Source organism: Cytobacillus sp. FSL K6-0129 (assembly GCF_038007625.1).
GTDB lineage: Bacteria > Bacillota > Bacilli > Bacillales > Cytobacillaceae > Cytobacillus > Cytobacillus kochii.
The window spans coordinates 3,920,200-3,977,870 of record NZ_JBBOXM010000001.1; the positions used below are offsets into that span (position 1 = coordinate 3,920,200).

A 57,671-nucleotide genomic window follows, 5' to 3' on the forward strand; every position below is an offset into this window, starting at 1 on the left:
GCAGAAGCATGGCGTTCTGGGGCAAGCAGTTGGTCAACTGCTAAAAGAGAGGACTTCGCCAATGACCTCAATGGACCACAACTCATCGCAGTATCAGCCAGCTCCAATCGTTCCAAAGGTGACCAAGATCCATCCACATGGCAACCACCTCGTGCAGGTGCAAATTGTGCTTATGCTAAAATGTGGATCAATACAAAATACAATTGGAGTTTGCATTTGCAGAGTTCTGAAAAAACAGCTCTTCAAGGAATGCTCAATAGTTGCTCCTATTAAACAATCAACCAATGAAAGGAGTCAATTAAATGGATACAATCTCATCTGTGTTTAAGGCAACTCATGGTGTTATGACTACTGAGGTTGGTGTCATCAGTGGGGATCTTGAATTACGAACGACATCTGACAAAGAAGGTAACCTCACTCTTGCGATTACTTATGTAGATGCGGATGAATGGTACACACTTCCAGGGGGAAACTATCAGTTACATGACACTCGGGACCATGATGTGATACACCGGATGTTAATTGCAGTATTAAACAGGCAATAATCATAAATGTAATGTGGCGTTCTTGAATGTGGAAGTCGGCGTGAAGGTATTCAAGCTTTAATTAAATTGAAGGATAGCCATATTCAATAAACCATGGAAAGGAGTACCGATGTTTAATTTGCTAACTGAAATAGAAGGACATCCTTGTTCAATAGATAAGGGAGAAATAAAAGATTTCAGAATGAGGAAAATAATTGTAAAGAAAAGTCCGAAAACGATGAGTGCTGTTTGTCAGTTATTCGCCGCCGTGGATATCATTAATGAAGAGTCTAGTATGATGGTCTATCCAATACCTGATGAACAGGCGAGATTGCTTGTGATGGAGATGGCTGCTCCTCATTATGAGGAAATAAAAGAAACCATTATTGCTGGACGGGTAAAGGAAATGAATTTATTTCATTTGAAACCAGAATCAAGGATCATTATAGAAAAGCATCTCCAAAAGAATGGGTATCCGGCTATCCAAGATTTATATAGAAGAAAACGAATAAAACTCTCAGATACACCACAAAAAATAAAATATTATCTCATCAATAAAGAGAAAATCGCACAATTAAGCTCAAGAGAAACGGAAGAAGTTTTCTCCTTTTTTCATGCAACCTTTTTTGTTCAACAGGAATCGATTCTCCTTCAGCCTACTGGTTGGCAACTAGAGGATGAGTTAATCACATCTTATACTATTCGCACATTTAGTAGAATGGCTGGAGATCTCGTTCTTTGGGTAAATGAAAATTCGAATGATGTAGTTGGATTAGAAGTGTATCGTAATAAAATTCCACTTCCAATTGTTTCTAATTTAAGCTAATATGAATGAGATAATAGATAATAGATAATAGGAGAAGATGCTTATGTTTAACCGTAATCGTAATAAAAACGTAGAAACAGTTGACCAAGAAGTGGAAATAGATAATATTTATACCATATTACCCCCTCCAGGTACGATTATTGCTGAAGCAACAGAAGAAGAAATGGAGCAAGCAGCCGAATTAGAAATACGTCATATGGCTTTTATGAGATTACAAGAGATGTATGTACAGTTCGATGGTTCTTCTTATAAAGAATTATTGCAAGATTTCCAAGAGTTCGAAAGAGATTCAACAAAGTTTTGGAGAACAGTAGCAAAAAGACTGGCTGTTCCTTATGAATGGCCGATTAGAATTGATCATGCCAATGGCCCCATTTATATAGGTGAACATGAGGTAGTTGTCGAAGAAGAAGAAGAATAAAATAACTTGTTAGAGATAACCTATTACCTTCATGGATAATAGGTTTTTTTTGCGGATGGCAGAAATAATCATAGTAAATGGACAACTAATCACTAGATTAATCAGGTCGCCTTACTTCTACATTTTATTGTGGAGGATTTTTAAGGGTTAGAGTAATCCAGTAATCTTTGTATAATCATTCATTATATGCATTTTGACGTTAGTTGATTAATTTTGTTAAAATTAATGTTAAGATTGTTTTATAAATGTCATTCAAAGTAAAAGTTGAATGTGTTACTGTATAAGGAGGAAACGAAAATATACAGTTTAATAGTATAAATATTAATAAATAAGAATAGGTGGGGGAAACAACAAAGAGTATGCATACGATAAAAATAACCAACAACAGTGAGCAATTAGTTGAGTGTATAGAATACGAGCAGGAGAAAGATTTTCATAGAGTCTTAGAACAATTTAAAAATAACCCAATTTATAAGGAATGCTTATTGGAAGAATCTAAGGGACAAAGGGTAGCGAGTTTAAAAGTGGATAGTGTGAATGGTAACATCCATCCTAACTAAGCAACTCTAGAATTGAATGAAAGTTCTGAACAAAGAATAAGCATCAGTTATTGTTTGAGGCAACAATAACTGATGCTTATTCTTTATTTCGTGTAGCGGTGATTACCTATGAAAAAGCAGATCCTACTCATGACGTTGACTTCTTCTTCGTTGTGACAAACAAAGCGACTAAGCAAAAGGCGGCAAATATGTTGAAACTAAAAGGATAGGAAGTCATTTCAATGGATATACCGGCGAGATAGGAACCTAATGATTGCCCGATTCCCAGTGCGAAAAAGGATAAACTTACTCCTAAAGCCGGCAAAACGGGAAAAATCCTCGTGGCCCAGACAATACATAGTCCCGTGAGGAAAACGTAGGTACTGCCAAATAGAAAAGCTGATAGGTAAATAGCCACAGCGCTTGGAATTGTTAATAGAAAGATAGACGTTGCTAGTAAAAAGACAAGTAATCGGTAAGACAGGGACAATCCCAGTTTTTGAATAAAGTTTCCTGAAACGCCTCCAAGTATGCCAGCCAATCCTATGATCATCCAGAATATCACACTTTCATTGATTCCTAGTCCATAGCTTGAAGTTATGAAGCTTCTTGAAAAAGTCCAGTAAATTGAAGAACTTCCGCCGATTAAAAGGGAAGCAACTAATAAATATTTAGCTGTTTTTATAGCAGATAGATATTTAATATTGTTATCTGATACCGATTCCTTTTTCTCATCAGGAGGAAGAGAAAAATGATTCCAAATCAATACAAGAGCAGCAATAACAGCAAATAGTAAGTAAGCTAATCGCCAATGATCAGTCAATAAAATAACGATGGGTCCGGTCAAAATAATACCAAAGCTGGTTCCACTATTGATCCATGTGTTTCCTTGGTCGAGCTTTTCTTTTGATAAAGTGTTTTGCACCATTTGACTTAATGCTGGAGAAGCTAATCCACTACCTAAACCAGCTATAAATAGGCTTATATTTAAGTATAAAATAGATGGCGCACTAGCCATCCCTAGTAGTCCAAAAACGGCTGTAAAACCAGCAAAGAGATTCACTTTCCGGTAGCCAAAATGTTTAATCAATAAGGCTGAAAGTAATAAAGCAAGTGCATAGGCGATAAATGCAATGGAACTCCCTAGCCCAGCTTCACCTTCACTCATGCCCAATGTATTCGAGATATTTGGGAGAAATAAGCCATAACTTAAGCGGGCAAGTGCATATGTGACAGCAATCATTGCTAATCCAGGTAGTATTACTTTTCTCATGTTTATTCACCTCATTCAAATAGATATAACGTTCATTATATTTTCTTGAAATAAAGAGCGAGACCCTCTATTCCGAAAACAAACTCGATACTGAATGATGAAATTCTGTTGCTACAGTCTCTATAGCAAATACTTCTGCCAAAGCGGTAGCTCCTTCAAATAACAATTCAAGCCTTAGTGCCTCGTTGCTATTCAATCCTTTACTTGTGAAAAAATCAATGAGCCGTCTTTTATGTTGTTCGGTAAAACTGACAATCTCACCATTAAATGAAGGTTCTAAAGAATACTCCTCTTTAGCCCGCAGAAACATACAACCATTTGAACCGTTTATTCTTAACCAATTGATGTGTGCCTCGGCTAATCGAATAGCTAAGTTGCCCTGATTGGATATGGCATTTTCTAAAATGTCAAAATATCTTTCTTCTCTTCTACGTAATACTTCTAAAATAAGCGCTTCTTTCGATGCAAAGTGGTTGTACATTGTCATAAGAGCTACATTAGATTCTTTAATAATTTGTTTTAAGCCAACTGTATGAAAGCCGTGCTGATCAAATAATTTCTCTGATTTTTCAAGTAATTGCTCTTTCTTTTTACTCATTTACCCACACATCCTTTAGATATAACGTTCATTATATAAATAGTAAACCATTAAAAGGGGTTTTTCAATTAAGCTGATTCGTTTGGATAAAGGAGGTAGGAACATAACAAAATGAGCTAAAATCAAAAACGAACAATTACAAATTATGATTTATAAAACTCCTTTTACCAAAAATTCCATTGCCCTCGCGTACACTTGCTTCCCGCGGGGAGGGGCTTGAGCCTCCTAGGGCATTACCTGCGGGATCACAAGCTCCCCCTCTATTTCCCACAGGAGTCGAGTGTCTTCCGCTCCGGTCCACTATTTACTTCATATAAAAAGATAAATTACAAAAAACCCGAATGATTAGCTGTTAGATATACCTAATCATTCGATAAATCCTTAGCTAGCATACTGATATCCTAACCTCTTTTCCTTCTTACTTTTCTTGCATTCTTTTTACATTCTCTGAATGATACGGTGAATCTTTTACTTCATTTACTACACTAAATGGATTACCATCTATATCGAAAAAATCGAAGAACGCCATCTCTCCCATATGTTGAATATCAGTCGTTATGACTCCATTTTTATTAAAATACTGATGAACTGTTACGATGTTATCCACGACAAAATTATAATAGGCGTTTTTTTGGTTATCTTGTATAGTGAATTCCGTCGGTTGTGGACGATTCACTTTGATTAAAGCTAACTGAGTTGACCCAGTAGGTAAATAAAATCCCGCGCCCCCTTCCCAAACGTCAATTTTCGTCGCACCTAAGTATTTTACGTACCATGAAGAAGATTTTTCAATATCTGACACAGGAATAAAAATGCTACCGACTTTAAACATAGGTTTCCTCCTAAAAAATTGGCTTAATTATAATAATAATACAAAAAGTGAAATATTTTAAATTTTTAAATATCAATTGATTTAAATATGTATGATTATCTATTCGGTGTAGATGATATGAATGAAGATGTATGTTAAAATATACGAACAATTGTTCTTTTTAGGAGGATTATGATGAGAAAAGTAGTACTATATATTGCTCAAAGTTTAGATGGTTATATCGCAACAAAAGAAGATTCACTAGATTGGTTATTTAGTGTGGAGTCAGAAGGAGATAATGGCTACGGTGAGTTTATCAACGGTGTGGATACAATCTTAATAGGAAAGCGTACGTATGATTGGGTAATGGAACAAGAAAAGGGAGAATTTCCATACAAGGATAAGGAATGTTTTGTGTTCTCCCGATCAGTGAATGAAGATACGGAATATGTGAAATTTATTCATCCAGATATTAAAGCATTTACAAATCATTTGAAAAATGGTGAGGGAAAAAGCATATGGCTAATCGGTGGGGGTGACTTACTTTATACATTCTTACAGGAAAATCTTATAGATGAAATGATTGTTACTGTTGCACCAAGAATCATTGGTGAGGGCATTCCCCTTTTTAAGGCAGGTGATTATCAATTCAATCTTTCTTTAATAAGCACGAGAACCTTTAATCAATTTGTTGAATTACATTATGTTGTGGAAAGGTAATGTTTCGAGAATTAATGTTCTGTCAAAATCATTCAATCGTGTTTAATTAAAAAGGTTTTGACAGTATTAATTGTATTTTTTCCGGCACTTGTGAAGGTAATGATATGGCAAAAAGAAAATGTTGAACCATCTGACATAGTATAAGTGCCATCCGCTGACGCAAGTTTTCCATGGGTGATAATTCGCTCAATATGTAGAGATAAAACATGATTATTTTCAGTGTTAGCAAAGAAATGAAATAGGCTCTCTTTGCCAATGATTGACTGATGGTTCACTCGTTGCCATTGGATATCCTCTGACAAATAGTGAGAACCTTGGGAGGGATCTTTACGAGCAAAAGCATGTATCATTTCTTTAATCGTCTCTTTTTTTGGTGCATTGCTACAATCTTTTGGGTAAGTAAAGGTAAAGTCCATTATACTTTCACTCCTTTTTATGTATCTTACCGGATTTTTTGTCTGATTGACAAATCTATGGAGAACATAATATAGTTATTATTAATAAAAGAAGGGAGGATCATTAAAAATGACTGCAAGTATGAGATTACGCCACGTTACTTTGAACAGCTAATTGAATAATGTTCAAAGGCTCTGTTTTCATAAACAGGGTAAACGGGAGTAGTCTGCACATTTTTAATGGTTTTCATCGTGATAATTTCGAACAGAAAACGCAGATTGTCTGTGTTTTTTTGTTATCTCTAAAACAAATACCACCATATACGTTTACCCTAAACACAGACAACCGAGCGCGTCTGTGTTTTTTTATGATCACATTCCTTTAATCACTCAACTAAAGGAAGTGGCAGCGTGGGACAATTAACATTAGAAATAAAAAATATTGAGGTGACATATCTAGATCGTATTATTTTAGAGATTCCTTACTTATCAGTCTACCAGTATGATCGAATTGGGATTGTTGGGAAGAATGGTAGTGGTAAAACGACCCTATTAAAGCTTATGTATGGGGATATCTATCCTTTAAAAGGAAGTGTGAGTAAACAGATTGACTTTGGCTACTTTGAGCAAAAAGAAGTGCCGGAAACAAGGCAAGCAGACGGAGAGTTATTATCAAGGTTATCCGTACCAAATGAGGATGTGAATCATTTAAGTGGTGGTGAACAGACACGATTAAAACTTGCTCAACTTTTTTCCACCTATTATGAAGGATTGCTTATCGACGAACCGACAACCCATCTGGATAGTGAAGGCATAGATTTTTTAATAGATGAGCTTATGTATTATTACGGTTCGCTCATTATTATTAGTCATGATAGATACTTGCTCGATCAATTGGTAACAAAAATATGGGAAGTTGAAGATGGACACGTAACAGAATATGTGGGCAACTATTCTGACTATGAGTCACAGAAACAACTAGCTCACAATCAGCATATTCAAGCATTTGAACAATATAAGAAAGAAAAACAAAGATTAATTCAAGCAGCGGATGAAAAAATGAAGCAAGCAGAAAAAGTGAATCAAGCCAATCGTTCAATGTCGAAAAAAGAGGCAAAAGCAAAAGCGAACCGAATGTTCATGACGAAATCAAAAGATACAAGTCAAAGGAACATTCATCGTCAGGCGAAGGCAATAGAACAAAGAATAGATCAGTTAGGAGAGGTAAAGACACCGGAAGTTGATCGTGTGCACCACTTCCCACAATCAAAAATTCTTCAAATGCATAATAAATACCCAATAATGGGAGATAGAGTCTCTTTATCTGTTGATGGCAAACGATTATTAACACATGCCAGTTTCCAGTTCCCATTAAGAAAGATCATTGCCATTGAGGGAAGGAATGGTTCCGGTAAAACGGTTTTACTTAAACATATCGTCTCCAATGGGGATGGAATAGTTCTATCTCCTAATGTATCATTTGGTGTTTATCATCAGCATAATTATTTATTAGAAGGTGTACAAACGGTTTTAGCATTTATGAATGAAAACAGTGTATATGCTGAAAGTAAAGTTCGTACAGTCCTTCATTCTATGGGTTTTGAAGGGAATGACTTGCAGAAATCGGTAATGACCTTAAGTGGTGGAGAATCAACCAGACTTGTATTATGTCAGCTATTTTTAGGAAGTAATAATGTACTCATCTTAGATGAACCAACCAATTTTCTAGATATAAGAGCCATACAAGCATTGGAAAGTTTTCTTCATGCATATGAAGGGACTGTACTGCTGGTAAGTCATGACCGAACTTTCGTGAAAAGAGTGGCGGATCATATTTTTAAAATTGAAGAGCAACAAATAAAACAAGTGAAATAAAGGAGAGATAAAAATGGATAAAAAAGAAGTGAAAAGACTAGCTAACAAACATGGATTAATGATTGATGAGGAAGAAATTAAAATAAATGAATCAGGTATGGATTTCTTAGTTGCACATGTTGTGGATAAGGAAAATAATCAGTGGATATTACGTATACCACGCCGTGAAGATTCAATGACTCGTTCAAAACAGGAGCATGCGGTACTTGAAGTACTTTATAAACATACGAGCATTAAAGCACCGCATTGGGAGGTTTTTACGAATGATTGTATGGCCTACAAACAATTAGACGGTATACCAGCTGGCACAATCGATCATGAGATACAAAACTATGTTTGGAGCTTCGATAAGGAAAGTGATTTGACAAGGTATCACGCAACGTTAGGTGAAATACTGGCAGAACTTCACCGAACGCCGATCCCCTATGTGAAAGATATTGGTATTAAAATTTTTAATAGTTCCCAAGCAAAAGAGGAAATGAGTTCAAGAATGAATAAGGTAAAGGAGATTTATGGGGTAAGCGATGAACTTTGGAGACGTTGGCAGAAGTGGTTGGCGAATGATCGCCTATGGCCCAATCATACAGGATTGCTTCACGGTGACGTGCATCCAGGGCATATTCTTGTGAATAAAGAGAAAGAGGTAACAGGATTGATAGACTGGACTGAAGTAGCTGTCGGTGATGTATCTATAGACTTTACTTCTCATTATTTAATTTTTGGAGAAGAGGGGTTAGATGCAGTCATCTCAGCTTATGAAAAAGCGGGCGGCAGGACATGGCCATTTATGAAAGAGCATATCATCGAACTTGTCAGTGCAGCAGCCGTTGGAGTAGCTGAATTTGCTCAACTCTCTGGCTTGGAGGAAATGGAGAAGATGGCAAAAACGATGCTTGGTGTAGATGGGGATAATGAGGAGAGCAGCAAATAAATCCTAGAGATACTCAACAAGCGAGCAAAGACTGTGAAAAGATTTGCTCGTTTGTTTTTACTATCATTCGTTTGAAATCTACAATCGTCATTTGAAAACAGGGTGAAGCAACATACGACGATTATCCGTAGGTGATCCATAGTTGAACTGAACCATTAAGAATAATGAAGGTAATAGAAGAATAATGTCGAATCCCACATAGGAAGAACAGCAAATGGAGGTTTTTCGGGTGGCACATTTACTCTATCAACTCTGTATTCAGGGCGAGATCACACAAATCTATCAACAATTAATAAGAAAGGAGCATCGTACTGCAGAAGAGGAAGCCATGTTGAAAAGTTATCAACAGCGCTTCTTTCAGAAGAATGAACCTTTTCAACATGTTGATAAGTGGATAGCAAATGTAGTTAATTGTTATCACAGCTATTTTATAGATGTTTTAACTAGGAGAAAAGATGTTTCTCAAGCGGAAAGTGATCTATTAATAGGTTTAGGTAAATCAACATTTAGCCATGCTCAGTCGATGGAAGAAATAGAAGAAGAGCTGAGACAAATATTTAAAGAGAAAGGCTATTCATTCGTCGGAGGAAGGACATTTCCACATTATGGTCCATATATTTGGCAAACTACAGAAAGTAAAAAGGTAGATGTTGAACTTTTAAATGAAATAGAAACGGTTCAAGTATTTTTCCTCGATGATTTTTTGATGCTGGGTTGGCTAGACTATGCCACTTTTGGAGAAATAGGAGCAGGTGGATGGGCATCGAAGGAAGGGATCTATTGTATACTTCCTCGCTATAGAGAATATTTAAATGAAGATCAGTACCTCGTTTCATTTTTAAAGCATGAAGCTCAACATATCAACGATTATAAACATTATCCGAATTTAAGCGGGAAGGAGCTGGAGTATCGCGCAAAATTAATCGAGCTCATCTATTACTCAGACCATCGTTTGCTAGAAAGGTTAATCCATCAAGCCATAAATAATGATATTCCACATAACTATGCATCTTACCAAATCATGCAGCAACTATCTACATTCTTTTTCAAGAAAAATGAACAAAAAGATATGGATAAATGGTTGAATATACATTATAAGGAAATCTGTCAATATGGGAGAAAGCTATATTGTCAACATACAGATATGTTGAAAGGGTTAAGGACAGGAGGTAAGAACAGTCTTTAAAAAGTTAGCTTATTTTATTATTTTATTTAGCTGGGTTGTATTATTTAGTTATTTCTATAACCTTTTGATGCCAAAGAGCTGGCTTTATCTAGTCATTGGTATACCAGCCCTTTATTTTAGTACAAGTTTTTTAATAGATAGAATGAAAGGTGAAAAAACTCCTTGAAGCGAAAGGTTTATGATTTTTATTCCAATGCTTGTAGGTCATCGACAGTAATAAATCGATAGCCTTCTTTCGTTAAAGCTTTTAAAATTTCTTCGATCACTTGAAGTTCGTCACCAGATTGATCATACATTGGATGAAGGAGAATAATAGAACCAGGGTGGATTGCTTCTAATACATAGTCGATTTTTTCCTCTGGTGTAGTGAAAAAAGTATCAGGTTCAATATTCCATGTAATCGTTTCTTTTTCTTGTTGCTTGAGATAATAAGGTAAGAATACTAATTTTTTGCCGTTTGGTGGTCTAAAGTCTATCTCGCCTTTATATCCCGCTTCATGGATGAGTTCATCGGTTTTATCAATTTCCTCTTTAATAAATGTCGGTGACTTGAAAATCATTCTTGCATGTGAAAATGTATGATTACCAACTTGATGATCAGCTTCAATAATTGCTTTCGTTTCTTCGGGAAACTTCTCTATATCTTGACCAATCAGAAAGAAAGTGGCCTTTGCATTGTATTGTTCCAATAAGTGAAGAACCTGTTCCACATTTTTAGTTGGACCATCATCGAAAGTAAGAGCAACTACTTTTTCATCGGTTTCAATGCTATTTGTTATGTTTCCGAATAATTGATATGATCTTGCATTCATTAATTCATAGCTACCGAATAAAAGCAAACAAAGTAACAGTAACGACAAAAGGATTTTAAGATATGTTTTTTTTCTCACATTACTATTTCCTCACATTTTAGATTTCATTAGTCTTGATTATAACAAAAAAATGAAAAAGGACTGAAACTATTTCCGTGTAGATCCGTATAACATAGTAGAACATTGCAATAACGAAAGGGGATACTCCATGGGAGAACTATTTATATTCTCACTTATAATCGCTGTGGTAAGCGCAGTTATTTTGTTTCCAATCTTATCTTTATTTCAAAAGGGGGAAGAAAAGAAAAAAAGCCCTTCAATTAACGGGTTCCTTTTTATCTTCATTCTCCTCTTTATTATTATCTTTAGTATTTACTACTTCACTAATTTAGATCGCAATATGAATGGTCTTGTTATCGGTTTAACAGTGTTAGCTGTACTTGGCGGTTTCTTTGCTAAAGGTATAGAACGTAAGGTTAAATTAGTACTAGGTTTAATAGGTATCATAGCTATCGCTTATATGTCTTTCGCATTTGTCTTTAATGCAGATAAGAAATTTGAAAAAGCACAAATGCAGGTCGAAGAAGAAATTGAAACATTTGATGAGAATGAAACACCAGCAAGTGTGCCGCCTGATTTTGCTCGTAATAAAATGAAGAAAGCTTTTGGGCAAGTGCCAAACACGAGCTATTATGAACTTGGGAGTTTACAAATACAAAAAGTAGATGGGCAATATGTGTATATTGCACCAGTAGAATTTTCCGGTTTCTTTAAATGGATACAAGGTGATACTACACCAGGGTATTTTACTGTAAGTGCAACAGACTCTAGTGCCAATCCAAAGTTTATTAAATCGGAAATGGCTTATACACCATCTTCCTTCTTAAACAAAGATATTTATCGCCAGATTCGAATGCAATACCCTGATTATATTTTCTATGGTGATGTGCAATTAGAAATTGATGATGATGGTAAGCCTTTTTATATTCGCACCTATGGTGAATTTATTAGCGCAAGAAACGGTTTTAATCCATTGGGGATAGTGATGGTTGACCCGTTAACAGGAGCTGCTAAGCAATATAAATTAAAAGATGTACCTGCTTTTATTGACGGAGCTGTTTCGCCGGAGACAGTTAGCTTGCATAATAGCTACTTCGGAAAATATGTGAATGGCTACTGGAATAGTTTATTTGGAAAATCTGATGTGAAGTTACCATCAGATGAAGGTACAGAAGCGAATGTGAGTCCTATTTTTGATGAAAAAGGCGATATGTATTATTTCACTGATTTCACCAGTCCGAAAGAGGGCGTTGACTCTATGCTAGGATATTCTTTGACGAACTCTCGAACAGGTGAAGCGACTTATTATACGGGGAATCTTGAAGAGTCTTATATGGATTCTCAAGGGGCATTACAAATTATCGAAAAGAAATTCATTGAGAAAAAATGGTATGGTAAAATGCCAATCCTATATAATTTCTATGGTGAAGCAAGCTGGTTAACACCGGTATTAGATACAAATGGCTTCTTGCAAAACTATTTTATCGTTTCAGCTGCGAATCCGGAAATTGCTGTTTATGCTAGTACACCAAATGATGCATTGAAGCAATATAAAACAGCTCTACAACGTGGTAGTGGAAGTGTTGAAGGAAGCTCTAGTGCTGAAGAAGTCCAATTAACAGGAAAAGTAGTTAGGGTATATAAAGAAAGAGTAGGGGAATCAACAAACGTATCCTTCCTTTTGGAAGATGGTAAGAATTTCATTGCCTCTACTGAAAACAATCCGCTAGCGATCTATTTGCAAGAAGATGATGAAGTAGAGATGACCTATTTAAATACAGGTGAAATGTTTTTACCTGTTAAAGAAATGACCATTAATGGATTAGAATAACAATGCTTTACTTAAAACGTGCACAATTCTGTTATGAAAACAGAATTTGTGTGCGTTTTTTTATTTGGTAGCCAATTTCATCTATTTAACCATTGTCTAACTATTTTTTACTCTTTCTTTAGTGAGGATGGTTTTTCACCCGTTATTTACTAAATTATTTTATGAATAACAAATTTATAGAGGATTAATAGGTTGAAATCGAGGAATTTAGGAAAAATAAGTATGCAGTAACTGCCTGAGACATTATAAAAGAGATTTGCCGTTTAGAGAAGAGAACATGGGACTCCGCCCATCCTGAACAGCTCGCTATGGGATTTCTTTGTTTTGCTACTGCTTCATGTGTGAACAAAATTTTGTTACGCATCATGCAAAAAAGGGGAGTCGAAAGGATTGGAATTGTTATTACCATATTTAGGTGTATTAATCGTTATCATCTGTCTTGAAGGATTACTTGCTGCTGATAATGCGGTCGTATTAGCATTAATGGTCAGTCATTTACCTGAGAAACAACGGAAAAAAGCCTTATTTTATGGCCTAGTTGGTGCAATGGTTCTTCGTTTCGGGTCATTATTTATTATTTCTTTCTTAGTGAACGTCTGGCAAGTTCAAGCCTTAGGTGCGATATATTTATTAATCATGTCAATTAAAAATCTATATACTTGGTTGAGAATGAAAAAGAACAATCATTCTCAACAACAGGAAGAAGTCATAGAAGAAGCTACTCAGAAAGAGTTTTGGTGGACTGTATTTAAAGTAGAATGTGCAGACTTAGTCTTTGCCATTGATTCTATTTTAGCTGCCGTTGCTTTAGGTGTAACCTTACCTGAAACAGATTGGGGTCATATTGGTGGACTGAACACAGGGCATTTCCTTGTTGTATTTATTGGTGGACTGATCGGTGTCCTTCTCATGCGTTTTGCTGCTAATATCTTTGTTGATTTACTTCATAAACGTCCGAACCTTGAGGGGGCCGCTTATCTGATTGTCGGTTGGGTAGGGATTAAGCTACTAGTGATGGTTCTATCCCACGAAGACATTGCTTGGTTACCTGAAGGCTTGGCTCATTCTGCACCTTGGCAGGTGATATTCTATGGTATTCTTGTTGCTATCGGGGCAATTGGTTGGTTTTCATCTAAAAGGCAAGCAGAATAGTTTTATTCATATTCGCTTATTCGTGAGTGCTAATTTTTCGTTGAAACAGAATACGAAGGAGATTTTTTTGTTGAACAACTATTTGCTGAAATTTTCCTGAAATAACACTAAGGTAGTCCATATAAAACCATTCTTGATTTGGGCTATCTTTTTTGTGCTTACAGTTGAGACAAAGAAAAAATTAACAAATAATTTCAAAATAACACTAGATTTTTTTTTCATTCCATCCTATAATGAAAATGATTCTCATTATCAAACAGAATCTCTGAATGAAAATCGTTTTTTATATGGGAATGTTAGTGGCAGCAACTGTAGGGAAGGTTGAATAGTAATGAGTGAGAAGCATCTTTGTATAGGGTTATCATTATCACCTACTTGGTTAAATGGCTGGGGTTGGCGCAAAAAGGATAGTAGTGCAGAACGTATATTTTCTGCTGATTTTTACATAGAGCTGACGAAAAAAGCAGAAGAATCAAAGTTGGACTTTGTATTCAAACCAGATGCATTATTTTTGCATCCAGAAAGAGTCAATATATCACCAGCGATGGGAGGATTAGATCCGACATTGTTGATGACGATGCTAGCAGAGCACACAAGTCAGATTGGATTGGTCACAACTGTTTCGACTACTTTTAACCCACCATACGTGATTGCAAGGCAATTACAGACACTTCATCGGTTAAGTGAAGGAAGAGCAGGGTGGAACATTGTCACTTCTATTGAAGGTGGAGATAATTTTGGCCATAAGAATATGCCTTCTTCAGAAGAAAGATATAATCGTGCGAAAGAGAGCGTAGATGTTATTCGTAGGTTGTGGAGGAGTTACCCTGCTGAAGCTTTATTAGTTGATCGGGATGAAGGGATATTTGCTGATAAAGATAAAATTCATCCAATTGATTATCAAGGTGATTTCTATGATGTGAGAGGACCGCTGAATTTACCTGCTCATCTTGCTGGAGAATTACCATTATTTCAAGCAGGTGCTTCTGATGCTGGGCGTGAGTTTGCTTCTGGTGTAGCATCAGGAATCTTTGCTGCCACACCTACAATCGAATCAGCGATAAGTTATCGTCAAGATTTGCGCAATCGTGCAAAGTCAAAAGGTAGAAAAGCTGATGATATTGTTGTATTACCAGGATTATCACTTTTCTTAGGAAATACAACTGCTGAAGCAAAAGCGCTTTATCGTGATGCTTTTGCACATCTAAGTCTGGAGCAACAATTGGCAATGGTACGGCGTATACTGGGCCTGGATCTGAGTGGATTTGCTAAAGATGACAAAGTAACTGCAGCGCACATACCGCATAATGATCGACAAGTGTATAGCAAAACACATGCAGAACTGTTAAAAGATTACATTATCAAAAATGAACCAACAGTTCAGCAATTACTATCAAGGCCAGAGGTTATCAGTTCGGCTCATTGGATAATCATCGGCACAGTCGAGGAGGCTGCACAGCAGATTGAATACTGGCTGGATAAAGGAGCAATGGATGGTTTTATTGCTTTACCAGGTGGTTCAATAAGGTCACTACAACTATTTTTCGATAAGCTGCTACCATTACTTGTAGAAAAAGGATTGTTCAGAGAAGAGTATGAAAGTAATACATTTATAACAAATCTAACAAAGAAGAAGAACTAGAAGGAGAGAAAAATAGTGAATAGAAAGTGGATGTTAGCTAGTTTAATGATGTTCATCATGTTAGTATTAGCCGCTTGTGGTGGAGGTAGTAGTGAAGAGTCAAATGCTTCGAACAAAGAGGAAGATGATGCAAAAACCGAAGAAAACAGTGAAGATGGTACAAAAACAATTGAGTACTTAGGTAAATCATACGAAATCCCTGCTAATGCAGAGCGAATCGTAATTACTGGTGCCATGGAAGCAATGGAAGATGCGTTAGCATTAGATGTACATCCAGTGGGTGCTATTTCAGTTGGAGGAGAATTTCCTGAAATTTATACTTCTATCACAGATAAAGCTGAATCTATCGGTGAAAAAAGACAACCGAACTTTGAAAAAGTGCTTGAGTTACAACCAGATGTTATTTTAGCAACATCTAAATTCCCTGCAGATGTAACAGAGAAATTAGAGAAAATTGCTACGACTATTCCTGTTTCTTATATCTCTACTGATTGGGAAGCAAACTTAAAGTTAATGGGTGAGATTTCTGGAAAAGAAGATAAAGCAGAAGAAGTATTAAATGCATATAAAGAAGATGTAGAAACTGCAAAAGCATCTATTGCTGGAGAATTAGAAGGTAAAAAAGTAGCAGCTGTACGTATCCGCGCAGGTCAAGTATTTGTTTATCCACAAGATGTATTCGTCAATCCTGTTTTATATAGTGAGTTAGGATTAGAAGTACCAGCAGAGATTGAAGCAGCAGAGAACCAAGCACAACTTTCAATTGAGCAGTTAGCAGATATGAATCCAGACCACCTATTCATCCAATTTGCTGAAAGTGAAAATGCAGAGGCGAAAAACGCTTTAGAAGATTTACAAAACGATCCTATTGTGAAAAACATTACGGCATTTAAAGAAGATCAAGTATATGTAAATACGATTGATCCACTATTAGAAGGCGGCCCTGCAAATAGCCGTGTTGAATTTTTAAAAGCATTACAAGAAGATTTATCTAAATAATATCGCAGGAATAAGGAATATCATCAAAAGATGATAGTACTCTAGCAGTTATTGTCCCATATACACACCATCCATATTTTTTTTCGCTCTCGCCTATGGACCCCCTTTCCGACGTGCTGAGCTATATATCCATTATGGACAATAATTGACTAGATTACCTTTTTCTATATAGAATTTCGAGGCCACCCAATATTTTGGGTGGCCTCATTTGTCTCCGCCGGTATTTAATCATTTTCTAAAAAGAAGGCGTGTTTGCAAGTCACTCAGAAAGTAATCCGGGGATGAGCGCTTCGCAAAAGATGTTTGCAGGTCACTCAGGAAGAAACTCGGGGATGAGCGCTTCGCAAAAGGTGTTTGCAGGTTACTCAGAAAGGAAACTGCGGATGAGTGCTTCGCAAAAGGTGTTTGCAGATCACTCAGAATGGAAACTGCGGATGAGCGCCTCGCAAAAGGTGTTTGCAGGTTACTCAGAAAGGAATCCGTGGATGAGCGCTTCGCAAAAGGTGTTTGCAGGTTACTCAGCAAGAAACTCGGGGATGAGCGCCTCGCAAAAGGTGTTTGCAAGTCACTCAGAAAGGAAACTGCGGATGAGTGCTTCGCAAAAGGTGTTTGCAGATCACTCAGAAAGGAAACTGCGGATGAGCGCCTCGCAAAAGGTGTTTGCAGGTTACTCAGAAAGGAATCCGTGGATGAGCGCTTCGCAAAAGGTGTTTTCAAGTCACTGAGGAAGAAACCCGGAGATGAGCGCTTCGCAAAAGGTGTTTTCAAGTCACTCAGCAAGAAACTCGTGGATGAGCGCCTCGCAAAAGGTGTTTTCAAGTCACTCAGAAAGAAACCCTGAGATGAGCGCCTCGCAAAAGGTATTTGCAGATCACTCAGAATGGAAACTGCGGATGAGCGCCTCGCAAAAGGTGTTTGCAGATCACTCAGAATGGAAACTGCGGATGAGCGCCTCGCAAAAGGTATTTGCAGATCACTCAGAAAGAAACTCGGGGATGAGCGCTTCGCAAAAGGTGTTTGCAGGTCACTCAGAATGGAAACTGCGGATGAGTGCTTCGCAAAAGGTGTTTGCAGATCACTCAGCAAGAAACTCGGGAATGAGCGCCTCGCAAAAAGTGTTAGCAAGTCACTCAGCAAGAAACCCGGAGATGAGCGCCTCGCAAAAGGTGATCTGAGTATAATTTTTATCTTTGGAACAAGTTCCAAATAAATGAAGCCCGTAATTAATAGTTTCTTACTATAGAAAAATTATATAATGATATTAATTTATTATTACTTATTTTACTATATTTACAATTATCTGGATTATTAATCATTACAATGGTAAAGATCGTTGCTCTTAAAAAATTATTCGAAAGTATAAGCGACGAAACAGACAGTATCTTGAATCTACCAAGAAATAATTCGCCATTTAAATAAGACCACAAAAAATATTAGCAGGGTTTATATATTACGAAGTGAGCGAACTATTTTACAAGAATAAAACCCGAGTACGCAAGGTACCCGAGCAATTAATTCTTTATGATTCAACGGGCACACCGTTAAATGGTGTATCACTCAATTTGATCGAATCTGTTGGACATCCATCGATGGCGTCTTCAACGTCAAAGAGGAGATCTTCAGGTATTGGTTCATTTCCTTGGTTATCATCGAGAATGACAAAAGAGATTCCTTCGTCATCATAATCATACACATCTGGAGCGGAAGCACCGCAAGCGCCACAAGCAATACAAGTTTCTTTGTCTACAATCGTATATTTGGCCATGATATAACCTCCAATAAAAGTTTAGATACTAATTATAACTAAAAAAATACGGTTAACTTAATAATGTTATATACGGAATGATAATTGGATAATTATGATTTGTCAAATATTTTAGAAATAAATAATTTACGGTTATAACCTTAATTACCAATGTTTTTGACTTATTATAATTATATTAACTCTATTTTAAAATATCTGATTTTTATTTACATTTAAAAAATTATGTGATAATTTAAGTGAAAATAAATATAACTTTTTTACGGTTGTAAACTTGTAAAAGGTTATATTTATATATGTTTTTTAAATGAAAGCGTTTTAAAAACAGGCTTTTTCTATAGAAGGCTAGTGCTCAAAAGCTTTTTTACAAAAATACTTACACAATCTCCACATAATAACACTGCTCAATTGAGGTGTTTCAACGATTAAAATAATTTACTTATATGAGTAGCTATCAAAAAGAAAAAGCCACAATAACCAATAAGGAGATAAAAAGATGATTCTACACAAAGCTGAAACCTTTAGTAAGTCTGAAATGGAAGCGCTACAGTTAGAAGGATTAAAGAAAACTGTGAATCGAGTATTTGAACATGTCCCTTTCTATCAAAATAAGTTTCAAGAATTAAATATTACTCCGAATGATATCCAAACGCTTGATGATTTAAGTAAACTTCCTTTCACAAAAAAATCCGATTTAAGAGATAACTACCCTTATGGCTTGTTTGCGGTAGAGATGAAGGATGTCCTTCGGGTACATGCTTCATCTGGAACAAGTGGGAAACCAACGGTAGTTGGTTATACTAAAAATGATGTTGATAACTGGGCTGATTTAGCTGCTCGTGCGATTGCCTTAGCTGGTGGTGAACCGGATGGCATTTTCCAAAATGCCTATGGCTATGGGCTATTTACTGGGGGATTAGGGATTCATTTTGGTGCAGAAAGGTTAGGAATGGCGACAGTTCCGGTATCTGGTGGCAATACCGATCGCCAAATAATGATTATTGAGGATTTCAAACCGACAGTGATTGCAGGTACCCCTTCTTATATTTTGAAAATTGCAGAAGAAATGAAAGCGCAAGGCAAAGATCCAGCTAAGAGTTCCTTAAAATATGGCATTTTTGGTGCAGAACCTTGGACAGAAGGTATGCGTAAAAAACTTCAAGAGTTGTTCGGTATAAAGGCAAGTGATATTTACGGATTAAGTGAAGTGATGGGACCAGGTGTAGCGATGGAATGTCATGAAGAACAACAAGGTCTGCATATTGCTGACGATCATTTCTTGGTAGAAGTAATCGATCCTGATACGTTAGAACCAGTAGCTGAAGGAGAAATCGGCGAACTTGTTTTTACTAGTTTAACGAAGGAAGCGTTTCCAATTATTCGTTATCGTACAGGAGACTTAGCTTCAGTAAAATCTGGTACTTGTTCTTGTGGTAGAACAACGAAAAAAATGTCTCGAATTAAAGGGCGAATCGATGACATGATGATTATTCGCGGTGTAAATGTATTTCCTTCTGAAATCGAGCATTATTTATTACAAATAGAAGAATTGGCACCTATCTATCAAGTACATTTACTCAATGATGGTGTACTGGATAGTGTAGAACTTCATGTAGAAATGGATGAAGTTATGTATCAAAAATCGAACGGTGTCGATTTAGAGGGATATACTTTAGGTTTAATGAAAAAAGTCCAGCATTCCATGAAAAATAACTGTCTAGTTTCGATGAAAGTTAAAGTACATCCACCAAGGAGTATCCCGAGATCAGAAGGGAAAGCTGTTAGAATCGTTGATAAGCGACAAGTCGAAGTCATCTTGTGAAAAGATTAAAATGAATAATCAGAAAAATAAATTTGCTTTATAACATAACTATAATATATAATATCGTTATATAAACGTTATATAAAATATAAAATAACTCAAAGAAGAGAGGGAAGGTAGATGAGTAGTTCAGTTGTAGCGGAGACAGAAGAACAAAAGTATGAACAGTTTATGGAACGGATTAATCGCGGTGAACAAATCGAAGCTGATGATTGGATGCCTGAAGATTATCGCAATGCATTAATTAAATTGATTTCTATGCATGGAATCAGTGAGATTATGGGAGCGCTTCCAGAGAAAGAATGGGTACCTAAAGCCCCGTCTATACAAAGAAAACTCGGCATCATGGCAAAGGTACAAGATGAAATGGGGCATGGCCAATTACTATTGCGTGTCGCTGAAGACTTACTTAAGCCTACTGGCAAAACACGAGATGACATTATGCAGGATCTTTTTACAGGAAAATTGAAATTTCACAATGTATTTCATATGCCGGCACCGAGTTGGGGAGATGCAGGTTTAATTGGTTGGTTAGTAGATGGTGCGGCTATCATTACACAGACCAATATGCTTAACAGTTCGTATGCACCCTATTCAAGAGCATTGCATCGTATTTGTGCGGAAGAAGTCTTCCACGCTCAACACGGTGAATCGATTATCATGGCATTAGCAGAGGGAACAGAGGAACAAAGAGAAATGGTGCAAGATGCTGTGACAAGATGGTGGGAGTCACTTCTGTTATTCTTCGGACCCCCAAGTTCCCAAGTAGGCAAGTCAAAACAAGATATTACCATCAAATACAAAATCAGACCAAAAACAAATGAAGAATTGCGTCAAGCGTTCCTCACAAAATATGTACCTAGAATTCTATCTCTTGGCTTAGAGATTCCTGATCCAACCATCCGTTTTGATGAAGAGAAGCAAGAATGGACCTATCAACAACCTGATTGGTCGAAATTAAAAGAAATCATGAAAAATAATGGTCCTAAATCTCAGGAACGCTTAAATCTTCGCCGCGTATCTTACGAAAATAATGCTTGGGTGCGAGAAGCATTAGGTCAGATTAGCTAAAGGAGGAAGTCAGATGGGTAGTAATGAATTTTTTCAAGAATTCGAAGTATTTAGTAAAAAGACATCAAAAGCAGCCTTTCAACATCAATTTAGCTTGCTTGCCCCTAATGCTGAAATGGCTATGGTTATGGCACAAGAGAACTTTTTGCGCCGTGAACCTGTAGCAGATATTTGGGTGGTTAATCGTAAAGAAATTCGTGGTTTAAATTATGAAGAAAAGCAGATGTTGAACCGGTTAGATAATAAGGAATACAGAACAACAAAAGGGTATGGCTACTTAAAGAAAAAATGGCGCCATTACGAGCAACAAATGTTAGATGAAAAAGAGATTCTATCATGGGGGGAGAAGTAAGATGAGCACAAATGCAGTGGAAATGACACCAGCGCATAAAGAAGCACTTGCTGAGCTTTTATTTCAGCTTGCTGATGATGACTTTCTCCTATCTTACCGCGGTTCAGAATGGCTAGGGCTGGCGCCTCATATTGAAGAAGATGTTGCTTCATCTTCCATCAGTCAAGATACGATGGGTCATGCGAAAATGTATTTCGGTTTACTAGAAGAGCTGGGGTATGGAAAGATAGATGATCTAGCACATGGACGATCGGCGAAGGAAAGAAAGAATAGTATATTAGTAGAACGCGAAAATGGTGCAGGCTACTATATGGAAACACCAAGATATGATTGGGCATATGCAGTTGTTCGCAATTATTTCTATACGCTAGCAAAAAAAGTGAAAGTAGATTCATTGAAAAAAACCACCTATCAGCCACTAGCTGAAGTAGCCACAAAAGTTAGCATGGAATTGTTTTATCATCATATACACTGGAGGACATGGTTTACGCAATTATTGTCTTCATCTGACGAGGCTAAAGAGCGTATGAACAAAGCAATTGAAGGAGTAATGGCTGACTTTGGTGATGTTTTCTCTTATGGTAATGCATCTCAAAGCTTTAAAGAATTTGCTTTAATTGAAGATGCAACGGTATTAAAACAAAGATGGGAAGCAGCACTTGAAGAAGTAGTGAAAGCGCTTCATATCGAATCGCCTATCATACAGCAACCAGATCGAAATGGACGTTTAGGGGAACACACTGAGGAACTTGACCGGGCGTTAAGTACGTTATCAGAGGTTTATCGCCTCAATCCTGCTGTTCCTTGGTAAGACTTTTTAGAACATGTGAGGAGGAATAGAGATGTATCAACCGACTTTAGTAGCTGAAAAGGACATTATGGAAGCGCTTGAATTAGTTCAGGACCCTGAAATTAGCACAGTGAGTGTGGTAGACCTAGGGATGATCGAGGGTGTAAAAATACATGATTCGCATGTATCGATTACGATGCTTCCAACCTTTTTAGGGTGTCCAGCACTTGAAATCATCAAGAAGAATGTGGTCGAACAAATCCAAAGTGTAGCGGGGGTAGAAGCAGTAGAAGTATTATTTAAAACTGCACCTCCATGGACTTCAGATCGCATTACAGAAAAAGGACAAAAAGGACTAAAGGCGTTTGGTATTGCTCCACCTCCAAAGCATTTTACAGAAGACGGTTCTTGGCATGTGGATTGCCCCTATTGCGGATCAACCTATGTCACGCTTGATAATATATTTGGACCGACAGCTTGCAGAAGTATTTTATATTGTAAATCATGTAAAAATCCATTTGAAGCAATGAAACCAATTTCAAACTTAATGTAAAGGGGAATATAAACAATGGTCAAATTAATCGCATTTTACAAGCAACCTGAAGATAAGGCAGCATTCGATGAGCATTATTACAATGTACACGTGCCAATTACTGAAAAAATTCCTGGATTACAAAAAATGAAAGTAACAAAAATGGTCGGTACACCAACCGGAGATGAGCCCAAATTTTATTTAATGTGTGAAATGTACTATGAAAATCATGAAGCATTGAAAAATGGTATGAAGTCACCTGAAGGTAAAGCATCAGCGAAAGATGTAATGGGGTTTGCAGGTAAACTGGTTAGCTTTGCTATCGGTGAAGAAGACGAATGAGTGAATACGCGTTTATAGAAACAAAAGTGGAGGATTATATTGGCATCATTGAGCTGAACCGTCCGAAGCAATTGAATGCTCTTAATCGTCAAATGATGAAAGAAATTGTTCAGGTAATGGAGCGTTATGATCAGGACGATACCGTGAGAGTCATCTTACTCAAAGGCAAAGGAAGAGCTTTTTCAGCAGGCGCAGATATTGACGAAATGTCGAATGATGATCCCATTCATCTAGAGCTGCTAAACCAATTTCAAGATTGGGATCGTCTTTCAGTGATAAAAAAACCGATTATCGGCGCTGTACAAGGCTTTGTTTTCGGAGGGGGATTTGAACTGGCCTTAAGTTGTGATGTATTGATTGCAGCTGAAGGTACGGAATTCTCCTTTCCTGAAGTTAATCTTGGTGTGATGCCAGGTGCTGGAGGTACACAGCGTTTAACCAAACTTGTAGGTCGCACGCTCGCATTAGAGTGGATATGGAGTGCGAAACGTATTCAAGTAGAAGAGGCGCAATCTCATGGCTTTGTAAATAGAATTGTATCTGGCGAACTATTAGAAGAAGAAACATTAAAGTTTGCGAAAATGATTGCAGAAAAGCCGCCACTAGCCATCCGCCTCATTAAAGATTCCGTTAATAAAGCGGTTGATTATTCTTTATATGAAGGCATGCAATATGAGCGAAAAAACTTCTATCTACTCTTCTCTTCAGAAGATCAAAAAGAAGGAATGAATGCTTTTATTGAGAAAAGAAAGCCCAAATTCCACGGAAAATAGAAAGAAGGTTGGCAATGTTCAATACAATTAATTATGAATGTCATGAAGGAATCAGTTGGATCAAGCTGAATCGTCCCGATAAATTGAACGCTTTTATTGCAGAAATGAATCGCGAAATTACACAAGCAGTAAAGCTAGCGGGTAAAGATGAAAAAGTACGCTGCATCGTTATTACTGGTGAAGGTAGAGCGTTTTGTTCCGGGCAAGATTTAGCTGAGGTAAATGATGATACGAATCACGGTGATTTACTAAGAAATCATTACACACCGATGGTAAAAGCAATAATGGCTTGCGAAAAACCTATTATTGCGGCGGTGAATGGCGTAGCTGCAGGAGCTGGATTTAGTTTAGCTTTAGCGTGTGATTTCCGTCTTGCTTCAGAAAAAGCTAGTTTTATCAATGCTTTTGTTAATATTGGTCTAATTCCGGACTCTGGTAATTTACATTTTCTTAGCCATTTAGTTGGCCGAGCAAAAGCGCTAGAGATTTCTGTTCTAGGGGAAAAAATCCCTGCACAGAAAGCCTTGGAGCTGGGTGTGATTAATCGCGTCATTCTACAAGATACTTGGCAAAAAGAAGTAGAGGAATTTGCAATTAAATTAGCGAAAATGCCTACAAAAGCCATTGGCTTAATTAAAAGATACTTAACACTGGCAGAGAATCTCCCGCTAGATGCTTATTTAGAAAAAGAAGCAGAAGGGCAACGAATTGCTGGTTTAACAAAGGATGCAAAAGAAGGCGTTCAAGCATTTATAGAGAAAAGACAACCTGAATATATCGGACAATAAAATTAGGAGTGGTAGACATGGCAACAGTTCAAGAAACAGCTAAAGAAGCAGTATCAATGAAGAGAGATTACTATCACCTGATAATTAATGGCGAAAAAGTAGAAAGCACAGGCGGAGCAACAATCAAAACTTATAACCCTGCTACTGGTGAATTATTGGCAGAGGTGGCAAAAGCGTCAAAAGAAGATGCAGAAAAAGCAGTTTTAGCAGCAAGAGAAGCATTTGACAACGGAAAGTGGAAGAAGTTTCCCGTTAATAAAAGATCGCGTATTATGAATAAAATCGCTGCTATTATGCGTAGTCGATTTAATGAACTTGTTGAATTAGAGATGCTTGATACGGGTAAAACATTAAGCACAGCACAAGGACAAGTGATGCAAGCGATTGAGGATTTTGAATTTTATGCAGGCGCGATTGTTGGCCACCGCGGAACAGTCAATCCAATGGCAGGACAATTTCACAACTATACTGAAAAGGAACCTGTAGGGGTTTGTGCACAAATCATCCCCTGGAACTATCCTCTAATGATGGCTGCTTGGAAGGTTGCTCCTGCGATTGCAGTTGGATGTTCAATCGTTGTGAAACCAGCTAGCTTAACACCACTTACAGCGATTATTTTAGGAGAAATCTGCATCGAAGCAGGTGTCCCAGCAGGAGTAGTAAATATCGTTCCTGGATCAGGTAAAGATGTAGGGAATTACTTAGTAGAGCACGATAGAGTGGATAAAGTGGCTTTCACAGGATCAACACCAATTGGTAAAGATATTATGGCGAAAGCTTCAGATACATTAAAACGCGTGACATTAGAGCTAGGTGGAAAATCACCAAATATCGTTTTCGATGATGCGGATATTGATGCAGCAGTTGTAGGATCGATCTACGGAATTTACTATAACACAGGTCAATCTTGTGAAGCTCGTTCTCGTCTCTATGTACATGAGGATATTTACGATGAATTTGTAGAGAAATTTGTTGAAAAAACAAAGTCATTAACATTAGGTAATCCATTTGATAAAGGGACACATGTTGGTGCTATTATTGATCAGAACCAATGGGATGTCATTGATGGTTATGTGCAATCTGCCAAAGAAGAAGGCGCTGAAATTCTTGCGGGTGGGAAAGGTGCGCAAGTAGAAGGATTTGAAAATGGCTTTTGGTATGAGCCTACAGTGATTGCTAATGTGAATCATGAGATGAAAGTGGTTAAAGAAGAAATCTTTGGGCCAGTTGTTGTCATCATGAAATTCAAAGATGAAAAAGAAGCAGTTAAACTGGCGAATGATACTGTGTATGGTTTAGGCTCAGCTGTTTGGACAAAAGACGGAGCAAAAGCAACTAGAGTAGCAAACAAAATTGAAGCAGGAATTGTTATGGTGAACTGCCCATTCTCTGCTTTCCCTGGTACACCTTTTGGTGGTTACAAACAGTCAGGTTTCGGTCGTGAACTATGTATTGAAACATTAGATCTTTATACAGAAACAAAAAGTATTATTTCTTATTTTGGGAACAAACCGCTGAACCCATTCGGCATTTAAGGAATACACATATGCGGATGCCAAGACTATTGACGCTTGGCATCCGCCTTCATTTATTAATGGGAAATAGAGGAGGAGAGCATGATGAGTAAAATTGTTGTTGTCGGATCAGGTGTGATGGGCAGAGGGATTGCTTATGTGAGTGCAGTCGGTGGATACGAAGTTGTCTTGAATGATATAAAAGAAGAAGCGTTGAACAGTGCAAAAAAAGAGATTGAAAGTATTTTTGCAAAAGGTGTTTCTCGTGGGAAAATTACGGGTGAACAATCAGCCGCGGCTCAAGCGAATCTAAGCTATGCAACAGACTTGAAACAAGTAGTGGCTGATGCGGATCTTGTTATTGAGGCTGTTCCAGAAATTGCGAGCATTAAAAGGGACATTTTTGAAACGATTGATCAATTTGCACCTGGACATTGTCGTTTTGCCTCCAATACATCAACAATGAGCCCGACGGAAATTGGCTCCTATACGAACCGTCCAGAAAAAACAATCGCCATGCACTTCTTCAACCCGGTACATAAAATGCCGCTAATTGAAATCATTCGCGGATTAGAAACGAATGATGACACAGTTGCTTTTATTGAAGGTGTTGCTGGCAAAATGGGTAAGGAAACAGTTGTTGTAAATGAGTTTCCAGGGTTTGTAACGAGTCGAATGAGTGCGCTCGTCGGAAATGAAGCATTTTACATGCTTCAAGAAGGATTAGGGACGCCAGAAGATATTGATAAAGCGATTAAGTTAGGTCTGAATTATCCGATGGGGCCATTCGAATTAGTCGATTTGGTAGGTTTGGATGCAAGATTAAACAACTTAAGGTATTTACATGAAAAATTAGGTGAAAAATACCGTCCTGCTCCATTACTAGAACAATACGTCAAAGCTGGCAGATTGGGAAGAAAATCTGGCAAAGGCGTCTATGATTACACGAAAAAACCCGAGGAGGCCCTGTAAAATGAGAGAAGTTGTTATCGTTGATGCAGTAAGAACACCAATTGGTCGCTATAAAGGCGCATTAAAGGATGTCCGTCCCGATGATTTAGGTGCAACCGTCATTAAAGCATTGGTCGATCGGAACCCTGGGTTACCTGCTGAGCAAATAGAAGAGGTTGTCCTAGGCAATGCCAATCAAGCGGGAGAAGACAATCGGAACGTTGGGCGTATGTCAGCCCTTTTAGCAGGTTTACCTATTGATGTTGCAGGTACAACATTGAACCGCCTCTGTGGGTCCGGATTAGATGCTGTTTTATATGCAGCACGTGCGATTGCCATTGGTGAAGGTGACGTTTATATTGCTGGTGGTACAGAGAGTATGACGCGTGCACCATTTGTGATGGCTAAACCGAGTAAAGACTACCCAAGAGGTAATATGGAAATGTTCGATACAACGATTGGTTGGCGTTTTACGAATAAAAAGCTTCATGAAATGTATGGTACAGACTCGATGCCACAAACAGCTGAAAATGTAGCCAAACGTTACAATATTTCTCGTGAAGATCAAGATAGATTTGCTTACGAAAGCCAACAACGTGCAAAAACCGCTATGGACGCTAATATTTTTAAAGAGGAAATGGTCCCTGTTGTCTATCACGATCGTAAAGGAAATGAAGTAGTAGTGGATACGGACGAGCACCCACGTCCCGATACCTCATTAGAAAAGTTAGCTAAACTACGTCCCATTTTTGAAGGCGGAACAATTACTGCAGGCAATGCTTCTGGTGTCAATGATGGTGCAAGTGCATTGTTAATTATGAGTGCGGATAAAGCAAAAGAGTTAGGACTAAAACCATTAGTATCCTATGTTGCTGGTGCAACAGCCGGACTAGAACCAGCAGTCATGGGACTCGGCCCAATCTATGCATCAAGAAAGGCGCTAGACCGTGCCAATTTATCTACAGCTGATATTGGCTTGGTTGAACTAAACGAAGCTTTTGCATCACAATCAATAGAATGCGTGAAACAACTTGAATTAGATACAGACAAAGTCAACGTCAACGGAGGGGCGATTGCCTTCGGTCACCCATTAGGGGCAAGTGGTGCGAGAATTCTTACGACATTGATATATGAAATGAAACGTAGAAAAGAAACATATGGACTAGCAACGATGTGTATTGGAGTGGGACAAGGTATTGCTGCTATTGTGAAAAATGTAGAGGAATAAAGAATGATATTGTTTGGCAATGTCCCCTTCATGTATAAGGGGACATTGCAGCATTTAATAGGGAGTAAATCTTGTGTTATTAAGTGAAAAGGCAAGAACCATTATCAGAGGAAAGTGATCCACGCTACGTCGAAAGTGTAAAATTTTCGTTCTTGGTAAATGAGAGCCTCACAAAAGAGGGCATTATAGCAATGGCAAAATCCTGATATTAACAATCCATAAATTATGGTATCACTAGGCTAAACATCCAGCGATTAAATCTATCAAATAGTATCCTTTAAAGGAGGAAAACTCAATGACAAACGTATTATTCAAGCTAGAGAATCATATTGCAACGGTTACGATTAATCGTCCAGACGTCCTTAATTGTTTTGATTATGCTACACTGAAACAGCTTCAAGAAACGGTAGCGGATATGCAAATAAATCCAGATGTACGTGTGGTTATTTTCACAGGGGCAGGAGATAAAGCCTTTAGTGCTGGAGCAGATTTAAAAGAAAGAAAAACATTGAATGAACAACAAACAAGAAGAAATGTCCGCTTAATTCGTGATGTGTTCAATGATATTGCAAATCTACCGATGCCAACGATTGCTGCAATAAACGGATATGCCTTTGGTGGAGGGTTCGAACTGATTCTTGCTTGTGATTTTGCTCTCGCAGTAGAAGATGCTAAATTAGGTTTAACTGAAACGAGTTGGGCAATCATTCCAGGTGCTGGTGGTACACAGCGCTTACCGAGAGTGGTTGGAGAAATGAAAGCGAAGGAGTTAATCTTCACAGCCGCGAAAATATCTGCCAATGAAGCATATGGATTAGGAATTTTGACAAGAGTAGTAGAGAAAGAGGCTTTACAATCGACTTGCATCAACTTCGCACAACAAATGTTGAAAAGCGGGCCTGTTGCGCTCATCCAGGCAAAATATGCAATCTCACAAGGGATGAACACGGATATTCAAACTGGGATGGCGATTGAATCGAAGGCATATGAACTAACGTTACCGACAAATGATCGTGTCGAGGCACTGCAAGCATTTAGTGAAAAAAGACAACCGGTGTTTCAAGGGAAATAACTATTGCGTTTCTTTGTCTTTTTTAGATAAGATAAAAGATAAAGTACGAATGGAAAAAGAGTGTGATAGAAATGGGCAATAATACGCAATCTTTAATCTTTACGATATATGGAGATTACTTGCGTCATTATGGCAATAAGATTTGGATAGGTACGCTCATTCACCTACTGAAAGAATTTGGCCATAATGAGCAGTCAACAAGAGTAGCCATGTCCCGAATGTACAAGCAAGGCTGGGTTCAGTCTGAGAAGAAAGGGAATAAAAGCTATTACTATTTGACCCCGCGTGGAGAAGATCGGATGGAGGAAGCTGCGGGTAGGATATTTAAACTGAACCCGCATAGTTGGAAAGGTAAATGGTGTTTTCTTATGTATTCGATTCCAGAGGAAAAACGCCAGGTTCGTGATGAGTTCAGAAAAGAGCTTGTTTGGAGTGGATTCGGTAGTTTTCAAAATGGTTTTTGGATCTCACCAAATAACCTAGAAAAAGAAGTCAAGCAACTTGTTAAGAAGTATGAGATAGAGTCTTATGTTGACTTCTTTGTTTCGGAATATAAGGGGCCTCAAGATAGCCTGTCATTAGTGGAGAGAAGTTGGCCTGTAGATGAAATTCAAGCAAAGTATGAAGAGTTTATTTCTACATATAGTAAGCAATATATTATTCATCAAAGTATGATTCAAGATGGGAAAATGACGAAAGCAGAGTGTTTTGTCGAAAGGACATTACTTGTTCATGAATACCGTAAATTTCTGTTTATCGATCCAGGTCTACCTAAGGAGCTCCTTCCTGTAGAGTGGAATGGGAACCATGCAGCACTTTTATTTACGCAATATTATAAATTACTTGCAGAACCTGCAAATGAATTCTTCGAAGAGATTTTTCGGAAGGATAATGATATCAAACGAAAAGATGCCGATTATGATGTGTCGAAGCATCCTTTAATGAGTGAAGAATAAAACGATGGCTATTTCTGGCCATCGTTTTTTACTTGTTGCCCTTGAAATTCTGCGCCTTTTTGCACATAACTATCAATAGAAAGTTGTATTAACGCCAGATCCTTATCATCGATTGCACGTACAACTTTTCCGGGTGAGCCGATCACAAGGGAGCGTGGTGGAATTTTTTTATTGGCTGGTATAAGCGTATTGGCACCAATAATACATTCTTCTCCAATGTGTGCCCCATCTAAAATGGTTGATCCCATACCTACAATTGAGCGCTTACCAATATGGCAACCATGAAGAATAGCATTATGGCCTACTGTTACTTCATCTTCAATAATTGTTGGTGAACCTTCATATAGATGAATGGTTGCATTATCTTGAATACTACACCGTTCTCCAATGATTATTCTATCTTCATCTCCTCTAATGACAGCATTAAACCAAACAGAGGATTGTTTCCCAATGATTACATCGCCAATAATATAAGATCCTGGTGCTTGAAATACGGTTTGATCTACAGAAGGTTTCTTGTCTCGGTAAGGTATGATCATTATTTTTTCCTCACTTTTATATTTTTTAGAATTGTCATACATTAAAATTTATTATAACATAATTATTACAGGTGGTGAAAAAATGAAATACTTAACAACTCTTTTAAATATTCAATATCCCATTATTCAAGGAGGGATGGGCAATATCAGCTCTGCACAATTAACAGCGGCTATATCTGAAGCAGGGGGCTTAGGGACGATCGGTTGTGGGACATCATCCGTTGAAGAAGTAGCCGAAAAGATTAAAGCAGTGAAAGAAATGACAACAAAACCGTTTGCCGTCAATATTCCCCTGACTGTTACAGAAGACGTAATAGGGATGATGAAATTGGTTATAAAAGAGCAAGTGCCGATTGTTTCTATTTCAGCAGGGAATCCAGCACCATACATAGCTAAGCTACATGAGGTGGGGATAAAAGTCATTGTCGTTGTCGCTTCAGTGAAGCATGCTATGAAGGCGGAACGAGCAGGAGCGGATATATTAGTAGCGGAAGGTTTTGAGGCAGCGGGAATTAACTCAAGCTTAGAACTTACGACTTTTACGTTAATTCCACAAATCGTCAAGGCTGTAAATGTTCCGGTTGTTGCAGCTGGTGGTATTGGTGATGGGAGTGGATTAGCAGCAGCTATGATGTTAGGAGCAAGTGGTTGCCAAATGGGAACGAGGTTTATTGCCACAGAAGAAGCACCTTTTCATGAAAACTATAAGAAAAAAATCATTCAGGGTGATGACCTTTCAACAATGATATTAGGCAGACCACATGGGAAAGTAAGAAGAGTCATCACTGTGCCGTATACTCAAACAGTACTAGCAGAACAGGAAAATGATTCAGTTGAACAATATTTAGCAAAAACATCGGAAACACAGCATGTATTAGGCGCTATTGAGGGTGATTTTGAAAACGGCTTCATAAATGGTGGGCAGGTTGTTGGGCTTATTGACAGAATCCCGACTGTGAAAGCCTTAATTGAACAAATGATGAAGGATTTAGAAGCGCAGGTAAGTAAAATTCATCAGCAGTTATTTAAATAAGTAAAAGAGTCACGACATTACTAGATGAACTAATTTCAAAAACGAACAATAACAAAATATAGTTTATAAAAAATCATTTGCAAAAAAGTCCGTTCCATTGCACTACAGACACTCGCTTTCCGCGGGGAGGGGCTGAGCCTCCTCGGCATTGCCTGCGGGGTCTCAGCTTTCCCTCTATTTCCCGCAGGAGTCGAGTGTCTTCCGCTTCATTTCACTATTCTTATTCATATAAGGATTCAAATCACAGAAAAAAACCGAATGATTAGATGTTAATCATTCGGATAAATCATTAGCTATATACTTATGTCCCAACCTCTATGCTTTATGCCACGTGATTTTGTTTGCGTTTTTTTGCCTTTTCTGCAGTCGCAGTAAACAATACATCAGAAGATGAGTTCAATGCGGTTTCACAAGAGTCTTGTAGAACTCCAATAATGAATCCAACTGCAACGACTTGCATGGCTACATCATTAGAAATCCCGAACAAGCTAGCTGCTAGAGGAATTAATAATAGAGAGCCCCCAGCGACACCTGATGCACCGGCAGCAGATACAGCAGATAGGACACTTAAAATAATGGCTGTCCAAAGATCTACTTCAATACCTAGAGTATGGGCAGCGGCTAGTGTTAATACGGAGATAGTCACAGCAGCTCCTGCCATATTAATTGTAGCACCTAGTGGGATAGAGATAGAATAAGTATCTTCATCTAAATCCATCTTTTTACAAAGATTTAAGTTTACAGGGATATTAGCAGCAGAGCTTCTAGTGAAGAATGCAGTAATCGCACTTTCTCTTAATGTTTGTAAAACCATTGGATAAGGGTTTTCTCTTGTGAAAATGAAAACGATCAATGGGTTAACTACAAGTGCAATAAAGAACATACAGCCAAGCAACAAGATTAAAAGCTGTCCATATTCTGTTAATGCGGAAAGGCCATTAGAAGCAATCGCATCAAAAACAAGACCTAAAATACCGATTGGTGCTAACTCAATTACCCATTTAACAATAGTAGTAATCGCGTCTGAGATGTTTGCTAATGCCGTTTTGGTTGTATCTGCAGCAATTGATTTTAAAACAATACCTAATACAATTGCCCAAGCTAAAATACCAATATAATTCGCATTCATCAATGCGTTAACTGGATTATCTACTATATTAAATAATAATGTTTGTAATACTTCTACAATCCCGCCAGGTGGTGTTACATCATCTGCTCCCGTTTGGAGTGTAAGGCTTACAGGGAAAATGAAGCTAGCAATTACGGCGATGACACCAGCTGAAAATGTTCCTATTGCATATAGAAAGATAATCATTTTCATATTCGTTTGTTGGCCTGTTTTATGACTAGCAATGGCGTTTATAACTAGAAATAAGACTAAAATTGGTGCAACAGCTTTTAAAGCACCGACAAATAGAGAACCAAATATAGAAATCCAACTAGCTTGTGGAACAACTAAAGCTAATATAATACCAATAATCAGACCAGCTAGAATACGCTTTACTAAACTAATTTCGCTCCATTTACGTATGAAGTTTTTCATGATGCTCCTCCAAATTCAAATTTAATATATTAATATAATGTACAGTTGTCGCGTCCACGTGGACAATATCTTTCAATAAGTGTATCACGAATTGTTCATTAACGGAATAAGAAATTATTTCGAAATATTCATTTTTGATAGATGATTTTCCTTCAAAGAGTCTATGTGCTGCTCTTTCTTTAATAGATATAAAATAAAAATAGTAAATGATGGCATTCGCAAGATATGTTACTTCCCGTTCGCTAGTTTGAGATTTTTTGTGATCGTTTTACATAATGATTAATTGTCTTCCTTCCTTTTTATTACATATTTAATATATTTATAAAGCAGCGACGAAGGTATTTGAATTTACCTAGGTTTATAAAAACGTAAGTTCCTGCTTTATTATTTTTCATTTTGATTATATAGATATTTCACAGGTAAATACCATTGAATGGAATGTTATTGTAAAATATTTCATATATTAAATACTATTGACTGTAGCTTGATTATCTGCAATAATAAACTCAATTAAATACTGGTACCTTTAATTCAGTCCAGAGAGGCTGGCAAGGGCAGCGGATATCATTATTTCTGTAGTGATATAGTATTTTCTAGAGAGAAATACTATATATAATCATATACAGATAATGAAATTAGGGGCTAATTGTCAGATCTAACTGATGATTAGTCTCTTTTTTTTCTGCTTTTTGGTATCAGAAAACTGATGGAGGGATTTACAAATGAGTAAAATCGATCAAGAGTTTTCGTGGCAAGCGGTGCCAAAATCGCAGAGAAATAATTTCTGGAAGACATTATTTGTTATGTTAGGGTTCACGTTTTTCTCAGCAAGCATGTTAGCAGGAGGCGAGCTTGGTATAGGACTCAGCTTTAGTGAGTTTATTATCATCGTCCTCTTAGGGAATTTACTATTAGGCATATATACAGGTGCTCTTGCACATATTGCTGCTAAGACAGGATTGTCCACACATCTTTTAGCTAAATATGCTTTTGGAGAGAAAGGGTCGTATTTACCTTCCTTTTTACTAGGATTTACGCAAGTCGGTTGGTTTGGTGTTGGTGTGGCTATGTTTGCTGTTCCTGTAGCAACAGCGCTAGATTGGAATGTGTATGCACTTATCTTTGGTTTCGGTATTGCGATGACAATCACTTCTCTCTACGGGATGAAGTCATTGGTTATTTTAGGGTTTATTGCAGTACCAGCAATCACACTCTTGGGTGGTTATTCAGTTATAGAAGGAATTTCAGCTTTTGGTGGCTTAGAAGGCTTAATGGATTATACACCTGCGCAAACGATGACAGTTGCTGCAGCATTGTCCATCTGCATAGGGTCATTTATAAGCGGCGGAACATTGACACCTGACTTTGCAAGGTTTGCTAGGACTTCTAAGCAAGCCGTAACAGCGACGGTCATCGCCTTTTTCTTAGGAAATTCACTTATGTTTTTATTTGGTGCAGTCGGTGCGATGGCATATGGTTTAGCTGATATATCTGAAGTCATGTTTTTACAGGGATTGATGATTCCAGCTGTACTTGTATTAGGACTTAACATCTGGACAACGAATGATAACGCCTTATATGCATCGGGGCTTGGTTTTGCCAATATTACGAAGATTTCCAAGAAAGTATTTGTTGTCGTAAATGGTTTGGTTGGTACCATCTTTGCTATGTGGATGTACAATAACTTCGTTGGTTTCTTAAATATCCTAAGTGCTGCCGTACCATCTATCGGTGCGATTATCATAGCCGATTACTTCTTCATTAAACGTAGAAACTATGAAGGATTTGAGCAAGCGAAATTTAAAGTCATTAATTGGGTGGCCATGGGAGCATGGGCACTAGGGGTTACTTTTGCTCAAATTATGCCGGGCATCACACCTCTTAATGCATTGTTTGGCACAGCAATCATTTATATCGTTTTAACCTTCATTGTAGCAAAAATATCAAAATCTAAGGAGATGACAACTAATGATCATACAGAACGCGAAATTACGGGGTAAAGAAGGGCTATGGCAATTAATTATTAAAGATGGTGTTTTTCACGAGATTACACAAAAAACAATTGAAGTTCCAGATGGTGAACAAGTAATTGATGTTGATGGGGCGCTCACTTTACCTCCATTTATTGAACCTCATATTCATCTGGATACAACTTTAACAGCAGGTGAGCCAGAATGGAATAGAAGTGGTACTTTATTTGAGGGAATCCAAAGATGGTCAGAGCGGAAAGCATTTTTAACTCCAGAAGATGTTAAAACAAGGGCGAAGCAAGCGCTAAAATGGCAAATTGCCCAAGGGATTCAGCATGTTCGCACACATGTCGATACCACAGATACAACCTTAACAGCTATTAAAGCATTATTGGAAGTAAAGGAAGAAATGAAAGACTATGTTAATATCCAGCTTGTTGCTTTCCCGCAAGAAGGGATTTTATCGTATCCAAGTGGGGCAGAGCTGATGGAAGAAGCGTTGAAAATGGGTGTCGATGTCGTTGGTGGTATTCCACACTTTGAATTTACAAGAGAATATGGCGTAGAGTCGATGAAGATTGCTTTTGACCTTGCCGAAAAATACAATCGTTTAATTGATATTCATTGTGATGAAATAGATGATGAACAGTCACGTTTTGTTGAGGTTGTTGCTAAAGAGGCGTATGAGCGGGGTTTAGGAACACGAACAACAGCAAGTCATACGACAGCGATGGGTTCTTATAATGATGCTTACACATATAAGCTATTCCGCTTACTGAAGATGTCTAACATTAATTTTGTTTCAAACCCATTAGTCAACATTCATTTGCAAGGAAGATTTGATACGTATCCAAAAAGAAGGGGATTGACTAGGGTAAAAGAAATCCAAGAAGCTGGACTTAATATTTGCTTTGGTCATGATGATATTTTTGACCCTTGGTATCCTCTAGGAACAGGAAATATGTTACAAGTACTTCATATGGGTATTCACGCTTCACAGTTGCTAGGTTATGAACAAATTGTCAATTCAATCGATTTGATTACGAAAAATAGTGCAAAGACATTACAAATCGAGGATGAATATGGTATTGAGAAAGGTAAACCGGCGAATTTTATTATCCTTGAAGCAGAAAATGAATATGAGGCCGTTAGGAAACAAGCGACAATCCTTTATTCTATTCGCGGAGGTAAAGTGATAGCTGAAACGAAGCCACAAGTAACCAATATTACATTTGGAGATCATGTTGAGCAAGTTAATTTTAAAAAATGAATTTCAAGATAATGACCACAGAGAAAATCTGTGGTTTTTTCTATAAGAATTTTTGAATGAAGCACACAAAATTATTTATCGGCAAAAGGAAGAGGAGTGGTTTTAGTAAAAGGGTATGAATAATATCTAGTTTTTAGATGTTTAACCCTTCTATTATTAACTACTAAGACCATTCCACAACCTCAGCCAGTATTCTGTTGGATCCACCGCAGGTAGAGCGGCTGATAGTGTTTTAACTTTCCCCGTCAATCATTTCCCAAAAGTGCCAAGAGGCTTTGGACATTTGTTTCTCTTTGAGGCGCAAAATAACAGGTTCCATTTGATATTCATAAGATTGTATTGCTCGAACTTCAATATTTTCAAACAGTTGAGGAGAATTGTCCATTTGCGGAATCATTGATATCCCAAGACCTTTACTGACAAGTTGGATGGCCATCATCACATCTTTACATTCAATAATGATATTTGGAGTTATATTTCTTTCTTCAAAGGACTTAAGAATATTTTCAGTGAAAGTCAAACCTTCTAGTGCTCCTAACAAGATGAAAGGAAAGGAAACCATTTCTTCAAAAGTTGTTCTTTCAGGAGACAGTTGATCTGCCCATTCCCTTGGAAAAATTGCTACACAAGATCGTTTGTTCAAACTTTTTATTTTGTATTGCTCATTATTCATTGGTCTTAATAGAAAAGCCATATCGATTTCTCTTTGGTCGAGTCTTTTCAATAATTCCTCGGTATTACCGTTTAAAATACTGACCTTGACATTAGGAAATTCCTTCCGATACAAGCTGATATAATCAAGCAGCAGATTTGAGCAAGAAGAAGATACCCCGATTCGGACAGTTCCAGCATCTCCTCGTTCGATTTCTTGTATTTGTTCTTCTACAACTTGCATTTCCATTAACATTTGTGTGGCATATTTGTACAAAATGATTCCTGTCTCTGTTAACTCCCATTTTTCCCGGTAACGATGAATTAAGGTAGAACCTAAGTCGGTTTCTAGCTTCTTTAAAACTTGGCTCAAAGGGGGTTGCGCCATATGCAGAACTTTTGCTGCTTTAGAAATACTGCCTTGATCGACGATTGTTTTATAATATTGAAGCTGTCTGATATCCATAATTTCTCCCCTTTCATCATATGTAATTTAATATAACTAGTTTATCATATATATATTTTTTATATATTTGTTCTGATGATAAAATGAGTAAGTGAAACATTGAACAAATTTAGAATCGGGTGAAACAAATTATGGCTAAACGACTAGTTCTTTATGTACTAGGCTTATTTTTTTTATCACTAGGCGTTAGTTTTTCTATTCAGGCGGATTTAGGAGTTTCACCAGTATCATCATTACCTTATGCGTTAAGTTTAAGTACTGGTATGAAAATCGGTATGATGACTGTCGCTGCGAATATTCTATTCATTATTGTTGGAAGCATTTTGACTAAATCTTTTATTGTGAAAGAGGTTGTTGGTCAACTGATTATTTCGTTCTTATTCGGTGGATTTATGGATTTAACTTTGCTTTTAGTTCAAATTTTTCCAGCACCACAAACAATTGGGATGAAAATTATCTTTTTGCTTATTAGTTTATTTGTAGTGGCAATAGGCCTGTTAGGTTATTTTAATGCTAAGTTACCACTTATGCCTTATGATGCCTTAACCTATGCCATCAGTGCGCGTTTTAAGATGATTTTTAGTAAGGCGAAAATTACAAGTGATTTATTGAATGTCTGTGTCGCCGGTGCTGTTTGCCTCATCTTTGTCCATTCACTAGGAGCTATCGGGGTTGGCACAGTTATAGCCGCTTATTTTATTGGTAAGATCCTTGGTTGGATGACAAAATTATACGAAGTACCGTTAAAAGAATGGTTGTGGGCAAAGCCACAAGAGGAATTAAGTAAGATCAACTAAGGGGTAATATAAAATAATTCATTATAACCAGTGAGGGATGGGGATGCCTTGCTGGTTATTTTTTAGTTAAGAAAGATATTTTGTTGTTTACGCTAATCTAGTTGGAGGAGAATAAAAGCCAAACCGGCAATATAACCGGTTCTCAATTTGATTCTCCCTCTTCCAATTGCTTTAATTTCTCATGATATCTTTTATGGGCTCCTTTTAAGGCAACAATTACTGCTGTGGTGGATGGTGCGAAATAGTGCTTTTCTATCCGGTTGATAAGGCCTTGAAGGTCGGTACTCATGTCAAATCCAATCATTAATCTCTTAAAGAAATCTTGCGTCAGTCCAGTTATAAAGGTAAATTCTGCGTTGATAATCTTATGGTTAGTAGAATTGATTTCGAGAACAATACCTGCGTGTTTGTATACTTCATACATCGCTGTTCCTTGTGGAGCTTTGGCATAAGCAGTAACAAGTACGGAGCTAAGTTCATTTTGTGCCATGATAGTGGCTCCCTTCTATTTCGGTTTACTAAACAGTTCTATTTTATCATATAACTTCAAAGGTTTTTAGAATTGAAAATTTTCCATTGACTATCTAAATCTTTTAAAATATGATAATACTATCAAAATGATTTGAATATATTATTCTTTCTGAAGAAAAGCGTCTTCTTAACGATGAAATTCACCTTTCATAACACTTAAGGATACCTAGCTTTTTCAAGGAGATAAGAGTCGAGTAATTTTCTTATTTTCCTGGGATAGCTAGGTTTTTTGTTTTTGTTAAATTAAGGTAATTCGTATAAATGCTGGAGGGGGGAGTTATTAGAATGACTAAAAGAATCGCTGTTATTGGTGGAGGAACAATGGGGATCGGGATTGCCCAATTGTTTTCTACAAATGGATATCAAGTTACGTTAGTGGATGTGAATAAAGAAGCATTATATTTAGCAAAAGAGAGAATGGAATATCAACTTTCTACTCTTCTTTCCAATTCAGATGATGTTAAAAGTGTGTTGGCATCTGTCTCTATGACTGTTGAAATGAGTGAAGTGAAAACAGCTGAGTTCATTATTGAAGCAGTTCCGGAAAAACGAGACCTGAAACAACAGGTGCTACAGGAAATAGAGAGGTTTTGTGCGGAGGAGACGATCATCGCAACAAACACATCTGGGTTGTCTATTGATAGCTTAGCTGAAAGCCTAACCTATCCTCAAAGGATGATGGGTACACATTTTTTCATGCCAGCTCATGTCATTCCACTCGTTGAAGTGGTAAAAGCAAAAGCAACATCGGAAGCAGTTGCAGACAAAGTGATGTCACTATTAAAAGAGGTTGGCAAAAGGCCAGTACTGATTAAAAAAGACATCCCAGGATTTATTGCCAATCGCATTCAACATGCAATGGCAAGAGAGGCCATTTCACTATTAGCTTCAGGTGTCGCTTCAGCAGAAGACATTGACACAGTTATTCGTTATAGTTTAGCGCCTCGGTTATTATTTAGCGGACCGCTTGAACAACGAGATTTAAATGGACTAGATGTTCATTTTCATATTGCTTCATACTTATATCCAGATCTCGAAAATCGGACAGATCCTGATCCATTTTTTGTGAAAAAGGTAGAAGCAGGAGAACTAGGTATAAAAAGTGGGAAAGGTTTTTATGATTGGCAAGATAGAAATGTACAAGCAATTGTCGAAGAGAAGAATAACGCAATTTTGCAAATAATGAAAGCGCTTAAAGATAGAGACAACAAGGAGGGGAACTAGATGGAAAAAATGACAAACTTTTTCACAAATTTAATGAGGAAGTATTTACCTGATGCATTTGTATTTGCTATTGGATTAACGATTTTAACAATGATTCTAGCCATGTTGATTGAGGGACAAACACCAAAAGAACTTGTGCTAGCATGGGGAAATGGGTTTTGGGATTTATTAGCGTTTACGACACAAATGGCTGTTATTTTAGCTATGGGTTATGTTTTAGCAACTGCACCACTAACGGATAGGTTATTAAATAAAATTGCGGCTAAAGTAAAAACACCTAAGGGTGCAATTATAGTGGCCACTTTAGTTGGGTCGATTGGTAGCTATCTAAACTGGGGATTTGGGTTAGTTATTGGAGGAATTATCGCTAGTAAATTAGCAATGAATGTAAAGGGTGTGCATTATCCCTTAATTATTGCAGCTGCATATAGCGGTTTTACCTTTTATGGTTTAGGTTTATCAGCTAGTATTCCTGTGCTCATTTCTACACCAGGTCATCCAATGGAAGCAGCAATGGGCATAATCGGTTTAAGTGAAACCATTTTCTCTTTACCAATGGTAATAACAACGGTTGTCTTATTAATTACTTTGCCACTTGTGAATGCTGCTCTTCACCCAAAGAATAAAGAGAATGTAAGAGAGATAAATCCTGCATTATATGAAGAGAAAAAAGAAGCATCAGTGAATATATTAGGCGATGATACTTTTGCCTCAAAGATTAATAATAGCCGATTACTTAGTTATGCTATTGGTATCATTGGTTTAGTTTATATCCTTTTCTATTTCATCGATGGTAACACAATGAATCTTAATATTATTAACTTTATTATCCTTTTCTTAGGAATTATTCTTCTAGGGACACCTGCGAAATATACGCAAAGCTTAAATAGTGGAATTGGTACAATATCAGGAATCATTCTACAATTTCCGTTTTATGCAGGAATCATGGCGATTATGGCATCATCGGGTCTAGTTGATACAATTGCTGCTATATTTGTTAATTTTTCAACTGCTGAAAGTTTACCATTCTGGGGAATTATTAGTTCTTTCTTTATTAATTTCTTTGCTCCATCTGGCGGCGGTCACTGGGTTGTTCAAGGACCATTTATGATTGATGCGGCGAAGGAGTTAGGTGCAAGTCTTAGCCAAACATCTATGTCTGTTATGCTTGGTAATGCATGGAATGATGTGATTCAACCTTTCTGGATTTTACCAGCGCTCGCTTTATCGAAACTAAAGCTTAAAGATATAATGGGTTATTTAGTAATGATTATGTTTTATGTAGGAATTATTTATATTGCAGCTTGTTTAATATGGGGTTACTTACTATAAAAGGAGGAGCTAATAATGAAAGTAGTCGATTTATCTGTTGTTTTATACGACGGTCTGGTATCTTTCCCGTCTCACCCAAAGGTGGTATTTATGGATCATGTTACACATGATTTTTCAAAACCGCGATATCAAGCGCCGTGTGAAGGGTATGCGAGTAAAACGATAATCATGTCAGATCATAGTGGCACACATATGGATGCTCCCTATCATTTCTTTAAAGATGGTTGGACAATTGAGCAAATCCCTGTGGAGGCAACAATGGGGAATGCAGTGTTGGTAGATGTTTCTCAAAAGAGTGCAAATGAGCCTGTAACAAGAGATTTGGTTGAAGAGGTTGTTCGTCGTGACAATCTTAAAGTGAAGAAGGATGATATCGTTTTATTTCGCTGCTGGCCAGGAGAATGGAATGCTGCAGGTTTTCATGACTGCTTATCATTAGATCCTTCTGTTGCTAGTTGGGTAGTGGAACAAAAAGTAAAAGCGATTGGTCTTGATCTTCCTAATGCTGATATTAATACAAATATGCAACGTAATGTTCATATGGAGTTACTTGGCCGAAATATCATGATTTTTGAGAATGTAGTAAATCTAGAGAAGTTAACAAAGAAACATTTTTATTTTATGGGAACGCCACTAAACCTAAAAGGAATGACGGGCTCACCAATAAGAGCTTTAGCGATAGAAGAATGGTAAAAGAAAGGAGGAGAGCTTTTTATGAAAGCAGTAGTAAAAACTAATAGATCACGAGGTATTGAAATAAAAGATGTAGAATTGCCTACTTTAAAAGAGAATGATGTACTAGTACAAGTGCTAGCTGCCAGTATTTGTGGAAGTGACCTTCATATGCACGAAGGGATGAATGCGTATGAATGGGTATCTACCCCTGTCACACTAGGACATGAATTTGCTGGAGTGGTAGTGGAAGTGGGTCATAAGAATCACGCTCATTTGATTGGAAAAGATGTAGTCATTAATCCGTATATTCCTTGTGGTCATTGTGAGAATTGTTTGAAAGGGCAAACGAATCTATGTGACCATGGCAAAGGTTCCATGAGTAAAGTGCCGGCAGAATCATTACGATACGGTTTTAGAGAAAATGGTGGAATGGCAGAGTATGCTTCTATCGATTATCGGAATGTACTCCCGCTTCCCGAGGAAGTTACTATTGAAGTGGCAGGTATGCTAGAAGCAATTGGAATTGGTGTGCGCGCAATTGAAAGGGCGAACATTCTGCCGGGTGAAACAGCAGTTGTTATTGGACCTGGACCCATTGGATTATCAATGGTTGCCTCCCTATCAAACTATGGATTTAAACAATTGATTGTCACTGGATTAACAAAGGACAAAGGCCGTTTGGCATTAGCATTAGAGCTAGGTGCTACTGATATAGTGTATGTTGATGATGAAAACTTATTAGAGGCAATTGCTCATAAGACGAACGGAAATGGCGTAGATCATGTTTTTGAAACGAGTGGGTTTAATGGTTCGCTGCCAGATGCTGTGAGAATATGCAAAAAAGGTGGGGAAGTCTTACTTATTGGGATTAGCCCGCAAGAAAGTACCATAGCTACTAGTGAAATTGTACGTGGTGAGATTGATATAAAAGGAATATATGGAGTGACAGAACAAACGATGAAGCGTGCGATTGCAATGGCAGCATCAGGAAAGTATCCATATGAAAAACTTATTACACATACGTATGCTTTGGAAGAGGCAGAAGCAGGATTTAATGCAGGCATAAGAAAAGAAGCGGTAAAGGTAATATTAAAGCCATCAGGAGAATGAGCTTATATAAGATGGCAAATCCAAACGAACAATCTCTAAACTTGGGTTGTTCGTTTTTTTTTTGAGTTAGTGATTATTTCATTAGGAATTTTCGGTAAAATCTTACGCTATCAATAAAATATAGGTTGTATCATTTTATCGTCTTATTTCGTATGGTTATGCCCACCTTATAGAGAATTGATTGTATGAGTTGATAGATTATTCAGAAAGAATCCTGCTATAATGTAAAGAATCTATAAATACTGGAGAACTGTATGAAAAAGTTATTAAAAGTTCCTATAAAAATTAAGATTCTCGTCCTTATAGTCATTTTAATTATTTCTATTATTGTTTTGTTATCTGCGATGTATATCGTGATGAAATTAAATGATGATATGGCTAAGGCTGAAGAGTTAACAATGCAGACAGCAAAGACCGTTTCTTATATGCCGGCATTACATGACTTTTACAACCCTTATAAACTAGTAAATACTTTAGGAAATGTAGTAAATCAAGTAAAAAAGATAGACAATATGGAAGTGTTTTTTCAAAAACGCAATGGCATGATTATCGCCTCGACTGATGATGAATCTACTTTTGGAGAATTAACAATAGAAGAGCATGAAAAAGCACTTATTTATGGAAGCTCTTATGTGATGCAAACAGTAGAAGAAGATAAAAAAGTGATTAAGGCCGTTGCCCCTATAATGGTCAATTATGGTGAATATAAAAAAGTAGAGGGAGCAGTCATTGTCCTTTTTGAAGTGAACCAATTATATGAAGCCATTTGGGAGGATATAAGAGAAATACTTAAAGTATCTGTGATAATCTTGTTTCTTGGCATCTTTGCCGGCTATTCATTGACTAATAGTATTAGGAAAGACACATTAAATTTAGAACCTTATGAAATTGCTGCCATGTTCAGAGAGAGAAACGCTATACTCCATTCAGTGAAGGAAGGGATCCTTTCTATTGATGAAAAAGGGATGATTACGATGGTCAATACTTCCGCTGCTCAGCTATTGACATTAGAGAGTGAAGTAGAAGGGAGATTAGTAGAGGAAGTCATTTCTTCAGAGGTAATGATTGAAGGACTGAAGAGTTGTAAGAAACAAGTAAATGTTGAAATACAAATTGATGAGAAAGCCATTATCATGAATACACAACCGATTATAGAAGCTGGGAAGAGAATTGGTACAGTAGCTAGCCTCCGAGATCGTACTGAAATTAAACGAATGATAGATGCCATATCTGAAGTGAAACAGTACTCTGATGATTTACGAGCACAATCACATGAATTTACGAATAAGTTATATGCCATCTTAGGCTTACTTCAATTAGATAAAAAGGAGAAAGCGATTGAATTCATAAACAGCGAAGCAACATTATTAAAAAAAGAAGAAAAAATCATTTTTACAAAAATAAAGGATGAACGCGTGCAAGCGATATTATTAGGAAAATTAGCACAAGCTTCCGAAAAGAAAATAGACTTTGTAATAGATAAAGAGAGTTCTTTAGAAGGGTTACCAGATAACCTCAATTTATCGTCACTTATCATTATTCTAGGAAACTTAATTAGTAATGCTTTCGATGCAGTAAAAGAGAATGCGCCCAAGGAAGTGAAATTTTTTGTTACCGATATTGGAGACGAGGTTATTTTTGAAATCCAAGATAATGGAACAGGAATTGCTGAAGAAATGACACAACAACTATTCGAGAAGGGACAATCATCTAAAGGGAAAAATCGTGGTTACGGGCTCTTTAATGTTCAAGTAGAGATAGAATCTCTAAATGGTGTGATTGAATATAGCAGTGATGAGCATAAGGGTACAATCTTTACTGTATATTTACCAAAGAAAGAGGGGAGTAAAAATGGGAATCATTAATGTAGCAATAGCCGAAGATGATTATCGGATTGCGCAACTTCATGAAGAGTATATAACTAGAATAGATGGGATGAAGGTAATTGGAACAGGTTTAAATGCTCATGCAATGATGGAACTGTTACAACAGCATCCAGTTGATTTATTACTTATGGATATATATATGCCGGATCGTTTAGGAATTGATCTATTAGAGGAAATAAGGGAGAAGTATCCTCTTGTAGATATTATTTTAATTACAGCAGCGAATGAGAAAGATTATTTATTGAAAGCACTAAAATATGGAGTAATCTCTTACTTAATTAAACCGGTTTCATTGGATGTATTTATTGCAACCTTAGAAAGGTACAAAGAAGAAAAGGGGAAATTCGCTTCTGTCACTGAAGTCAATCAACAGGTTGCTGATTATTTCTTTGGTCGCACGCAAACAGACATATTACATAAACAAACCGGTTTGCCAGCTGGAATTGATCACGTTACGCTTGAGAAAGTGCGCTCCATTCTACAAAAGGGAGGAACAGGTTTAACAGCTGACAAGGTCGGAGAGAAAATGGGAGCATCTCGTACAACAGCCCGCCGCTACTTAGAATATTTAGTTAGTATAAACAAAGCTTATGTTGAACAAGTATATGGAGTGGTGGGGAGACCCGAGAGGAACTATTTTTATCGTTGAAAAACTGGTCGTAAAGGGACCGGTTTTTTTATGTATAAGAGGGAAAACATACGTCGGTGAATGGTATGTCGTATTGCCACTTATAGTTATTGTGAAATAAAGCACAAATGAACACAATGAATTTAATTAATTTTAAGTTTTTAATAGACAATTTTTAGAAAACGTTTACATTTATTTATTCAGAATTTAATATTAACTCAGAATTTAACAAAATAAAGGGAGTGGATATAGTGAAAAAGCTGGTAGTTTTCGTTCTAGCTGTTCTTATATTGACAGCGTGTTCTTCCAATTCAACTTCAGGAAATGGGGAATATCCAACAAAAAATATAGAAGTAGTTGCTCCTGCCTCACCTGGTGGCGGATGGGATTTAACAGCTCGATCTGTGCAAAAAATTCTTAAGGATAATAACCTGGTGGATAATAACATTAATGTCATTAATAAGCCAGGTGGCGGTGGTGAAGTTGGATGGAGCTATTTACATACGAAGGATAGTCATTATCTTGCGGTAAACTCTAGTCTGCTATTAACCAATCATTTCTTAGGACAAAGTAAGTTAACTTATGAGGATTTTACACCTCTTGCGACCTTAGCAACCGAATGGCAGGCCATTGCTGTATCAGTAGATGCTCCATATGAAAATATAAATGACTTGTTTGAAGATATTAAGAATGATCCAGCATCTATAAAAATTGGCGTTGGACCAGGACTAGGCAATGATGATCATCTATCATTTGTGCAAGCGGCAGGAATGAGGGATGTCGCAGCAAAAGATTTGAATTTCCTCGTCTATGATGGCGGTGGTGGGGACGTAGTGACAGCCCTTTTAGGTAATCATGTAAACGCGGTCACGACTTCATTATCAGAAGTTAAGGAACAACATATAGCTGGCAAGCTAAAGATTTTAGCGGTGTCTTCGGAAGATAGATTAGAAGAATTAGAAGATGTACCTACATTAAAAGAAGAAGGTATTGACATGGTTTTCCCCCATTGGCGAGGTATTATGGGGCCACCAGATATAACAGAAGAAGAAATCAAATATTGGGATGAAAAATTGGGAGAGATGGTTAAGAGTGAAGAATGGGCTGAACTTTTAACAAATAATGATTGGGATAATTTTTACCAGAATAGTAGTGATACGAAAGCGTTTTTCGATGAACAAGCAGAATTATATAAGGATTTAATTGGCGAATCAGGGCTGGTTCAGTAAGGGAGGATTTGTTAAGTGAGAATCATCAAAATAGGTTTACCCATATTAATGATAGCCGTTAGTTTAGTTTTTCTAATTAGCTCATTTCAGATCCCAAAAGCTACATTAGGTAGTGCCAATGGGCCTCTATATTTTCCTATTGGCATCAGTGCACTGATGCTTATCCTAAGTGTTATTTATCTGGTGAATGAGCTGAGAAATATCCATGAAAAAGAAGAGAAACTGACAGATGTCTTTAGTAAGAGGGCCATACAGTTAATTGTTGTCACGATCATCCTCGGTATCATTTATGCCTTGACATTTGAAACACTAGGATTTTTAATTTCAACGATTTTATTCTTAGGTGTCTTATTATTTTATCTGAATGGTTGGAGAAAATGGCTCGTTAACGTCATCGTTACTGTGAGTTTTTCCTTCATTACTTGGTACGGATTTAGTCAACTATTAGGTGTAAGTTTGCCATAGAAAAGGAGGGAATCATATGGAGGGTTTTGTAGAAGGATTGATGACAGCCATACAACCAATTAATATTATTTGGATTGTAATAGGAGGATTCTTGGGGACAGTTGTTGGTATGTTACCAGGGTTAGGTCCAGCCACGGCTGTTGCGGTTTTAATCCCAGTTACTTTTGGAATGGACCCAACAAGTGCCATTATATTAATGGCTGCCATTTATTATGGTGCGATGTACGGCGGATCTAGAAGCTCTATATTATTAAATACACCTGGCGATGGTTCGGCAATTGCTGCCACCTTTGATGGTTATCCGATGGCAAAGAAAGGGCAAGCTGGTCAAGCAATGGCCATATCAGCAGTAGCTTCTTTTATCGGGGGGATATTAGCCACCTTTGGATTTATTGCCTTAGCTAAGCCGTTAGCAAGCTTCGCCTTGCAGTTCGGTCCATCGGAATATTTTTTACTTATGCTATTAACCCTCTCAGCTATTGTTTCGCTATCAACAGGAAAAATGATTAAAGGTTTTATAGCAATGTGCTTAGGGTTATTATTAAGTACAATTGGCATTGATCCGCAAACCGGTGTTCATCGTTTTACCCTTGGGCTGCCACATTTAGCAGAAGGTATTGATTTTCTAATTGTCATCATTGGAATCTATGCGGTAGGTGAGGTATTTTATAATTTCTTAACGATTTATAAAGAAAAGAAAAAGCAAAAAGAAAATCAAGACATGGGTAAAACATGGTTCACCAAAGAGCAATGGAAACGTTCTAAATGGCCCATTCTCAGGAGTGCACCTCTTGGATTTATTGTTGGTGTACTTCCGGGAGCGGGGGGAACCATTGCATCAATGATTAGCTATTCTACTGAGAAGCAGTTATCTAAAAAACCAGAGGAATTTGGTAAAGGAGCTGTAGAAGGTTTAGCAGCACCAGAATCGGCAAATAACTCTGCCTCAGTTGGGGCGATGATTCCGTTATTAACAATGGGGATTCCAGGTTCAGGAACCACTGCTGTTATGCTCGGCGCATTAATCATGCTCGGCGTTAGACCTGGTCCGATGCTTTTTGAAAATGATCCGGTTATGGTTTGGGGACTTATTAACAGTATGTTTATCGGTAATATTGCTTTAGTGATTATTAATGTACTATTAGTTGGGTTACTCGTAAAGGTCCTTCACACGCCAGCTAAAGTACTGTATCCGCTTATCATTATGTTGGCTTTTATCGGTACTTACACGTTGAGTTATTCTACAGTTGACTTTTACTTATTATTGTTATTCGGTCTCATTGGTTTAGTTATGAAAGTGTTAGATTTTCCTATTGCTCCATTAGTTCTAGCGCTAATTGTGGGAACAGATATGGAACAAAATTTCCGTATGGCTCTGACATCATCTAATGGAAGTCTAAGTATTTTCTTTTCTTCTGGGATTTCTATTATTTTGATGATTCTTACAGTATTATCTTTATGCTATCCACTTATTTTGAAGTTGATTAAAAATAGAAAAAGAAAAGAAGACCAAACAATATCAGGTTAAATAACAGCTCGTCATTGATGGCGAGCTTTTTGTTTGCCTATAATGTTGTATAGATACTTCCTGTAAAAAGAAAATAAAAAGCCTAGAGAATCACTGGATAAAAGGAGGAAGAAAACATGTATCAATTAAAGACAAAAGAGACGGATGAAGACGTCATAATGTTTATCGAAAAAGTGGATTCAGTAAAGAAGCGGGAGGATGCTTATCAGTTATTAGATATCTTTATTGAAGCGACCGGTTATCAAGCGAAAATGTGGGGAACGAGTATTATCGGATTTGGAAAATATCATTACAAATACGAATCTGGGCATGCTGGAGAGGCTCCGTTAGTTGGTTTTTCACCGCGTAAAGCTAAAATAAGTCTTTACTTAGCTGCATGTGATCCTAATCGCCTAAACATATTGAATGATTTTGGTAAGTATACTACCGGAAAGTCATGTGTGTATATTAATAAAGTTGCTGACATTGATATAGAAATATTAGCGCAACTAATTAATAGTTCAATCAGTTATTTACAGAAGAAATATCCTCTCTAAACTCGTTGCAATGGCTGGGAAGTCACTTCGATAAAAGGGGAAACTAGGGAAGTATTGATGCATAATTTCTTTCCTAGTCAACTTTATCAATATGCTGTTTGATTTCCGATCCAAATCAGTTACAACCAAAATGTTTCGCCGATTAATAATTTTTTTAGTTGATTGGCATCTAATTGTTGCTTTTCCCATTCAGCATCTAGTCTAGCAATAGCTTCTGGTCCGGTATCGTCTGCTAAATGATAAGTACCATAATGCATAGGGATAAAGGTAGCGCCATTTAATTCTATATATGCTTTCACTGCATCTTCTGGGTTAATGTGACTGACTTTCATAAACCATTCTGGTTCGTAGGCGCCAATGGGCATTAATACAGTTTTGATGTTGAACTTTTCGGCGATCTCTTTAAACCCACGAAAGTAACCTGTATCACCGACAAAATAAATAGAGTGTGGCTCATTTTCTATTATCCAACCACCCCAATGAGATGTATTCGTATCCGTTAGTGATCTTTTCGTCCAATGTTGAGCGGGTACAAAAGAAAGGGACAACGAATTGAGTCTAAAAGAATCATACCAGTTCGCTTCAAATATATGCTGATATCCCCGTTTGCTAAAACTTTTCCCTAAACCAATTGGTACATAGAAAGTGGGGTCTCCTTTTAGTTTTTTAATTGATGGAAAATCTAAATGATCATAATGACCGTGAGAGATTAAGACAATATCGATATCTGGTAAATCAGTTATAGAAATACCGGGAGCTGTTAATCGTTTACCGAGACCCATACGGTTTGCCCACACGGGATCAGTAACGATATTTAATCCATCTATTTGAATGAAAAAAGTAGAATGGCCAATCCATGTAATAGAAGCTTCTTTTCTATTTTTGTTTAATCGTATAATTTCTTTTGTTGGGGATTGCTCAATTTGGATAGTAAGATCTTTTTTATTTTGTCTTCGTTCTTTTTGCCAACGACGAAAATCATTGAATGATTTAGTGTTTTCTACATTATCTAGATTAATAAAACGTTTTTTACCCGTCATTCTAACCCTCCAAACTTATCTTCCTTTAAAAACATCTGTTAGCAACCATTATATCTGTCTATTTTTTAATATCAAAGTTTTTGTATTCATTTAAACGTAGAAAATGCCCCGTCATTTTAAACTCATGAAAGTACATCTAAATTTAAGTTTTGTGGAGGGAAAAAAAGATTTGATGAAAAAAAGCTGCCAGTGGATTCTTTATGAGGTTCCTGCGTATTTAAAAAAGATTAATTCTTATGAATGCAACTCTTGGTATGTAAATTCATTGTATTTCTTATAGTAGGCATAGGACAAAATCTCTTTACGTAACTTTTAGTATGTCTAGGTGAAAGGTGCGTGAGCCGCGCTGAAAAGAGTACAAGAAAACCAAGTCGTATTTTATTCGATAAAAGCATCAACGATTAAACGTTTCATTATTTTAGACTGTGTGACTGGCACAGCGTTTTATTATGCTATTAAAGCCATTTCGACTAGTATGATACTTGCACTTATTGGTTGTGTTGTTGGGACGGAAGGAATTAAAAAAGTGAAAAGAGAAACGGATAGGAAGCATTAGCGAATACTAATTGTCTTTTAACTTCTCCCTTTTTTCAATGCTAAATAGAGTAGTGAATTTCTATGTTATTCATTTCACTCAGAAAACAAAGTACTATTCCATTATTAAATAAGTTGGTTACACTATATGTATTAACTAAAAAGGGATGTATATCATGGATGAAAAAATCAACCGTAAATTAAAGAAGCCGATTTATAAACAAATTGCCGATGAAATAGAGAACGGAATCTCTGACGGTACTTTTCCAGCTGATAAAAATCTACCATCGGAAAGACAGTTAGCTAAAACTTTTCAAGTTAATAGAAGTACGATTGTTGCTGCTTATGATGAACTTGAATCAAAAGGATTAATTGAACGGAGAATCGGAAGTGGTACAGTCATAAGTAAAGATATTTGGGGCATGACAAAAAAGCGTATGCCAAGTTGGAACAGATATATTGAAGCAGGTTCGTTCTTACCTAATTTGCCGATTACGCAAAAAATTCGTAAGGAAATGGAAAAAAGAAAACTTATCAATATGGCGAGTGGTGAGTTGTCAGAAGATTTATATCCAACCGATATTTTAAGAGAAATTACGCAAATGCAAGCGTTTATTGGGAGACTAGGTTACGACCATCCTCAAGGTAGTGAAGCATTAAGATATACCATTATGAAACATGTGGAGAAATACAGAAATATTCAAACAACACCAGCTTCTATCCTTGTTACTTCTGGAGCACAACAAGCCCTGCATCTTGTTGTGCAATGCTTATTAAAACCTGGTGATGCTGTTGTAATTGAAGATCCTTCTTATCATTACAACTTACCCATTTTCAAATCAGCAGGCATTCAAGTCTTTACCCTATCAGCACTAAGCAATAGGGCTCTTTCTGCCGAGCTTCTTTCATTACATAAAAAACACCGGATTAGTATGATTTTTTTAAATCCAGCATTTCAAAATCCAACAGGGAGGCTGTTTAGGAAAGCGCAATTGCAAGAGATTTTGGATATATCTTCTGAATACGGGATCCCAGTGATTGAGGATGATCCATACAGCTTAATTGCTTTTAATAACAATCCTGTCTCTACATTGAAATCGATGGATCAAAACGGAAATGTATTGTATATCAGTTCGTTATCAAAATTAGTTGCTTCTGGTTTAAGGATTGGCTGGATTATCGGGCCGAACTCGGTAATAGAAAGATTATCGGATGCAAAGCAGCAGATTGATTTTGGTCATGCAAGCTATACACAATGGATTGCTAATGATTTTTTGGAGTCAAAGCATTTTCCTGTACATTTAGATAGGATCAAAACAGAACTAGTTCAAAGAAGAAACGAAGTAGTTGCTAGTTTAAAGAAATATTTAGGGGATCAGGTGGTGTTTACCATTCCTCAAGGTGGTATCCATATTTGGTGTGAAATAAACAGAGACGTTGATGAAATGAAGTTGTTAGAGAATGCTATTAAACAAGGGGTTATTTATTTTCCTGGAATGATGATGGGATCAAAGAAGTTATTTGTGCGGTTTACCTTTGGACGAGCAAATGAAGAACAAATAAGAACGGGTATCCAACGCTTTAGTGCTGCATTGGCACTTACTTAAATGAAGTGGATGGTAAAAAAATAGATGAATTGGCTGGTCATAAATATGCTCGTTTCAATTAAGATAAAGGAGAAAGCGAAATACATAAAAGAGGAGCATAAAAGATGATCATATTATACGGCGTAATTATATGCATCCTAATGATTGCGATTATTGCTACCCTATTGATTACGAATAGGAGTGATGATAATTATCAATCATCTTCAAGAAAAAATAATCTAAACTTAACAATGATTTATATAGTGGTGATTGCTTTGTCCATCATTGCTTTAGCTATATATATTGCTTATGACTAAAAGTTTTAGGAGGATCAAGGCATGACATGGACAATGGGTTTTGTATTAATACTAGGTATTTTAATCAAGATGATTACTAGCCCACCAAGTGCGGCTGTCGCATGGTTATTAAAAAAATTTGCCATCCATCAAGAAATAAATGAAAAAGAGATTACATTAGTATATGATAGCCAACTGATAGAGGGACAGGTTAAGGAGAAAGTAGTTACCATGTATAATGAAGCTAGTTTTTTGAAAAGAATTCATATTTATCCTGGTAATGAAGACTTATTTATGCCGCATAATCAAAAAACAGTTCCCTATCATATTTGTTATAGTAAAGGAAAGAAAAAGATACAATTATACCTTTATATTGAAGAAAAATATCTAACTGTTGTAAAACAAACGAAGAGGAAACTAATTGCCTATCAAATGTCTGCTAAGGAACAATATATTGAGTGTGAAGAAAATAGCATATACTCAAATAGTAAAATAGATCACATGTGATCCCCTAAAAAAATTATTCTAAAAATGAGGGCTACCTATTTATTGAAGCTATCCTTGTTTTATTTTTCCCTCAAAGGGTAAATACAAAAGTAATAAGGAAGGTGGCTATAAAGATGAGTAGAGAATCTGTTAAAAAAGAGCAAAAGAAAAAAATAGAACAAGATCCTCATGTTGATCCATTACCACTTAAAGATATTGAACTAGAAGTAAAAGAGGAAAAAGTAGGCAAAAAACAAAAAAATAAATCGAGTTCATCATCGAAGAACGAACATGATTATAGTAGTAAATAAAATAGATATGAACACAAGGTTTCTCAAATTTTTTGAGGAGCCTTTTTTGAATACTGAGGTTCTTCTTGATTTCATTAGATCGAGTTAGTGCTTAAGAAATGTGAAACAGCACATACTACATCTGTAAATATTGAAAATATGGAGGGAAAAGAGATGGAACAACAATCAAATATGGCAGAATCCATTCTTCAATTTAAAGAGGGTTTGGCTCATTTATCGCACACTTTACCAACATATGCAGAGAAATTTAACGAGTTTACAGAGGAATGTTTCAAAGAAGGTGCAGTTAGTGCCAAGCAAAAGCAGTTAATTGCACTAGGAATTAGTGTGAAAGCACAAGATGAATATTGCATCATCTTTCATACAAAAGGCTGTATCGATCAAGGGTGCACAGAACAAGAAATTATGGAAACCATTGCTGTTTCGTCAGCCTTTGGTGGCGGAGCGTCAATTAGTCAAGGGGTAACTTTAGTGCAAAGTTGTATCAATGAATTCAAACCGTTAAACTAGGAGTTGAAGTTGATGTCAAATGAAAAAGTAATGAAAAAAGCAAAAGAAATCATCAAGAATCATCCTATCGGTGTATTGGCAACGGTGGAATCAAATGCGCCACATATTCGTTATATGGCTTTTTATTGTGAAGATAGTGAGGGGTTCACTCTTTATAGTGCGACAAAGAAAAATACAGAAAAGGTTGAAGAGATTGAGGAGAATGGACATACTTCTATTCTTTTAGGTTATACTGGTAAAGGTCTGAATGATGAATACATTGAAGTCAAGGGACATTGTCGAATCAGTGAAGATGAAGAGATAAAAAAGAAGATTTGGCAGGATTCTTTCTCCCGTTGGTTTGAAGGGCCTGAGGATCCAAACTATGTCATATTAGCCATTACCCCTCAAACCATTCGTTTTTTAAATAATGAACATCAGCAAACAGAAGAAGTAACTATATAGAAAAGAGATCCCGTTAATTAAGCGGGATTTTTTTTTATTGAACAGAACATATGTTTGTGTTTCCTTTAAAAAAGGAGTGATATATAATGACAGCATTAAATATAGAAGAAAGAATGAAGGCGTTACACATACAAGGGTTAACAATAACAACGATTAAAAATAAGAAAATCTTTCAAAGTGAACAATATGGAGTGCGTAATAAACACGATCAATTTCCTGTTATGGGAAATACGATGTTTAATGTGTGCTCTATAAGTAAATTGCTTACTACGGTCTTAGCTTGCAAACTAATAGATGAACAGCTCCTCCAACTAGATAAGTGGTCACAACATGGACAATACCCTCTAATACACCCTCAACCACACTCACCATTAGACAATTATTAAGTCACCAATCAGGTATCATTGATCCGCCAAATAGTTTTTTACCCTATCAAAAACGTTGGGGTTACCCTACAGTAGAACAACTTTTTCTTGGGAAGACTGAATATTGTCGAGAGCCTATCATCAGGCAAGAGAATCAGGTGGGGAGATTTCATTATGCAGATGCGAATTTTTGCTTGATAGAGAAGTTAATAGAGGGAGTCACAGGTAAATCTTTCACGCTATTAATGGAAGAGAAGGTATTGCAGCCGCTGGGTATGGCGTGTAGTACCTATGAGGTTACTTATGGGAAAAATATTTCTCAAGGACATGATAGGAACGGAGCAACAGTGAAAGAGAAATACCCACATTATCCTTATCCAGCTGCTTCAGGGTTATGGTCAACATCTAAAGACATTAGTAAGCTGATGATTGAACTCATGGATGCAATCGTTGGTGATAGTAAGCTCGGCCTCTCACCCCTAACTATAAATGAAATGTTTACATCACAGGGAGGGTGTGAATGGTTAGGGCTTGGTTGCTTTTTAGGAAGTACATCCAATGGATTTGAATTGAGTTCCCTTGGTTGGGGAGTAGGTTTTCAAAGTTTGCTTGCTCTATACCCGCAAAAGAAGGAAGGGATAATAATTTTGACGAATACTGAGCTTGGTATTCATCAAATGGATGGGCTCATCGGTGAAATTTATCGGGCATTTATAGGGAAAGAATAAGAGGATAAATAAAAAACGCAATTTACCTCCAATAAATTTTCTAAGCATTAATCATAAGTAATTAATTTCTCAAAAGAACAAAAGAGCGCTGGGATAGAGTAACCTTCTTGGAATCTCTAGTGGTGATTATCTCGTAACGCTACTTTCTTTAATTAAGAAATAGCCAAGTTGACAAGGATAATGACAACTTATTAGAGGGGGAGTATGCGCATTACCGGGTGCTAGAATGAGAAACATACGTTTATACCTTTAGTAGTAATTAATGTAATTAATATATATTGGTAAATTTTCAAAGATGTTTGTTCGTTTTTTAAAGATTAATAGTTGAATATAAAAAAGAAAAATATGCAATTGATGGGATATTTTTCTTATGTTACAATATGTTGGTTATGAAAGGAGAGAAACGAGATGAAAAGTAAACAAATTAAACAACTTGCTCTCGCACCATTGCTAGACAATTGGGGAAAGGGTGTATTGCTCTCATTCTAATATTTTCTAATTACGTTCATCCCCGAATTTTTTATGGAAATCCTGTTAATTCCTTATCCTGAATGGGAGTATGCTGCAGGGTATAATTTAATTAGTATTGCAATTAGTATCATCTTAATTCCATTTGGTGTAAGTCTTTCATTGTCGTACATTACATTAATCAGAGGGTCTAAGCTTCCAGTGGAGGAATTATTTACAGGCTTTAAGTATTTGAGTTTCTCAAGAGCTTTGGGATTAACGATTTTACAAAGCATTTATATTTTCTTATGGTTCTTATTATTGATTATCCCAGGGGGCATCATTAAGTCGCTTTCGTATTCTCAAATCACCTTATCCTTGATTCGGTCGTTCTTTATTGTATTTAACAGCTCCTCTATTGTATCGAAATAAACTTCCTGTCCCCATTCTTTTTTAAACATTCTAACTCAAACCAACTCCTACATGATTTTGAGCTAATATAGCTGTTCGTTCAAATCTATTCAAACGAATGTCAACTATGTTTTAAAATAACCATGTGCTAAATTCATATATTAAAAAACACAACCTGGATCACGCGCCATTTCTTGATGTTCTATTAATAACCCTCCCGCACTAAATCTACATCATAGTGGGTTAGGCTCTCAAAAGAAGGGACAGACAGGGTAGATGTCAAATGTTATAATAGTGGGATATTAAAGTAGCACATGTTTCAACATTAACACGAAAGAGGAAGGTGACAATTATGTCAAAAGGCGTTAGTACCTTTATGCTAAGACAGCGGCATTCCTAAAACTATACTTGATCACTCTAACGGAGCAAGAACGACTTTACGGATTTAAGTTTTGGGAGACAATGCAAGAAGACTTTAAGAGATTTGGGTATCGTCCGCAGCGTTCTGAAATATACAAGTCTTTACATGAGTTGCTAGACGACGGAATCCTT

Annotated in this window: 61 protein-coding genes and 1 pseudogene (2 of these 62 only partly in view); 51 read left to right on the forward strand and 11 right to left on the reverse strand. The window is 36.9% G+C overall.

The window, feature by feature from the left end:
- The 4 genes from MHI57_RS19935 to MHI57_RS19950 all read left to right on the forward strand — a co-directional run.
- Positions 1-273 carry the 3' end of an HNH endonuclease family protein gene (locus MHI57_RS19935; RefSeq protein WP_340978019.1) on the forward strand. It extends 360 nt beyond the left edge of the window, so 273 of the gene's 633 nt are visible here — the last part of the coding sequence; its start codon lies off the left edge, out of view; its stop codon occupies positions 271-273.
- Between the two features lie 29 nt (positions 274-302).
- Positions 303-545: a hypothetical protein gene (locus MHI57_RS19940; RefSeq protein ID WP_322910094.1), complete on the forward strand. Its 243-nt coding sequence runs from the start codon at positions 303-305 to the stop codon at positions 543-545.
- A gap of 109 nt (positions 546-654) precedes the next feature.
- Entirely contained in the window at positions 655-1,350 is a 696-nt protein-coding gene (locus tag MHI57_RS19945; protein WP_340978021.1) for a hypothetical protein, read from the forward strand.
- 43 nt (positions 1,351-1,393) lie between these two features.
- Positions 1,394-1,771 carry a hypothetical protein gene (locus MHI57_RS19950; RefSeq protein WP_322910092.1) on the forward strand — a complete coding sequence of 126 codons (378 nt, stop codon included), beginning with the start codon at positions 1,394-1,396 and terminating at the stop codon, positions 1,769-1,771.
- A 687-nt stretch (positions 1,772-2,458) separates the two neighbouring features.
- On the opposite strand, the gene MHI57_RS19955 is transcribed toward MHI57_RS19950, so the two are convergent.
- From MHI57_RS19955 to MHI57_RS19965, 3 genes are all read right to left on the reverse strand, one after another.
- Positions 2,459-3,583 carry an MFS transporter gene (locus MHI57_RS19955; protein ID WP_340978023.1) on the reverse strand — a complete coding sequence of 375 codons (1,125 nt, stop codon included), beginning with the start codon at positions 3,581-3,583 and terminating at the stop codon, positions 2,459-2,461.
- 67 nt (positions 3,584-3,650) lie between these two features.
- The gene (locus MHI57_RS19960) at positions 3,651-4,181 is read right to left on the reverse strand and encodes a TetR/AcrR family transcriptional regulator (RefSeq protein ID WP_307314878.1); all 531 of its coding nucleotides are present in this window, start codon (positions 4,179-4,181) and stop codon (positions 3,651-3,653) included.
- Positions 4,182-4,599: 418 nt separating this feature from the next.
- Positions 4,600-5,013 carry a VOC family protein gene (locus MHI57_RS19965; RefSeq protein WP_095370479.1) on the reverse strand — a complete coding sequence of 138 codons (414 nt, stop codon included), beginning with the start codon at positions 5,011-5,013 and terminating at the stop codon, positions 4,600-4,602.
- 174 nt (positions 5,014-5,187) lie between these two features.
- Here MHI57_RS19965 and MHI57_RS19970 point away from each other — a divergent pair, with 174 nt between their 5' ends.
- Positions 5,188-5,712: a dihydrofolate reductase family protein gene (locus tag MHI57_RS19970; RefSeq protein ID WP_307314872.1), complete on the forward strand. Its 525-nt coding sequence runs from the start codon at positions 5,188-5,190 to the stop codon at positions 5,710-5,712.
- A 32-nt stretch (positions 5,713-5,744) separates the two neighbouring features.
- Here MHI57_RS19970 and MHI57_RS19975 read toward each other — a convergent pair whose 3' ends face one another.
- On the reverse strand, positions 5,745-6,128 hold the full coding sequence (locus MHI57_RS19975; protein WP_307314869.1) for a nuclear transport factor 2 family protein: 384 nt from the start codon (positions 6,126-6,128) through the stop codon (positions 5,745-5,747).
- 390 nt (positions 6,129-6,518) lie between these two features.
- Between MHI57_RS19975 and MHI57_RS19980 the strand changes: the two genes are divergently transcribed.
- The 3 genes from MHI57_RS19980 to MHI57_RS19990 all read left to right on the forward strand — a co-directional run bounded on the left by MHI57_RS19980 (position 6,519) and on the right by MHI57_RS19990 (position 10,099).
- Entirely contained in the window at positions 6,519-7,982 is a 1,464-nt protein-coding gene (locus MHI57_RS19980) for an Msr family ABC-F type ribosomal protection protein (protein WP_307314868.1), read from the forward strand.
- 13 nt (positions 7,983-7,995) lie between these two features.
- Positions 7,996-8,913, forward strand: a complete 918-nt coding sequence (locus MHI57_RS19985) for a macrolide 2'-phosphotransferase (protein ID WP_328198463.1) — start codon at positions 7,996-7,998, stop codon at positions 8,911-8,913.
- A 229-nt stretch (positions 8,914-9,142) separates the two neighbouring features.
- Positions 9,143-10,099 carry a hypothetical protein gene (locus MHI57_RS19990; RefSeq protein WP_340978026.1) on the forward strand — a complete coding sequence of 319 codons (957 nt, stop codon included), beginning with the start codon at positions 9,143-9,145 and terminating at the stop codon, positions 10,097-10,099.
- Positions 10,100-10,284: 185 nt separating this feature from the next.
- Here MHI57_RS19990 and MHI57_RS19995 read toward each other — a convergent pair whose 3' ends face one another.
- Positions 10,285-10,989: a polysaccharide deacetylase family protein gene (locus tag MHI57_RS19995; protein ID WP_322910087.1), complete on the reverse strand. Its 705-nt coding sequence runs from the start codon at positions 10,987-10,989 to the stop codon at positions 10,285-10,287.
- A gap of 130 nt (positions 10,990-11,119) precedes the next feature.
- On the opposite strand from MHI57_RS19995, the gene MHI57_RS20000 reads away from it, so the two are divergent.
- The 6 genes from MHI57_RS20000 (at position 11,120) to MHI57_RS20025 (ending at position 17,770) form a co-directional block, all read left to right on the forward strand.
- Positions 11,120-12,802 carry a hypothetical protein gene (locus MHI57_RS20000; protein WP_095370472.1) on the forward strand — a complete coding sequence of 561 codons (1,683 nt, stop codon included), beginning with the start codon at positions 11,120-11,122 and terminating at the stop codon, positions 12,800-12,802.
- Positions 12,803-13,192: 390 nt separating this feature from the next.
- Positions 13,193-13,954, forward strand: a complete 762-nt coding sequence (locus MHI57_RS20005) for a TerC family protein (RefSeq protein WP_328198467.1) — start codon at positions 13,193-13,195, stop codon at positions 13,952-13,954.
- A 331-nt stretch (positions 13,955-14,285) separates the two neighbouring features.
- Complete coding sequence (locus MHI57_RS20010; protein WP_340978027.1) at positions 14,286-15,596, forward strand: NtaA/DmoA family FMN-dependent monooxygenase; 1,311 nt, start codon at positions 14,286-14,288, stop codon at positions 15,594-15,596.
- A gap of 15 nt (positions 15,597-15,611) precedes the next feature.
- Positions 15,612-16,595, forward strand: coding sequence for an ABC transporter substrate-binding protein (locus tag MHI57_RS20015; protein ID WP_328198470.1), 984 nt, complete (start codon positions 15,612-15,614; stop codon positions 16,593-16,595).
- Positions 16,596-16,876: 281 nt separating this feature from the next.
- Entirely contained in the window at positions 16,877-17,320 is a 444-nt protein-coding gene (locus MHI57_RS20020) for a hypothetical protein (RefSeq protein ID WP_340978029.1), read from the forward strand.
- Positions 17,321-17,335: 15 nt separating this feature from the next.
- Positions 17,336-17,770, forward strand: coding sequence for a hypothetical protein (locus MHI57_RS20025; protein WP_340978031.1), 435 nt, complete (start codon positions 17,336-17,338; stop codon positions 17,768-17,770).
- 344 nt (positions 17,771-18,114) lie between these two features.
- Here the strand turns inward: MHI57_RS20025 and MHI57_RS20030 are convergent, their stop codons facing one another.
- A complete protein-coding gene (locus MHI57_RS20030; RefSeq protein WP_095370463.1) occupies positions 18,115-18,360 on the reverse strand; it encodes a ferredoxin in 246 nt (81 codons plus the stop codon).
- Positions 18,361-18,853: 493 nt separating this feature from the next.
- Here MHI57_RS20030 and MHI57_RS20035 point away from each other — a divergent pair, with 493 nt between their 5' ends.
- The 13 genes from MHI57_RS20035 (at position 18,854) to paaX (ending at position 30,548) form a co-directional block, all read left to right on the forward strand.
- Positions 18,854-20,179 (forward strand): phenylacetate--CoA ligase family protein, encoded by a 1,326-nt coding sequence (locus MHI57_RS20035; protein WP_340978032.1) that lies wholly within the window; start codon positions 18,854-18,856, stop codon positions 20,177-20,179.
- A 120-nt stretch (positions 20,180-20,299) separates the two neighbouring features.
- The gene (paaA, locus tag MHI57_RS20040) at positions 20,300-21,250 is read left to right on the forward strand and encodes a 1,2-phenylacetyl-CoA epoxidase subunit PaaA (protein WP_340978033.1); all 951 of its coding nucleotides are present in this window, start codon (positions 20,300-20,302) and stop codon (positions 21,248-21,250) included.
- A 13-nt stretch (positions 21,251-21,263) separates the two neighbouring features.
- On the forward strand, positions 21,264-21,602 hold the full coding sequence (paaB, locus tag MHI57_RS20045) for a 1,2-phenylacetyl-CoA epoxidase subunit PaaB (protein WP_095370460.1): 339 nt from the start codon (positions 21,264-21,266) through the stop codon (positions 21,600-21,602).
- Between the two features lies 1 nt (position 21,603).
- Positions 21,604-22,413 (forward strand): 1,2-phenylacetyl-CoA epoxidase subunit PaaC, encoded by an 810-nt coding sequence (paaC, locus tag MHI57_RS20050; RefSeq protein ID WP_322910081.1) that lies wholly within the window; start codon positions 21,604-21,606, stop codon positions 22,411-22,413.
- Between the two features lie 31 nt (positions 22,414-22,444).
- Positions 22,445-22,945, forward strand: a complete 501-nt coding sequence (gene paaD / locus MHI57_RS20055; protein ID WP_340978034.1) for a 1,2-phenylacetyl-CoA epoxidase subunit PaaD — start codon at positions 22,445-22,447, stop codon at positions 22,943-22,945.
- 15 nt (positions 22,946-22,960) lie between these two features.
- Positions 22,961-23,266 (forward strand): EthD family reductase, encoded by a 306-nt coding sequence (locus tag MHI57_RS20060; protein ID WP_095370457.1) that lies wholly within the window; start codon positions 22,961-22,963, stop codon positions 23,264-23,266.
- The gene (locus MHI57_RS20065) at positions 23,263-24,039 is read left to right on the forward strand and encodes an enoyl-CoA hydratase/isomerase family protein (RefSeq protein WP_095370456.1); all 777 of its coding nucleotides are present in this window, start codon (positions 23,263-23,265) and stop codon (positions 24,037-24,039) included. Before MHI57_RS20060 ends, MHI57_RS20065 begins: the two co-directional genes overlap by 4 nt.
- A gap of 14 nt (positions 24,040-24,053) precedes the next feature.
- Positions 24,054-24,827 carry an enoyl-CoA hydratase-related protein gene (locus MHI57_RS20070; RefSeq protein WP_340978035.1) on the forward strand — a complete coding sequence of 258 codons (774 nt, stop codon included), beginning with the start codon at positions 24,054-24,056 and terminating at the stop codon, positions 24,825-24,827.
- 17 nt (positions 24,828-24,844) lie between these two features.
- Entirely contained in the window at positions 24,845-26,362 is a 1,518-nt protein-coding gene (locus MHI57_RS20075; protein WP_095370454.1) for an aldehyde dehydrogenase family protein, read from the forward strand.
- Positions 26,363-26,443: 81 nt separating this feature from the next.
- On the forward strand, positions 26,444-27,313 hold the full coding sequence (locus tag MHI57_RS20080) for a 3-hydroxyacyl-CoA dehydrogenase (protein ID WP_095370453.1): 870 nt from the start codon (positions 26,444-26,446) through the stop codon (positions 27,311-27,313).
- A 1-nt stretch (position 27,314) separates the two neighbouring features.
- Positions 27,315-28,520 (forward strand): thiolase family protein, encoded by a 1,206-nt coding sequence (locus MHI57_RS20085; RefSeq protein ID WP_307314830.1) that lies wholly within the window; start codon positions 27,315-27,317, stop codon positions 28,518-28,520.
- A gap of 295 nt (positions 28,521-28,815) precedes the next feature.
- Positions 28,816-29,592 (forward strand): enoyl-CoA hydratase-related protein, encoded by a 777-nt coding sequence (locus MHI57_RS20090; protein ID WP_095370451.1) that lies wholly within the window; start codon positions 28,816-28,818, stop codon positions 29,590-29,592.
- Between the two features lie 71 nt (positions 29,593-29,663).
- The gene (paaX, locus tag MHI57_RS20095) at positions 29,664-30,548 is read left to right on the forward strand and encodes a phenylacetic acid degradation operon negative regulatory protein PaaX (RefSeq protein WP_095370450.1); all 885 of its coding nucleotides are present in this window, start codon (positions 29,664-29,666) and stop codon (positions 30,546-30,548) included.
- An 8-nt stretch (positions 30,549-30,556) separates the two neighbouring features.
- Here paaX and MHI57_RS20100 read toward each other — a convergent pair whose 3' ends face one another.
- Positions 30,557-31,087 (reverse strand): gamma carbonic anhydrase family protein, encoded by a 531-nt coding sequence (locus MHI57_RS20100; RefSeq protein WP_307314825.1) that lies wholly within the window; start codon positions 31,085-31,087, stop codon positions 30,557-30,559.
- Between the two features lie 82 nt (positions 31,088-31,169).
- Here MHI57_RS20100 and MHI57_RS20105 point away from each other — a divergent pair, with 82 nt between their 5' ends.
- A complete protein-coding gene (locus tag MHI57_RS20105; RefSeq protein ID WP_340978040.1) occupies positions 31,170-32,120 on the forward strand; it encodes an NAD(P)H-dependent flavin oxidoreductase in 951 nt (316 codons plus the stop codon).
- Between the two features lie 322 nt (positions 32,121-32,442).
- On the opposite strand, the gene sstT is transcribed toward MHI57_RS20105, so the two are convergent.
- Positions 32,443-33,663, reverse strand: a complete 1,221-nt coding sequence (sstT, locus tag MHI57_RS20110) for a serine/threonine transporter SstT (protein WP_095370447.1) — start codon at positions 33,661-33,663, stop codon at positions 32,443-32,445.
- A 722-nt stretch (positions 33,664-34,385) separates the two neighbouring features.
- Between sstT and codB the strand changes: the two genes are divergently transcribed.
- Both codB and MHI57_RS20120 read left to right on the forward strand, forming a co-directional pair.
- Positions 34,386-35,663, forward strand: a complete 1,278-nt coding sequence (gene codB / locus MHI57_RS20115; RefSeq protein ID WP_307319080.1) for a cytosine permease — start codon at positions 34,386-34,388, stop codon at positions 35,661-35,663.
- A complete protein-coding gene (locus MHI57_RS20120) occupies positions 35,632-36,903 on the forward strand; it encodes a cytosine deaminase (RefSeq protein WP_328198485.1) in 1,272 nt (423 codons plus the stop codon). Before codB ends, MHI57_RS20120 begins: the two co-directional genes overlap by 32 nt.
- Positions 36,904-37,135: 232 nt before the next feature.
- On the opposite strand, the gene MHI57_RS20125 is transcribed toward MHI57_RS20120, so the two are convergent.
- Positions 37,136-38,020 (reverse strand): LysR family transcriptional regulator, encoded by an 885-nt coding sequence (locus MHI57_RS20125; RefSeq protein ID WP_328198487.1) that lies wholly within the window; start codon positions 38,018-38,020, stop codon positions 37,136-37,138.
- A gap of 131 nt (positions 38,021-38,151) precedes the next feature.
- On the opposite strand from MHI57_RS20125, the gene MHI57_RS20130 reads away from it, so the two are divergent.
- Positions 38,152-38,817 (forward strand): YczE/YyaS/YitT family protein, encoded by a 666-nt coding sequence (locus MHI57_RS20130; protein WP_340978046.1) that lies wholly within the window; start codon positions 38,152-38,154, stop codon positions 38,815-38,817.
- A 142-nt stretch (positions 38,818-38,959) separates the two neighbouring features.
- Here the strand turns inward: MHI57_RS20130 and MHI57_RS20135 are convergent, their stop codons facing one another.
- A complete protein-coding gene (locus tag MHI57_RS20135) occupies positions 38,960-39,307 on the reverse strand; it encodes a DUF3870 domain-containing protein (protein ID WP_095370442.1) in 348 nt (115 codons plus the stop codon).
- Positions 39,308-39,633: 326 nt separating this feature from the next.
- Here MHI57_RS20135 and MHI57_RS20140 point away from each other — a divergent pair, with 326 nt between their 5' ends.
- The 10 genes from MHI57_RS20140 (at position 39,634) to MHI57_RS20185 (ending at position 49,961) form a co-directional block, all read left to right on the forward strand.
- Positions 39,634-40,572, forward strand: coding sequence for a 3-hydroxyacyl-CoA dehydrogenase NAD-binding domain-containing protein (locus MHI57_RS20140; RefSeq protein ID WP_322909920.1), 939 nt, complete (start codon positions 39,634-39,636; stop codon positions 40,570-40,572).
- Positions 40,573-41,904 (forward strand): short-chain fatty acid transporter, encoded by a 1,332-nt coding sequence (locus MHI57_RS20145; protein ID WP_340978049.1) that lies wholly within the window; start codon positions 40,573-40,575, stop codon positions 41,902-41,904.
- 15 nt (positions 41,905-41,919) lie between these two features.
- On the forward strand, positions 41,920-42,597 hold the full coding sequence (locus tag MHI57_RS20150; RefSeq protein WP_307319065.1) for a cyclase family protein: 678 nt from the start codon (positions 41,920-41,922) through the stop codon (positions 42,595-42,597).
- A gap of 21 nt (positions 42,598-42,618) precedes the next feature.
- On the forward strand, positions 42,619-43,689 hold the full coding sequence (locus MHI57_RS20155; RefSeq protein WP_340978052.1) for a zinc-dependent alcohol dehydrogenase: 1,071 nt from the start codon (positions 42,619-42,621) through the stop codon (positions 43,687-43,689).
- Between the two features lie 254 nt (positions 43,690-43,943).
- On the forward strand, positions 43,944-45,554 hold the full coding sequence (locus MHI57_RS20160; protein ID WP_340978054.1) for a sensor histidine kinase: 1,611 nt from the start codon (positions 43,944-43,946) through the stop codon (positions 45,552-45,554).
- A complete protein-coding gene (locus MHI57_RS20165) occupies positions 45,547-46,224 on the forward strand; it encodes a response regulator (RefSeq protein ID WP_095373527.1) in 678 nt (225 codons plus the stop codon). Before MHI57_RS20160 ends, MHI57_RS20165 begins: the two co-directional genes overlap by 8 nt.
- A 230-nt stretch (positions 46,225-46,454) precedes the next feature.
- Positions 46,455-47,432, forward strand: a complete 978-nt coding sequence (locus tag MHI57_RS20170) for a tripartite tricarboxylate transporter substrate binding protein (RefSeq protein WP_340978055.1) — start codon at positions 46,455-46,457, stop codon at positions 47,430-47,432.
- A gap of 15 nt (positions 47,433-47,447) precedes the next feature.
- The gene (locus tag MHI57_RS20175; RefSeq protein ID WP_095370437.1) at positions 47,448-47,897 is read left to right on the forward strand and encodes a tripartite tricarboxylate transporter TctB family protein; all 450 of its coding nucleotides are present in this window, start codon (positions 47,448-47,450) and stop codon (positions 47,895-47,897) included.
- Between the two features lie 16 nt (positions 47,898-47,913).
- Positions 47,914-49,425, forward strand: a complete 1,512-nt coding sequence (locus MHI57_RS20180) for a tripartite tricarboxylate transporter permease (RefSeq protein ID WP_340978058.1) — start codon at positions 47,914-47,916, stop codon at positions 49,423-49,425.
- Between the two features lie 116 nt (positions 49,426-49,541).
- Positions 49,542-49,961, forward strand: coding sequence for a DUF1801 domain-containing protein (locus MHI57_RS20185; RefSeq protein ID WP_322909924.1), 420 nt, complete (start codon positions 49,542-49,544; stop codon positions 49,959-49,961).
- A 119-nt stretch (positions 49,962-50,080) separates the two neighbouring features.
- Here MHI57_RS20185 and MHI57_RS20190 read toward each other — a convergent pair whose 3' ends face one another.
- Positions 50,081-51,001 (reverse strand): MBL fold metallo-hydrolase, encoded by a 921-nt coding sequence (locus MHI57_RS20190; protein ID WP_340978061.1) that lies wholly within the window; start codon positions 50,999-51,001, stop codon positions 50,081-50,083.
- 710 nt (positions 51,002-51,711) lie between these two features.
- Here MHI57_RS20190 and MHI57_RS20195 point away from each other — a divergent pair.
- From MHI57_RS20195 to MHI57_RS20240, 10 genes and pseudogenes are all read left to right on the forward strand, one after another.
- A complete protein-coding gene (locus tag MHI57_RS20195; protein ID WP_095370432.1) occupies positions 51,712-53,142 on the forward strand; it encodes an aminotransferase-like domain-containing protein in 1,431 nt (476 codons plus the stop codon).
- Positions 53,143-53,246: 104 nt separating this feature from the next.
- Positions 53,247-53,438 (forward strand): hypothetical protein, encoded by a 192-nt coding sequence (locus tag MHI57_RS20200; RefSeq protein ID WP_095370431.1) that lies wholly within the window; start codon positions 53,247-53,249, stop codon positions 53,436-53,438.
- A gap of 21 nt (positions 53,439-53,459) precedes the next feature.
- Positions 53,460-53,924, forward strand: coding sequence for a YfmQ family protein (locus MHI57_RS20205; RefSeq protein WP_095370430.1), 465 nt, complete (start codon positions 53,460-53,462; stop codon positions 53,922-53,924).
- 113 nt (positions 53,925-54,037) lie between these two features.
- The gene (locus tag MHI57_RS20210; RefSeq protein ID WP_157733782.1) at positions 54,038-54,214 is read left to right on the forward strand and encodes a hypothetical protein; all 177 of its coding nucleotides are present in this window, start codon (positions 54,038-54,040) and stop codon (positions 54,212-54,214) included.
- Between the two features lie 153 nt (positions 54,215-54,367).
- Positions 54,368-54,724 carry a carboxymuconolactone decarboxylase family protein gene (locus MHI57_RS20215; RefSeq protein WP_340978064.1) on the forward strand — a complete coding sequence of 119 codons (357 nt, stop codon included), beginning with the start codon at positions 54,368-54,370 and terminating at the stop codon, positions 54,722-54,724.
- A gap of 12 nt (positions 54,725-54,736) precedes the next feature.
- The gene (locus MHI57_RS20220) at positions 54,737-55,168 is read left to right on the forward strand and encodes a pyridoxamine 5'-phosphate oxidase family protein (protein WP_340978065.1); all 432 of its coding nucleotides are present in this window, start codon (positions 54,737-54,739) and stop codon (positions 55,166-55,168) included.
- 86 nt (positions 55,169-55,254) lie between these two features.
- Positions 55,255-55,554 carry a serine hydrolase domain-containing protein gene (locus MHI57_RS20225; protein ID WP_340978066.1) on the forward strand — a complete coding sequence of 100 codons (300 nt, stop codon included), beginning with the start codon at positions 55,255-55,257 and terminating at the stop codon, positions 55,552-55,554.
- Positions 55,488-56,261 (forward strand): serine hydrolase domain-containing protein, encoded by a 774-nt coding sequence (locus MHI57_RS20230; RefSeq protein WP_340978067.1) that lies wholly within the window; start codon positions 55,488-55,490, stop codon positions 56,259-56,261. The genes MHI57_RS20225 and MHI57_RS20230 overlap by 67 nt, the downstream gene beginning before the upstream one ends.
- Positions 56,262-56,783: 522 nt before the next feature.
- The gene (locus MHI57_RS20235; RefSeq protein WP_340978068.1) at positions 56,784-57,140 is read left to right on the forward strand and encodes a hypothetical protein; all 357 of its coding nucleotides are present in this window, start codon (positions 56,784-56,786) and stop codon (positions 57,138-57,140) included.
- Positions 57,141-57,500: 360 nt separating this feature from the next.
- A pseudogene (locus tag MHI57_RS20240) lies at positions 57,501-57,671 on the forward strand (Replication termination protein); its annotated part runs 162 nt beyond the window's last position; the annotation flags it as partial.

Coding starts and splice junctions, on each gene's coding strand:
- MHI57_RS20155 (WP_340978052.1), top strand. CDS start 42,619: ATGAAAGCAGTAGTAAAAACTAATAGATCACGAGGTATTGAAATAAAA.
- MHI57_RS20135 (WP_095370442.1), bottom strand. CDS start 39,307: ATGGCACAAAATGAACTTAGCTCCGTACTTGTTACTGCTTATGCCAAA.
- MHI57_RS20070 (WP_340978035.1), top strand. CDS start 24,054: ATGTTCAATACAATTAATTATGAATGTCATGAAGGAATCAGTTGGATC.
- MHI57_RS20130 (WP_340978046.1), top strand. CDS start 38,152: ATGGCTAAACGACTAGTTCTTTATGTACTAGGCTTATTTTTTTTATCA.
- MHI57_RS20035 (WP_340978032.1), top strand. CDS start 18,854: ATGATTCTACACAAAGCTGAAACCTTTAGTAAGTCTGAAATGGAAGCG.
- MHI57_RS19965 (WP_095370479.1), bottom strand. CDS start 5,013: ATGTTTAAAGTCGGTAGCATTTTTATTCCTGTGTCAGATATTGAAAAA.
- MHI57_RS20025 (WP_340978031.1), top strand. CDS start 17,336: ATGAGCGCTTCGCAAAAGGTGTTTTCAAGTCACTCAGCAAGAAACTCG.
- MHI57_RS20220 (WP_340978065.1), top strand. CDS start 54,737: ATGTCAAATGAAAAAGTAATGAAAAAAGCAAAAGAAATCATCAAGAAT.
- MHI57_RS20060 (WP_095370457.1), top strand. CDS start 22,961: ATGGTCAAATTAATCGCATTTTACAAGCAACCTGAAGATAAGGCAGCA.
- paaD (WP_340978034.1), top strand. CDS start 22,445: ATGTATCAACCGACTTTAGTAGCTGAAAAGGACATTATGGAAGCGCTT.
- MHI57_RS20125 (WP_328198487.1), bottom strand. CDS start 38,020: ATGGATATCAGACAGCTTCAATATTATAAAACAATCGTCGATCAAGGC.
- MHI57_RS20030 (WP_095370463.1), bottom strand. CDS start 18,360: ATGGCCAAATATACGATTGTAGACAAAGAAACTTGTATTGCTTGTGGC.
- MHI57_RS19985 (WP_328198463.1), top strand. CDS start 7,996: ATGGATAAAAAAGAAGTGAAAAGACTAGCTAACAAACATGGATTAATG.
- MHI57_RS19960 (WP_307314878.1), bottom strand. CDS start 4,181: ATGAGTAAAAAGAAAGAGCAATTACTTGAAAAATCAGAGAAATTATTT.
- sstT (WP_095370447.1), bottom strand. CDS start 33,663: ATGAAAAACTTCATACGTAAATGGAGCGAAATTAGTTTAGTAAAGCGT.
- MHI57_RS20205 (WP_095370430.1), top strand. CDS start 53,460: ATGACATGGACAATGGGTTTTGTATTAATACTAGGTATTTTAATCAAG.
- MHI57_RS20190 (WP_340978061.1), bottom strand. CDS start 51,001: ATGACGGGTAAAAAACGTTTTATTAATCTAGATAATGTAGAAAACACT.
- MHI57_RS20200 (WP_095370431.1), top strand. CDS start 53,247: ATGATCATATTATACGGCGTAATTATATGCATCCTAATGATTGCGATT.
- paaB (WP_095370460.1), top strand. CDS start 21,264: ATGGGTAGTAATGAATTTTTTCAAGAATTCGAAGTATTTAGTAAAAAG.
- MHI57_RS19945 (WP_340978021.1), top strand. CDS start 655: ATGTTTAATTTGCTAACTGAAATAGAAGGACATCCTTGTTCAATAGAT.
- MHI57_RS19975 (WP_307314869.1), bottom strand. CDS start 6,128: ATGGACTTTACCTTTACTTACCCAAAAGATTGTAGCAATGCACCAAAA.
- MHI57_RS20065 (WP_095370456.1), top strand. CDS start 23,263: ATGAGTGAATACGCGTTTATAGAAACAAAAGTGGAGGATTATATTGGC.
- MHI57_RS19950 (WP_322910092.1), top strand. CDS start 1,394: ATGTTTAACCGTAATCGTAATAAAAACGTAGAAACAGTTGACCAAGAA.
- MHI57_RS20075 (WP_095370454.1), top strand. CDS start 24,845: ATGGCAACAGTTCAAGAAACAGCTAAAGAAGCAGTATCAATGAAGAGA.
- MHI57_RS19940 (WP_322910094.1), top strand. CDS start 303: ATGGATACAATCTCATCTGTGTTTAAGGCAACTCATGGTGTTATGACT.
- MHI57_RS20210 (WP_157733782.1), top strand. CDS start 54,038: ATGAGTAGAGAATCTGTTAAAAAAGAGCAAAAGAAAAAAATAGAACAA.
- MHI57_RS20235 (WP_340978068.1), top strand. CDS start 56,784: ATGGAAATCCTGTTAATTCCTTATCCTGAATGGGAGTATGCTGCAGGG.
- MHI57_RS20185 (WP_322909924.1), top strand. CDS start 49,542: ATGTATCAATTAAAGACAAAAGAGACGGATGAAGACGTCATAATGTTT.
- MHI57_RS20090 (WP_095370451.1), top strand. CDS start 28,816: ATGACAAACGTATTATTCAAGCTAGAGAATCATATTGCAACGGTTACG.
- MHI57_RS20000 (WP_095370472.1), top strand. CDS start 11,120: ATGGGAGAACTATTTATATTCTCACTTATAATCGCTGTGGTAAGCGCA.
- MHI57_RS20020 (WP_340978029.1), top strand. CDS start 16,877: ATGAGCGCTTCGCAAAAGATGTTTGCAGGTCACTCAGGAAGAAACTCG.
- MHI57_RS19970 (WP_307314872.1), top strand. CDS start 5,188: ATGAGAAAAGTAGTACTATATATTGCTCAAAGTTTAGATGGTTATATC.
- MHI57_RS20145 (WP_340978049.1), top strand. CDS start 40,573: ATGGAAAAAATGACAAACTTTTTCACAAATTTAATGAGGAAGTATTTA.
- MHI57_RS20225 (WP_340978066.1), top strand. CDS start 55,255: ATGACAGCATTAAATATAGAAGAAAGAATGAAGGCGTTACACATACAA.
- codB (WP_307319080.1), top strand. CDS start 34,386: ATGAGTAAAATCGATCAAGAGTTTTCGTGGCAAGCGGTGCCAAAATCG.
- MHI57_RS20100 (WP_307314825.1), bottom strand. CDS start 31,087: ATGATCATACCTTACCGAGACAAGAAACCTTCTGTAGATCAAACCGTA.
- MHI57_RS20080 (WP_095370453.1), top strand. CDS start 26,444: ATGATGAGTAAAATTGTTGTTGTCGGATCAGGTGTGATGGGCAGAGGG.
- paaC (WP_322910081.1), top strand. CDS start 21,604: ATGAGCACAAATGCAGTGGAAATGACACCAGCGCATAAAGAAGCACTT.
- MHI57_RS19955 (WP_340978023.1), bottom strand. CDS start 3,583: ATGAGAAAAGTAATACTACCTGGATTAGCAATGATTGCTGTCACATAT.
- MHI57_RS20215 (WP_340978064.1), top strand. CDS start 54,368: ATGGAACAACAATCAAATATGGCAGAATCCATTCTTCAATTTAAAGAG.
- MHI57_RS20140 (WP_322909920.1), top strand. CDS start 39,634: ATGACTAAAAGAATCGCTGTTATTGGTGGAGGAACAATGGGGATCGGG.
- MHI57_RS20085 (WP_307314830.1), top strand. CDS start 27,315: ATGAGAGAAGTTGTTATCGTTGATGCAGTAAGAACACCAATTGGTCGC.
- MHI57_RS20160 (WP_340978054.1), top strand. CDS start 43,944: ATGAAAAAGTTATTAAAAGTTCCTATAAAAATTAAGATTCTCGTCCTT.
- MHI57_RS20195 (WP_095370432.1), top strand. CDS start 51,712: ATGGATGAAAAAATCAACCGTAAATTAAAGAAGCCGATTTATAAACAA.
- MHI57_RS20010 (WP_340978027.1), top strand. CDS start 14,286: ATGAGTGAGAAGCATCTTTGTATAGGGTTATCATTATCACCTACTTGG.
- MHI57_RS20180 (WP_340978058.1), top strand. CDS start 47,914: ATGGAGGGTTTTGTAGAAGGATTGATGACAGCCATACAACCAATTAAT.
- paaA (WP_340978033.1), top strand. CDS start 20,300: ATGAGTAGTTCAGTTGTAGCGGAGACAGAAGAACAAAAGTATGAACAG.
- MHI57_RS20120 (WP_328198485.1), top strand. CDS start 35,632: ATGATCATACAGAACGCGAAATTACGGGGTAAAGAAGGGCTATGGCAA.
- paaX (WP_095370450.1), top strand. CDS start 29,664: ATGGGCAATAATACGCAATCTTTAATCTTTACGATATATGGAGATTAC.
- MHI57_RS20150 (WP_307319065.1), top strand. CDS start 41,920: ATGAAAGTAGTCGATTTATCTGTTGTTTTATACGACGGTCTGGTATCT.
- MHI57_RS20105 (WP_340978040.1), top strand. CDS start 31,170: ATGAAATACTTAACAACTCTTTTAAATATTCAATATCCCATTATTCAA.